55 protein-coding genes and 2 tRNA genes (2 of these 57 cut by a window edge) are annotated in these 55,758 nt (G+C 63.1%); 32 read left to right on the top strand and 25 right to left on the bottom strand.

Annotated elements, in window-relative coordinates; genetic code table 11:
* The 3 genes in view from LZ496_RS13760 to LZ496_RS13750 are tightly spaced (at most 32 nt apart) and all read left to right on the top strand, a layout consistent with a single transcriptional unit that may run on beyond the window.
* Positions 1–657 carry the 3' portion of a helix-turn-helix domain-containing protein gene (locus tag LZ496_RS13760; protein ID WP_249905301.1) on the top strand. Its footprint begins 105 nt before the window's first position, so the window shows 657 of its 762 coding nt (coding positions 106–762); its start codon lies beyond the left edge, outside the window; it ends in the stop codon at positions 655–657.
* Complete coding sequence (locus LZ496_RS13755; protein WP_249905300.1) at positions 657–1,367, top strand: FadR/GntR family transcriptional regulator; 711 nt, start codon at positions 657–659, stop codon at positions 1,365–1,367. Before LZ496_RS13760 ends, LZ496_RS13755 begins: the two co-directional genes overlap by 1 nt.
* A gap of 32 nt (positions 1,368–1,399) precedes the next feature.
* Positions 1,400–1,861, top strand: a complete 462-nt coding sequence (locus LZ496_RS13750) for an NUDIX domain-containing protein (protein ID WP_249905299.1) — start codon at positions 1,400–1,402, stop codon at positions 1,859–1,861.
* A 309-nt stretch (positions 1,862–2,170) separates the two neighbouring features.
* Here the strand turns inward: LZ496_RS13750 and LZ496_RS13745 are convergent, their stop codons facing one another.
* The gene (locus tag LZ496_RS13745; RefSeq protein ID WP_249905298.1) at positions 2,171–2,368 is read right to left on the bottom strand and encodes a hypothetical protein; all 198 of its coding nucleotides are present in this window, start codon (positions 2,366–2,368) and stop codon (positions 2,171–2,173) included.
* Positions 2,369–2,397: 29 nt separating this feature from the next.
* On the opposite strand from LZ496_RS13745, the gene LZ496_RS14115 reads away from it, so the two are divergent.
* Positions 2,398–2,796 carry a recombinase zinc ribbon domain-containing protein gene (locus LZ496_RS14115; RefSeq protein WP_366516743.1) on the top strand — a complete coding sequence of 133 codons (399 nt, stop codon included), beginning with the start codon at positions 2,398–2,400 and terminating at the stop codon, positions 2,794–2,796.
* Here the strand turns inward: LZ496_RS14115 and LZ496_RS13740 are convergent.
* From LZ496_RS13740 to purS, 4 genes are all read right to left on the bottom strand, one after another.
* Positions 2,736–2,945, bottom strand: a complete 210-nt coding sequence (locus tag LZ496_RS13740; RefSeq protein WP_249905297.1) for a hypothetical protein — start codon at positions 2,943–2,945, stop codon at positions 2,736–2,738. The two genes, LZ496_RS14115 and LZ496_RS13740, sit on opposite strands and share 61 nt — an antisense overlap.
* A gap of 87 nt (positions 2,946–3,032) precedes the next feature.
* Positions 3,033–3,109: transfer RNA gene (locus tag LZ496_RS13735), tRNA-Arg, on the bottom strand.
* Positions 3,110–3,155: 46 nt separating this feature from the next.
* The gene (gene purQ / locus LZ496_RS13730; RefSeq protein ID WP_249905296.1) at positions 3,156–3,821 is read right to left on the bottom strand and encodes a phosphoribosylformylglycinamidine synthase subunit PurQ; all 666 of its coding nucleotides are present in this window, start codon (positions 3,819–3,821) and stop codon (positions 3,156–3,158) included.
* Positions 3,818–4,057 carry a phosphoribosylformylglycinamidine synthase subunit PurS gene (gene purS, locus LZ496_RS13725; RefSeq protein WP_249905295.1) on the bottom strand — a complete coding sequence of 80 codons (240 nt, stop codon included), beginning with the start codon at positions 4,055–4,057 and terminating at the stop codon, positions 3,818–3,820. The genes purQ and purS overlap by 4 nt, the downstream gene beginning before the upstream one ends.
* A gap of 141 nt (positions 4,058–4,198) precedes the next feature.
* On the opposite strand from purS, the gene LZ496_RS13720 reads away from it, so the two are divergent.
* Positions 4,199–4,351: a hypothetical protein gene (locus LZ496_RS13720; RefSeq protein ID WP_249905294.1), complete on the top strand. Its 153-nt coding sequence runs from the start codon at positions 4,199–4,201 to the stop codon at positions 4,349–4,351.
* A 32-nt stretch (positions 4,352–4,383) separates the two neighbouring features.
* Positions 4,384–4,773: a PaaI family thioesterase gene (locus tag LZ496_RS13715; protein ID WP_249905293.1), complete on the top strand. Its 390-nt coding sequence runs from the start codon at positions 4,384–4,386 to the stop codon at positions 4,771–4,773.
* Here the strand turns inward: LZ496_RS13715 and LZ496_RS13710 are convergent.
* The 3 genes from LZ496_RS13710 to LZ496_RS13700 all read right to left on the bottom strand — a co-directional run bounded on the left by LZ496_RS13710 (position 4,760) and on the right by LZ496_RS13700 (position 7,739).
* Positions 4,760–5,887: an acyl-CoA dehydrogenase family protein gene (locus LZ496_RS13710; protein ID WP_249905320.1), complete on the bottom strand. Its 1,128-nt coding sequence runs from the start codon at positions 5,885–5,887 to the stop codon at positions 4,760–4,762. The genes LZ496_RS13715 and LZ496_RS13710 overlap by 14 nt on opposite strands.
* Positions 5,887–7,071: an acyl-CoA dehydrogenase family protein gene (locus LZ496_RS13705; RefSeq protein ID WP_249905292.1), complete on the bottom strand. Its 1,185-nt coding sequence runs from the start codon at positions 7,069–7,071 to the stop codon at positions 5,887–5,889. The genes LZ496_RS13710 and LZ496_RS13705 overlap by 1 nt, the downstream gene beginning before the upstream one ends.
* Before the next feature lie 77 nt (positions 7,072–7,148).
* Positions 7,149–7,739: a hypothetical protein gene (locus LZ496_RS13700; RefSeq protein WP_249905291.1), complete on the bottom strand. Its 591-nt coding sequence runs from the start codon at positions 7,737–7,739 to the stop codon at positions 7,149–7,151.
* A 121-nt stretch (positions 7,740–7,860) separates the two neighbouring features.
* Between LZ496_RS13700 and LZ496_RS13695 the strand changes: the two genes are divergently transcribed.
* From LZ496_RS13695 to LZ496_RS13675, 5 genes are all read left to right on the top strand, one after another.
* Positions 7,861–9,108 (top strand): acyl-CoA dehydrogenase family protein, encoded by a 1,248-nt coding sequence (locus LZ496_RS13695; protein WP_249905290.1) that lies wholly within the window; start codon positions 7,861–7,863, stop codon positions 9,106–9,108.
* A gap of 121 nt (positions 9,109–9,229) precedes the next feature.
* A complete protein-coding gene (locus LZ496_RS13690) occupies positions 9,230–10,015 on the top strand; it encodes an SDR family oxidoreductase (RefSeq protein WP_249905289.1) in 786 nt (261 codons plus the stop codon).
* 88 nt (positions 10,016–10,103) lie between these two features.
* Positions 10,104–10,856, top strand: coding sequence for an SDR family NAD(P)-dependent oxidoreductase (locus tag LZ496_RS13685; protein WP_249905288.1), 753 nt, complete (start codon positions 10,104–10,106; stop codon positions 10,854–10,856).
* Between the two features lie 154 nt (positions 10,857–11,010).
* Positions 11,011–13,095 (top strand): 3-hydroxyacyl-CoA dehydrogenase NAD-binding domain-containing protein, encoded by a 2,085-nt coding sequence (locus tag LZ496_RS13680; RefSeq protein ID WP_249905287.1) that lies wholly within the window; start codon positions 11,011–11,013, stop codon positions 13,093–13,095.
* Positions 13,096–13,127: 32 nt separating this feature from the next.
* A complete protein-coding gene (locus LZ496_RS13675) occupies positions 13,128–13,712 on the top strand; it encodes a cytochrome b (RefSeq protein WP_249905286.1) in 585 nt (194 codons plus the stop codon).
* Here the strand turns inward: LZ496_RS13675 and LZ496_RS13670 are convergent.
* Positions 13,690–14,874, bottom strand: a complete 1,185-nt coding sequence (locus LZ496_RS13670; protein ID WP_249905285.1) for an MFS transporter — start codon at positions 14,872–14,874, stop codon at positions 13,690–13,692. The genes LZ496_RS13675 and LZ496_RS13670 overlap by 23 nt on opposite strands.
* A gap of 55 nt (positions 14,875–14,929) precedes the next feature.
* Here LZ496_RS13670 and LZ496_RS13665 point away from each other — a divergent pair, with 55 nt between their 5' ends.
* Both LZ496_RS13665 and typA read left to right on the top strand, forming a co-directional pair.
* On the top strand, positions 14,930–15,343 hold the full coding sequence (locus LZ496_RS13665; protein ID WP_249905284.1) for a MarR family winged helix-turn-helix transcriptional regulator: 414 nt from the start codon (positions 14,930–14,932) through the stop codon (positions 15,341–15,343).
* Between the two features lie 62 nt (positions 15,344–15,405).
* The gene (typA, locus tag LZ496_RS13660; protein ID WP_249905283.1) at positions 15,406–17,238 is read left to right on the top strand and encodes a translational GTPase TypA; all 1,833 of its coding nucleotides are present in this window, start codon (positions 15,406–15,408) and stop codon (positions 17,236–17,238) included.
* 12 nt (positions 17,239–17,250) lie between these two features.
* Here typA and LZ496_RS13655 read toward each other — a convergent pair whose 3' ends face one another.
* A complete protein-coding gene (locus LZ496_RS13655) occupies positions 17,251–17,433 on the bottom strand; it encodes a hypothetical protein (RefSeq protein WP_249905276.1) in 183 nt (60 codons plus the stop codon).
* Positions 17,434–17,706: 273 nt separating this feature from the next.
* Here LZ496_RS13655 and LZ496_RS13650 point away from each other — a divergent pair, with 273 nt between their 5' ends.
* Positions 17,707–17,910 carry a hypothetical protein gene (locus tag LZ496_RS13650; protein ID WP_249905275.1) on the top strand — a complete coding sequence of 68 codons (204 nt, stop codon included), beginning with the start codon at positions 17,707–17,709 and terminating at the stop codon, positions 17,908–17,910.
* Here LZ496_RS13650 and LZ496_RS13645 read toward each other — a convergent pair.
* The 4 genes from LZ496_RS13645 to LZ496_RS14010 form a co-directional block, all read right to left on the bottom strand.
* Positions 17,907–19,160, bottom strand: a complete 1,254-nt coding sequence (locus tag LZ496_RS13645) for an SMP-30/gluconolactonase/LRE family protein (RefSeq protein ID WP_249905274.1) — start codon at positions 19,158–19,160, stop codon at positions 17,907–17,909. The two genes, LZ496_RS13650 and LZ496_RS13645, sit on opposite strands and share 4 nt — an antisense overlap.
* A gap of 121 nt (positions 19,161–19,281) precedes the next feature.
* Positions 19,282–20,667, bottom strand: coding sequence for an HlyD family type I secretion periplasmic adaptor subunit (locus tag LZ496_RS13640; protein ID WP_249905273.1), 1,386 nt, complete (start codon positions 20,665–20,667; stop codon positions 19,282–19,284).
* 6 nt (positions 20,668–20,673) lie between these two features.
* Entirely contained in the window at positions 20,674–22,356 is a 1,683-nt protein-coding gene (locus LZ496_RS13635) for a type I secretion system permease/ATPase (protein ID WP_283938115.1), read from the bottom strand.
* 135 nt (positions 22,357–22,491) lie between these two features.
* Positions 22,492–24,339 carry a M10 family metallopeptidase C-terminal domain-containing protein gene (locus LZ496_RS14010; RefSeq protein WP_283938114.1) on the bottom strand — a complete coding sequence of 616 codons (1,848 nt, stop codon included), beginning with the start codon at positions 24,337–24,339 and terminating at the stop codon, positions 22,492–22,494.
* Positions 24,340–24,693: 354 nt separating this feature from the next.
* Here LZ496_RS14010 and LZ496_RS13620 point away from each other — a divergent pair, with 354 nt between their 5' ends.
* On the top strand, positions 24,694–25,017 hold the full coding sequence (locus tag LZ496_RS13620; protein WP_249905270.1) for a hypothetical protein: 324 nt from the start codon (positions 24,694–24,696) through the stop codon (positions 25,015–25,017).
* Positions 25,018–25,024: 7 nt separating this feature from the next.
* Here the strand turns inward: LZ496_RS13620 and LZ496_RS13615 are convergent, their stop codons facing one another.
* Both LZ496_RS13615 and LZ496_RS13610 read right to left on the bottom strand, forming a co-directional pair.
* A complete protein-coding gene (locus tag LZ496_RS13615; RefSeq protein WP_249905269.1) occupies positions 25,025–25,543 on the bottom strand; it encodes a hypothetical protein in 519 nt (172 codons plus the stop codon).
* Entirely contained in the window at positions 25,540–25,938 is a 399-nt protein-coding gene (locus LZ496_RS13610; protein WP_249905268.1) for an EVE domain-containing protein, read from the bottom strand. The genes LZ496_RS13615 and LZ496_RS13610 overlap by 4 nt, the downstream gene beginning before the upstream one ends.
* 318 nt (positions 25,939–26,256) lie before the next feature.
* Here LZ496_RS13610 and LZ496_RS13605 point away from each other — a divergent pair, with 318 nt between their 5' ends.
* On the top strand, positions 26,257–26,922 hold the full coding sequence (locus tag LZ496_RS13605; protein WP_249905267.1) for a cell wall hydrolase: 666 nt from the start codon (positions 26,257–26,259) through the stop codon (positions 26,920–26,922).
* Positions 26,923–27,056: 134 nt separating this feature from the next.
* Positions 27,057–27,560 (top strand): response regulator, encoded by a 504-nt coding sequence (locus LZ496_RS13600; RefSeq protein ID WP_249905266.1) that lies wholly within the window; start codon positions 27,057–27,059, stop codon positions 27,558–27,560.
* 98 nt (positions 27,561–27,658) lie between these two features.
* Here the strand turns inward: LZ496_RS13600 and LZ496_RS13595 are convergent, their stop codons facing one another.
* Positions 27,659–28,396 carry a glutathione S-transferase family protein gene (locus tag LZ496_RS13595; RefSeq protein WP_249905265.1) on the bottom strand — a complete coding sequence of 246 codons (738 nt, stop codon included), beginning with the start codon at positions 28,394–28,396 and terminating at the stop codon, positions 27,659–27,661.
* 193 nt (positions 28,397–28,589) lie between these two features.
* Between LZ496_RS13595 and cyoA the strand changes: the two genes are divergently transcribed.
* Genes cyoA through LZ496_RS13570 form a run of 5 tightly spaced genes read left to right on the top strand, consistent with a single transcriptional unit; the run spans position 28,590 to position 32,656 of the window.
* Positions 28,590–29,480 carry a ubiquinol oxidase subunit II gene (gene cyoA / locus LZ496_RS13590; RefSeq protein WP_249905264.1) on the top strand — a complete coding sequence of 297 codons (891 nt, stop codon included), beginning with the start codon at positions 28,590–28,592 and terminating at the stop codon, positions 29,478–29,480.
* Positions 29,481–29,483: 3 nt separating this feature from the next.
* Positions 29,484–31,490 carry a cbb3-type cytochrome c oxidase subunit I gene (locus tag LZ496_RS13585; protein ID WP_249905263.1) on the top strand — a complete coding sequence of 669 codons (2,007 nt, stop codon included), beginning with the start codon at positions 29,484–29,486 and terminating at the stop codon, positions 31,488–31,490.
* Positions 31,487–32,125 carry a cytochrome o ubiquinol oxidase subunit III gene (gene cyoC / locus LZ496_RS13580; RefSeq protein ID WP_249905262.1) on the top strand — a complete coding sequence of 213 codons (639 nt, stop codon included), beginning with the start codon at positions 31,487–31,489 and terminating at the stop codon, positions 32,123–32,125. Before LZ496_RS13585 ends, cyoC begins: the two co-directional genes overlap by 4 nt.
* On the top strand, positions 32,122–32,505 hold the full coding sequence (gene cyoD, locus LZ496_RS13575) for a cytochrome o ubiquinol oxidase subunit IV (RefSeq protein ID WP_249905261.1): 384 nt from the start codon (positions 32,122–32,124) through the stop codon (positions 32,503–32,505). Before cyoC ends, cyoD begins: the two co-directional genes overlap by 4 nt.
* Positions 32,506–32,527: 22 nt before the next feature.
* On the top strand, positions 32,528–32,656 hold the full coding sequence (locus tag LZ496_RS13570; RefSeq protein WP_249905260.1) for a DUF2474 domain-containing protein: 129 nt from the start codon (positions 32,528–32,530) through the stop codon (positions 32,654–32,656).
* A 56-nt stretch (positions 32,657–32,712) separates the two neighbouring features.
* Here LZ496_RS13570 and LZ496_RS13565 read toward each other — a convergent pair.
* Positions 32,713–32,786: transfer RNA gene (locus LZ496_RS13565), tRNA-Gln, on the bottom strand.
* A 167-nt stretch (positions 32,787–32,953) separates the two neighbouring features.
* Here LZ496_RS13565 and LZ496_RS13560 point away from each other — a divergent pair.
* Entirely contained in the window at positions 32,954–34,000 is a 1,047-nt protein-coding gene (locus tag LZ496_RS13560) for a Ppx/GppA phosphatase family protein (RefSeq protein ID WP_249905259.1), read from the top strand.
* Positions 33,997–34,680, top strand: a complete 684-nt coding sequence (locus LZ496_RS13555; RefSeq protein ID WP_249905258.1) for an RlmE family RNA methyltransferase — start codon at positions 33,997–33,999, stop codon at positions 34,678–34,680. Before LZ496_RS13560 ends, LZ496_RS13555 begins: the two co-directional genes overlap by 4 nt.
* Positions 34,681–34,693: 13 nt before the next feature.
* Here LZ496_RS13555 and LZ496_RS13550 read toward each other — a convergent pair whose 3' ends face one another.
* From LZ496_RS13550 to LZ496_RS13535, 4 genes are all read right to left on the bottom strand, one after another.
* Positions 34,694–35,044, bottom strand: coding sequence for a DUF3147 family protein (locus tag LZ496_RS13550; RefSeq protein WP_249905257.1), 351 nt, complete (start codon positions 35,042–35,044; stop codon positions 34,694–34,696).
* Between the two features lie 63 nt (positions 35,045–35,107).
* Positions 35,108–35,818 carry a DsbA family protein gene (locus LZ496_RS13545; protein ID WP_249905256.1) on the bottom strand — a complete coding sequence of 237 codons (711 nt, stop codon included), beginning with the start codon at positions 35,816–35,818 and terminating at the stop codon, positions 35,108–35,110.
* On the bottom strand, positions 35,802–37,163 hold the full coding sequence (locus LZ496_RS13540) for a M48 family metalloprotease (RefSeq protein ID WP_249905255.1): 1,362 nt from the start codon (positions 37,161–37,163) through the stop codon (positions 35,802–35,804). Before LZ496_RS13540 ends, LZ496_RS13545 begins: the two co-directional genes overlap by 17 nt.
* 169 nt (positions 37,164–37,332) lie before the next feature.
* A complete protein-coding gene (locus LZ496_RS13535; protein WP_249905254.1) occupies positions 37,333–39,795 on the bottom strand; it encodes an Rne/Rng family ribonuclease in 2,463 nt (820 codons plus the stop codon).
* Here LZ496_RS13535 and LZ496_RS13530 point away from each other — a divergent pair.
* The 5 genes from LZ496_RS13530 (at position 39,794) to LZ496_RS13510 (ending at position 45,795) form a co-directional block, all read left to right on the top strand.
* Entirely contained in the window at positions 39,794–39,988 is a 195-nt protein-coding gene (locus tag LZ496_RS13530) for a hypothetical protein (protein ID WP_249905253.1), read from the top strand. The two genes, LZ496_RS13535 and LZ496_RS13530, sit on opposite strands and share 2 nt — an antisense overlap.
* A gap of 138 nt (positions 39,989–40,126) precedes the next feature.
* Complete coding sequence (locus tag LZ496_RS13525; RefSeq protein WP_249905252.1) at positions 40,127–41,053, top strand: N-acetylmuramoyl-L-alanine amidase family protein; 927 nt, start codon at positions 40,127–40,129, stop codon at positions 41,051–41,053.
* Between the two features lie 198 nt (positions 41,054–41,251).
* The gene (locus LZ496_RS13520) at positions 41,252–43,696 is read left to right on the top strand and encodes a penicillin-binding protein 1A (RefSeq protein ID WP_249905318.1); all 2,445 of its coding nucleotides are present in this window, start codon (positions 41,252–41,254) and stop codon (positions 43,694–43,696) included.
* 131 nt (positions 43,697–43,827) lie between these two features.
* Positions 43,828–44,955 (top strand): peptide chain release factor 2, encoded by a 1,128-nt coding sequence (prfB, locus tag LZ496_RS13515; protein WP_249905317.1) that lies wholly within the window; start codon positions 43,828–43,830, stop codon positions 44,953–44,955.
* Positions 44,956–45,075: 120 nt separating this feature from the next.
* Positions 45,076–45,795, top strand: coding sequence for a class I SAM-dependent methyltransferase (locus LZ496_RS13510; RefSeq protein WP_249905251.1), 720 nt, complete (start codon positions 45,076–45,078; stop codon positions 45,793–45,795).
* Here LZ496_RS13510 and LZ496_RS13505 read toward each other — a convergent pair.
* Positions 45,792–46,196, bottom strand: coding sequence for a JAB domain-containing protein (locus tag LZ496_RS13505; protein ID WP_249905250.1), 405 nt, complete (start codon positions 46,194–46,196; stop codon positions 45,792–45,794). The two genes, LZ496_RS13510 and LZ496_RS13505, sit on opposite strands and share 4 nt — an antisense overlap.
* A gap of 116 nt (positions 46,197–46,312) precedes the next feature.
* Between LZ496_RS13505 and LZ496_RS13500 the strand changes: the two genes are divergently transcribed.
* The 3 genes from LZ496_RS13500 (at position 46,313) to LZ496_RS13490 (ending at position 47,490) form a co-directional block, all read left to right on the top strand.
* Positions 46,313–47,107, top strand: coding sequence for a thymidylate synthase (locus LZ496_RS13500; protein ID WP_249905249.1), 795 nt, complete (start codon positions 46,313–46,315; stop codon positions 47,105–47,107).
* A 75-nt stretch (positions 47,108–47,182) separates the two neighbouring features.
* Complete coding sequence (locus LZ496_RS13495; protein WP_249905248.1) at positions 47,183–47,308, top strand: entericidin EcnA/B family protein; 126 nt, start codon at positions 47,183–47,185, stop codon at positions 47,306–47,308.
* 41 nt (positions 47,309–47,349) lie between these two features.
* On the top strand, positions 47,350–47,490 hold the full coding sequence (locus LZ496_RS13490) for an entericidin EcnA/B family protein (RefSeq protein ID WP_249905247.1): 141 nt from the start codon (positions 47,350–47,352) through the stop codon (positions 47,488–47,490).
* Between the two features lie 102 nt (positions 47,491–47,592).
* Here LZ496_RS13490 and rpoC read toward each other — a convergent pair whose 3' ends face one another.
* Entirely contained in the window at positions 47,593–51,858 is a 4,266-nt protein-coding gene (rpoC, locus tag LZ496_RS13485; RefSeq protein ID WP_249905246.1) for a DNA-directed RNA polymerase subunit beta', read from the bottom strand.
* A gap of 58 nt (positions 51,859–51,916) precedes the next feature.
* A protein-coding gene (gene rpoB / locus LZ496_RS13480) for a DNA-directed RNA polymerase subunit beta (RefSeq protein ID WP_249905245.1) crosses the window boundary here: on the bottom strand, positions 51,917–55,758 show its 3' portion. It continues 322 nt past the right edge of the window; 3,842 of the gene's 4,164 nt are visible here — the last part of the coding sequence; the start codon falls outside the window, past its right edge; its stop codon occupies positions 51,917–51,919.

Genomic DNA, 55,758 nt, shown 5'->3' with positions numbered 1-55,758 from the left:
GGCAACCCTATTCGCTTCCGCTTTCACCACAGTGCAAAACGGGCCGCGCTGGAAACGCGCTGCAACGACGTGCGCGTCGTCCTTATCGTCGACCGGGCTGCCTGTGATCGACTGCTCGGAAGCGAGCTCGATCTTGGCGATGGCGACACTTTCTTCCTGCCGACCGAGCTCCGAGCGATCGCGCTTGCTATCCGCGAGTGCGGTCTTCCGGAGGCGGCGGCAACGCCTTATCGATTGGCTAAGAGCATCGAATTGCTATGCGAAATACTGAGCGCCAAGCGCGAAGACCGTCTCACGGCGAGCACGGGTCCCGCCAGCCTGTCGCAACTCGACATTCATCGCATTGCCGCGGCTCGCCAGATCATCGATGAGCAGTGGACCGAGAAACTGACCCTCGACAGGATCGCCAGGCGTTGCGGGCTCAATCGGAGCAAGCTGTCGCGCGGCTTTCGTCAAATCTATCGCTGCACGGTCAGTGAGGCACTCGTCGAGCGCCGGCTTGCAGAGGCGCGGAGGCAGCTGATTGCGACCGACCTGCCGGTAAGCCTGATCGGATACCGAAGCGGCTATCTCAACAATGCCAGTTTTACGCGGGCTTTCGGACGCCGGTTCGGCCAATCGCCAACCGATTTCCGCGCCTGTGCGGTGGCCGCGTAATGGCGACCGCATCTCCCGCTACGAAGTCGCTGGTCCAGACCGCGATCGACGCCGTCACGCAGCACATGCGCGAATCCAATATGCGGGTCGGCGACACGCTGCCCGGGGAGGGATATTTCGCCGAGCGGCTGGGGGTCAGCCGGGCCGTAATGCGCGAAGCGTTCCAGGCCCTGGCTGCGCTGAAACTTATTGACGTCGCCAACGGCCGCAAGCCCCGCGTCGGGGCGCTCGACGGATCGGTGATCGCCACATCACTGGATCACGCGATCTCGACCGCGCAGATCAAGGTCATCGACGTATGGGACGTCCGACGGACGATCGAGGTCCGAACGGCGATGCTTGCTGCGGCCAATGCTTCGGCGGCCCAGGCGAGCCGGATCGTCGAGCTTGCCGAAAAGCTGGAGGCCGAAGACGAGGCCGACGAACATACGACCGATACGGATATCCAATTCCACCTCGCCATTGCTGAAGCGAGCGGCAACGAACTGTTTCACCAGATCGTGATCAGCTTCGTCCCGCTGATGAAGGTAGCCATCCCGCAAGCCTGGGGCACGCGCCAGACATCCGACCAGCGCCGCGACAGCGTCGACCGCCATCGTAAACTGGCCCAGGCAATCAGAAGCAGAGACGTCGAGGGTGCACGTCAGTGGATGTCCTCGCACTTTGACGAGAGTGTCGGCGTCATGCTCGGAAATGCGGCGCCAGTTTGAAACGCGCTGCTGTTTGATCGTAAATTCGCTCGATGGGCGGCCTTATCCAACTTGCCTACCGGGCACACAAAACATTCTGGAAGCTATTCAGGCCGCGCACGCGCGGCGTGAAGGTGATGCTGTTCAACGACGGCGGCGAGGTGCTGCTGATCCGTAACAGCTATGGGTCGAGCGACCTCTTTGTCCTCCCGGGAGGCGGAGTACGCCCGTGGGAGAATCCAATCGATGCAGCGCGCAGGGAAATCCGCGAAGAGCTGGGAGTTGTCGCGGAAGCGCTGGCACCCGTGTCCACACATTTCACCTCTGCGGAAGGCAAACGGGACACCATTTTTATGTTCGAGGGCAACCTGATGGAGGTGCCTCAGCCCGATAGAATTGAAGTCGCGGAGGCGCGCTTTTTTGCTCTCAATGCACTTCCCGAGCAGATCTCGCCGGCGACAACGCGAAGGCTCGCCGAGCGAAGCGGTGAAGCGAAGACGGACGGATCTTGGTAGTTTGGTCGCAAGGCCTGATCGCAAAGCGGGCCGTCAAACTAACACTGGTGTCCGCTCTGAGTCGTAACCTGCCATTGGCGGACCGTCCGCGATCTGACCGCGCAATCCGCGCTTGGCCCCGCGCCTCGCCCGCATGCTTTTTCTATCGGTTTTGACTCATCAGCTTTCCCTCTGCGGCGAGAGGGGAGGACGATTGACACGTTTTGACGCACCTAGAGCCTTCGCGGGGCGCTGGTGCCCGCGCCTCACCCGCCTGCATTTACCGCCATGATGCATTTTCACCGAGCCCAAGAGCTGGTCCATTTCACCCTAGCTGGCATATTCGACGAAACCCCACAGCCACTGCCTCACGTCCTCCCCGATCTGCAGGTCCCTGATAGACCTGTCCAGCAGCCGGAAAGCTTCCGCCTTCAAGAACGCGCGATCCGCGTAGGCATCCTGAACTACGCCTTCGATGTAGCGTGGAACCTGCGCCGCAACCGCCGCGGCGTTATGACCTCGCCCCATCTCCGCAACAAACCATCTGCTGAAATGCCATCCGCACCGGAAAATCCGGTCGATATCGGTACTACGCCTGCTCTCGCCGTGCCACTCGCGGCGAAACCGCCTGTCCAGGCAAATCGATCAGGATGGAGAAGCTGGACAGCATTGTAATGGACGCGCTGGAGCAGCGTATTATCCACCCAGGCCGCCTCCCAAAGCTGCTGGAGGCTTTTCTGGAGCAGAGCGATGTGTCGGAGAGCAGGCGCCGCGAAGAGCTTGCCGCCCTTCGCACCGAGAAGCCAATAGCACCGGAGCCCTCAACCGTCTCTATCAGCTGGTCGAGCAGGGGCTTGCATCACCAACCGATCGGGACTTCGCCGAGCGGCTTACCCTACATCGAGGGCGCATCGCGTCGCTTACTGCGGATATTGAAGCGTTGGAACGGCAGTTGAAACCCAGCCAGCGGGCGATGACGCCAGAGATCGTCGGCAGATTCGGCAAAATGCTCCGCGACGGGCTCCGAGGTGATAACCCCGCGCTGCGTCAGGCCTACGTCCGGCTTTTGATCGACCAGGTCTTTGTCGAGAACGAGCAGATTCACATCCGTGGCTCGCGCAAAGCCCTAGAGCGCGCCGTCGTGGCGACTGCTACCGGCACTCGCAAGGGAGTGCCCAGCTTTGCACGAGAATGGCGCGCCCGGCAGGATTCGAACCTGCGACCTCATGCTTAGAAGGCACGTGCTCTATCCAGCTGAGCTACGGGCGCGCGATAATGGGGGCTTATGCATCGGCGCGCAGCGCCGCAAGGCCAACTAGGCGACCGCTTCAAGCAGTCCTTCGAACAAGCGTCTACCGTCGGTGTTGCCGTGGGCAGTCTCCAGCGCGCGCTCGGGGTGCGGCATCATGCCGAGCACATTGCCTTGCGCATTGATGATGCCGGCGATGCTGCGTGCCGAGCCATTGACTTCGCCGGTGTAGCGGAAGGCAACGCGCCCTTCGCTTTCAAGCCGGTCGAGGGTCTCCGCGTCCGCCTGGTAATTGCCGTCGTGGTGGGCGACCGGAATGCTGATCTCCTCGCCGGCGCGATAGGCGCTGGTGAAGATGGATTGGCTGTTCTCGACCTTCAGGCCGACCGGCCGGCAGACGAAATGCAGTCCCGCATTGCGCATCAGCGCGCCCGGCAGGAGCCCGGCCTCCGTCAGGACCTGGAAGCCGTTGCAGATGCCCAGCACCGGAACGCCGCGGCCAGCGGCCTCGGACACGGCGCGCATGATCGGCGAGCGCGCTGCCATGGCGCCTGAACGAAGGTAGTCGCCGTAGGAAAAGCCGCCGGGGATCGCGATGAAGTCCGTTCCGTCGGGAAGCTCGGCTTCTCGGTGCCAGACCATCGCGGGGGCGCGGCCGGTTACCTGCTCGATCGCTACCGCAAGGTCGCGGTCGCAGTTGGAGCCGGGGAAGACGAGGACCGCACTCTTCATGCCGTGGCCATCCGCTCGATCTTGAAATTCTCGATGACCGTATTGGCCAGCAACTTGCGGCACATATCCGCGATTTCGTCGTCGCTGGTGCCGTCGGCGAGCTCCAGCTCGATCAGCTTGCCCGCGCGCACTTCCTGCACGCCGCCGAAGCCAAGCCCTTCCAGGGCATGGTGAATCGCCTTCCCCTGCGGATCGAGAACGCCGGGTTTCAGGGTGACGAACACACGCGCTTTCATCGGTCTGGCCTTCCTGGGCTGGAGATGGCGGCCCTATGCCTCGGAGGGCCTCAATCGGCAAGCTTTACCCGATATTTACCTTCCTGTGGCTTAAGATGACACGCCGGAGGCTCCCGTTCCGGCGTTGTAAGGAGTGAGAGCATGATCGTAGCGATTGCTGCCATGATGTTCGTCTGGCTGTTCGGTTGGGGCGGCGAATATTTCCACTGGTACGATCCCAGTGGCAAAATCCAGCTCGGCCTGTTTGTCTCGTTCGTACTTGGAATATTGTGCGGCTATAAAACCAAGCAGTGACCAGGCGTCCGCGCCACGCTAACGGGGGCGTCGTGAAGACGCTTCCTCCCTATGCCCAGCTACTGCAGCTCCGGACCGAAGATCGGGACGGGTCCCTTCGGTTCGTCATGCCCTTCAACGACGATGTTGTCGGCCGCCCCGGCTTTCTCCACGGGGGGGCAATTGCGGGGCTTCTCGAATTCGCGGCTTTCACTGCCCTGACCCGCGCGCTGGACGACGAGGCGGTGACGATGAAGCCGATCACCGTCACGGTCGATTATATGCGCGGCGGGACGCCCCGCGACACATTTGCCGACGCAGTGATCGAACGGCTCGGCAAGCGTATGGCCAATGTCGAAGCCTTCGCCTGGCAAGGGGAACGCGACAAGCCGATCGCCTCGGCCAGGATCAACTTCCTGCTGGACCGGCCTAGTAGCCGCTAAGCTCCGCGACCCGCGCCGCATGGAAATGCGGCGATCCGAACATTTGGCCCAATACCGCCTCGCGCTTCATGTAGAGGCCGATGTCATGCTCGTCGGTCATGCCGATGCCGCCATGCATCTGCACGCCTTCCTGCACCGCCAGCGCCGAAACCCTGCCGGCCTTTGCCTTGGCGACCGACACGAACAGCTCGGCCTGTGCATCTCCCGTATCGAGCAGCTGGGCGGCCTTGAGCGCGGCAGCGCGGGCAATCTCGATCTCGCCGTAAAGGTGCGCCGCCCGATGCTGCAGCGCCTGGAATTCGCCGATCAGTTTCCCGAACTGCTTGCGTTGCCGCAGATAGTCGAACGTCATTTCGCTTGCGCCGGACGCGACCCCCACCAGTTCCGCCGCAGCGCCGGCCCGGCCGGCGTTAAGTGCTCGGGAAAGGGGACCCCAGCCGCCATCCACCTCGCCGACAACCGCATCGGCATCGACCGCGACATTGTCGAACTTCAGCCGAGCAGCCTTGCTGCTGTCGGCCAGCGCGACACGCTCGACATCCAGGCCGTTCGCGCCCTTTTCGACGGCAAACAGCGTAATCCCGTCCGTCTCGCCAGAGCTTCCGCCGGTCCGGGCCGCGACCAGGATCACGTTGGCGCTATTGCCCTGCACGACGAACTGCTTGGCGCCATTCAGGACAAATCCGTTGCCCTGCCGCTTGGCGTCCATCACCACCTTAGAGGGGTCATGATGCTTGCCTTCGTCGACGGCCAGCGCGGCAACCGTTTCGCCGGCGAGGATGCCGGGGAACCAGCGCTCCGCCTGGGCCGAGCCTTCCAGCGCCCTTACCGCCGCTACCGCCGTCGAAAGGAACGGCGACGGCGTCAGGTTGCGCCCGATCTCTTCCAGCACCAGGCCCGCCTCGACCGACCCCAGTCCCGCCCCGCCTTGGGCCTCCGGAATGAGGATCCCGGTTAGCCCAAGCTCGGCGAACTGCTTCCAGAAGTCGGTGCCATAGCCGTCCGTGCAGCCGGTATCGCGCCAGTGCCGCAACTGCTTCTTGATCGCGCCTTCCTCGGCCATGAAGGGGCGAACCGTGTCCTGGAGGAGCCGCTGGTCGTCGGTTAAGGTCATCATGCTCCGGGCAACCTCAAAATATGCTTGGCGACGATGCCGAGCTGGATTTCGCTCGTGCCGCCCTCGATCGAATTGGCCTTGGAACGAAGCCAGTCGCGGGCCGGTTTGCCGCCCTTCGACCGCTCGCTTTCCCATTCCAGCGTATCGCTTCCGCCCGCGGCCATGACCAGCTCGTTGCGCTGCTTGTTGAGCTCGGTCCCGGCATATTTCATCATGCTGGGCATGGCAGGGTGCGCCTCTCCCGCCTTCAGCTGGTCGATGAACCGCTCGCTCATCGCAGCGAAGGCCAGCGCATCGACATCGAACGCCGCGATTTCGGCGCGGAGCAGCGGATCTACCGGCTTTACGACCGGCCCCAGCATCACACCCGAAGCGCCGGTGCCGATACCCGAACCAAGGCCCATGCCGCTGATCATCTCGCGCTCATGGCCCAGCAGATATTTGGCGACGTCCCAGCCTTTGTTCAGTTCGCCGACCAGCTGGTCCTTGGGCACCTTCACATCGTCGAAGAAGGTTTCGCAGAAGGGCGAATTGCCGCTGATCAGAAGGATAGGCTTGGTCGAAACGCCAGGGCTTTCCATGTCGAACAGCAGGAAGCTGATCCCGCCATGCTTGGTTTCGCTTGAGGTACGCACCAGGCAGAAGATCCAGTCGGCCTGGTCGGCGTAAGAGGTCCACACCTTCTGGCCGTTGACGAGATAATGGTCGCCACCAACTGGATCAGAAACGTCTTCGGCTTTGGTCTGCAAACCAGCGAGATCGCTGCCCGCCCCGGGCTCCGAGTATCCCTGGCACCAGCGGATCTCGCCGCGGGCGATCTCGGTCAGGAAGCGCTTCTTCTGCTCCTCATTGCCATATTTGAGGAGCGCAGGCCCAAGCATCGAAATGCCGAAGCTGGTCAGCGGCGGCCGGCAGCCGAGCGCCCGCATTTCTTCCTTCAGCACCTTGGCTTCGGCCGGCGACAGCCCGCCTCCGCCATATTCCTTGGGCCAGTCGGGCACCGTCCAGCCGCGCGACGCCATGACGTCCATCCATTGCTTCTGCGCGTCGCTTTGGAACGCAAAGTTCCGGCCGCCCCAGCACAGGTCCTTCTCGCCGCGCATTGGCGCCCGCATTTCAGGCGGGCAATTCGCCTCCAGCCAGGCGCGCGTGTCGGTGCGGAATTGGTCGAGTTCGCTCATCGAGTCTGCTCCATCGGCGCCCATGATTGGCGCGCGGGGCAGGGGCGTCAATGCGCGGTTGAAAAGCGCCCTTTTCCCTAGGGTCGGGGCTTCAACCCGCTCGCCGTTATGTGCCAGCGCCGCTGCTCGGCGGTCGATCCCGGGACGTCATTGACCCGCCGCATCGTGACCGGTCCTTCCAGGACGAAACCTCCGCCGCGCGTCAGTGCGCCGGTAACCCGCAGCGGCACGGTGACGTAGATCGATCCGGCCGCGCCTTCGGTGTCGCCCGGCTCGCCGATGTGGCAGTCATATGCGGCAAATTTGGCGAAGCTGTCGCTGAACTCGGCCAGCGTCATGCCGGTCGCCCGGCCATTGTCGGACCACAGCGCATAGGCGTCGGAATAACGCTTCGTGGCGACCGCATCGCAATATTCCAGCAATCGGCGTGCGGCCCCCAGCGCGCTTGTCTCCGCAGGGGGCGGCGGTGCGTCCGGGTCAAGGTGCGGCTCCGGAGGCGTCGCCGCTGAGGAAGATGCCTCATTTGCTTGCGGTTGCTCCGTCGCAGGTGCCTGGGGCGCCTCAGTCGAAGCATCGACTGTGTTTGACGACTCATTCTGCGGGGTCTGTTCAACCTGACAGGCCGTTGCGGCCAAAAGGATTGCGGGGATGATCAAATTGCGGGTCATGGCGGGCCCAACAATCCGTCCGCCGCACCGTTCCGGCACGGTCGCTCTTGCCCTTCCTTTCCCACCGTCCTAGCCGGTTTTGGAACGAGACTGGACGATCACGCAGGCGGGAGAAGCGGCGGTGGATTTTGACCTTACGGAACGTCAGGCTTTTTTCCGCGACCGTGTCCGCCAGTTCGTCGACAGCCACGTTCGGCCGCGAGTCGCGGATTACAAGAAAGAGATCGACAGCGGCGACCGCTGGCAGCCGCTGCAGCTGATCGAAAGCCTGAAACCCAAGGCGCGCGAGGCGGGCCTGTGGAACCTGTTCATGCCGCCCGGCGGCGCGCTCCAGCATGTCGACGAGACATTCGCCTTCGAAGGCGAACAGCTCACCAACCTAGAATATGCGCTGTGCGCCGAGGAAATGGGCCGGATCCTCTGGTCGGCGGAGGTTTTCAACTGCTCCGCGCCCGATACCGGCAACATGGAAGTCCTGCACCGCTACGGAACGCGCGAGCAGAAAGACGAATGGCTGGCGCCCCTGATGCGTGGAGAGATCCGCTCGGCCTTCCTGATGACGGAGCCGGGCGTTGCCTCGTCCGACGCGACCAACATCGAATGCCGGATCGACCGCGACGGCGACGAATATGTCATCAACGGCCGCAAATGGTGGTCCTCAGGCGCCGGCGATCCGCGCTGCAAGGTCGCCATCCTCATGGGCAAGACCGACTTCGAAGCGCGCAAGCACCAGCAGCAGTCGATGATCCTGGTCCCCATGGACGCGCCGGGCATCAACATCGAACGCTTCCTCTCGGTCTATGGCTATGACGACGCGCCCCACGGTCACATGGAAATCGAGCTGAAGGACGTCCGCGTTCCGGCGTCCAACCTGCTGCTTGGCGAGGGCAGGGGCTTCGAGATCGCGCAGGGCCGTTTGGGACCGGGGCGCATCCACCACTGCATGCGGACGATCGGCGCGGCCGAGGAGGCGCTCGACCTGATGTGCAAGCGGCTCCAGTCGCGCACCGCCTTCGGCAAGCGCCTTTCGGATCATAGTGTCTGGGAACAGCGCGTCGCCGAAGCGCGGATCGAGATCGACTGCACGCGTCTCCTCTGCCTCAAGGCGGCGGACATGATGGACAAGGTCGGCAACAAGGCCGCCAAGGCCGAGATTGCGATGATCAAGGTGAAGGCGCCGCGAATGGCGCTCCAGGTCATCGACGACGCGATCCAGGCCCATGGCGGGGCAGGGGTCAGCCAGGATACGCAGCTTGCCGGCAGCTGGGCCGGGATCCGCACGCTGCGGCTGGCCGACGGGCCGGACGAGGTCCACAACCGTTCCATCGCCCTCAACGAATATGCCAAGCATGCGGAGGCATTGGGATGAGCATTTCTCTCGTCGCCCCAGCGAAGGCTGGGGCCCATGTCCAAATGGATTTCCGGATGCGCTTCGGCAAAAGGACATGGATGCCAGCCTGCGCTGGCATGACGAACAGGGGGTGCCCCTCATGACCATCCCACGCCTGTTCGACCTCAACGGCAAGGTCGCGATCGTCACGGGATCGTCGCGCGGCATCGGCCTCGCCATCGCCGCGGCAATGGCCGAACATGGCGCGAAGGTCGTCATCTCCAGCCGCAAGCAGGATGCCTGCGACGAAGTCGCCCACGCGATCAACGCGCAGCATGGCGACGGAACGGCCATCGCGGTCGCTGCCAACATTTCCAGCAAGGAAGATCTGCAGAATCTGGTCGATCAGGCGAAGAGCGCGTTCGGCAGGATCGACGTGCTGGTCTGCAACGCCGCGTCCAATCCTTATTACGGACCGATGGCGGGGATCAGCGACGAACAGTTCCGCAAGATCCTCGACAATAATGTCATCGCCAACCACTGGCTGATCTCGATGGTCGCCCCGGAAATGGTGGAGCGCCGCGAAGGCTCGATCATCATTGTATCGTCGATCGGCGGCCTCACCAGCTCGACCATGATCGGCGCCTACAACATCTCCAAGGCGGCGGACTTCCAGTTGGCGCGCAACCTGGCGGCCGAGTTCGGGCCCAGCGGCGTTCGCGTCAATTGCATCGCACCCGGCCTGGTGAAAACCGATTTCGCCCGGGCGCTGTGGGAAAATCCGGACACGCTGAAGGCGGTCACCCGCACCACGCCGCTCCGCCGCATCGGCGAACCCCATGAGATCGCGGGTGCAGCCGTCTATCTCGCCTCGCCAGCGTCGACCTTCATGACCGGCCAGACGATGATCGTCGACGGCGGCTCGACGATCGGAGTGGGGTTGTGACTAACCACTTCGTCATCGCGAGGAGCGTAGCGACGCGGCGATCCAGTCTGGATTGCTTCGCTTCGCTCGCAATGACGGAGAACATGTAATGGCTCGCCTCGCCGGCAAAATCGCCATCGTCACCGGTGCCGGTTCCGGCATCGGCAAGGCAACAGTCGAGCTATTCCGCCGTGAAGGAGCGACCGTCGTCGGCGCCGACCTCCATGGCGCCGATTTCGAGTGCGATGCCGGGGACGAGGAACAGGTTGCGGCGCTCGTCGCCCATACCGTCCGCGACCATGGCGGGCTCGATGTCTTCTTCGCCAATGCCGGCATCTCCGGCGGCTTCTCAAGCATCTTCGAACAGGATGCCGATGACTGGGCAGAGATCCTGCGGGTCAACCTCATCGGACCTTTCCTGGCGGTGAAATATGCCGCGCCGGCCATGAAGGAACGCGGCAAGGGCTCAATCATTGCGACCGCCTCGGTTGCCGGCCTTCGATCGGGCGCGGGCGGGCCCGCCTATTCGGCGTCGAAAGCAGGCGTCATCAACCTGGTCAAAGTCGCCGCGACGCAACTCGTCGGCGCCAATATCCGGGTCAATGCCATCTGCCCCGGCCTCATAGAAACCGGGATGACCGAATTCATCTACGACCGCGCCCGGGCCAAGGGGCAGCAGGACCTGATCGGCAAGCTAAACCCGCTGAAACGCGGCGGTGCCCCGATCGAGATCGCCAATGTGGCGCTGTTCCTCGCCTCGGACGAGTCCAGCTACGTCAACGCGCAGGCGATCGTCGTCGATGGCGGCCTCAGCGCGTCGCACCCGTTCAACCACCAAAGCTATGGGCGGACGACGACATGACAGTCCGCCCCTTTACCGTTCATCCTGAGGAGGCACTGAGTAAGCGGAGCGCATCGAAGTGCCGTCTCGAAGGACCATCCTTCGAGATGCGGCTTCGGCAAGCTCAGCCGCTCCTCAGGACGAACGGGTTTAGTTTGAACCCTGGAGCACTCGTATGACCGACATTCTAGACAAGCCCGCCACCAGCCCGATTTCGACCAGCCGCCATGGCGACGTGCTGATCGTCACGTCGAACAATCCGCCGGTGAACGCATTGGGCGCCGCCGTTCGGCAGGGCCTGGTCGCGGCGATCGAAGAGGCTGAGGGCGATGAGGCGATCAAGGCGGTCGTCATCCGCTGCGAAGGTCAGACCTTTTTCGCCGGCGCCGACATCACCGAATTCGGAAAGCCCCCGGTCATGCCCTGGCTGCCGACCGTGGTCGACGCGATCGAGAATTGCTCCAAACCGGTCGTGGCCGCGATTCACGGAACCGCGCTTGGCGGCGGTCTCGAGGTCGCGCTTGGCTGCCACTATCGCATCGCCGTCAAGGACGCGAAGCTTGGCGTTCCGGAGGTCAAGCTCGGGCTGCTTCCGGGTGCGGGCGGGACCCAGCGGCTGCCGCGCGTTGCTGGCGTCCAGAAGGCGCTGGAAATGTGCACCTCGGGTGCGATGGTGTCGGCCAAGGACGCCTATGACGCCGGACTGGTCGACCGCATCGTCGAGGGCGAGCTGGTCCAGCATGCCGTCGCGCTGGCCGAGGAAGTGCGCGATATCCGCCCGCTCCCGAAGTCCAGTGAGCGCGACGACAAGCTTCAGGCGGCACGCGACAATCCCGCCATCTTCGACGAATTCCGCAAGGCCAACGCCAAGAAGTTCCGCGGCTTCGAAGCGCCGGAAGCGAACATCAAGGCGGTCGAAGCGGCGGTCGCCAAGCCCTATGCCGAAGGCGTCATTGACGAGCGCAACCTGTTCATGGGGCTGATGGCCGGCACCCAGTCGAAAGCGCAGCAATATTTCTTCTTTGCCGAACGCAAGGCGGCCAAGATCGAGAATATTCCCGAAGACACCCAGCCGCGCGTCGTGAAGCGCGTCGGCGTCATTGGGGCCGGGACGATGGGCGGCGGCATTTCGATGAACTTCCTTTCGGCCGGGATTCCGGTGACGATCGTCGAAATGGCACAAGACGCGCTCGATCGCGGCACGGGCATCATGCGCAAGAATTATGAGGCGACCGCCGCCAAGGGGCGCATGACTGCGGAGCAGGTCGAACAGGCGATGGGCCTGCTCAACCCGACCTTGGATTTCGACAAGCTCGCCGAATGCGACCTCATCATCGAGGCGGTGTTCGAGCAGATGGACATCAAGAAGGAAGTGTTCGGCCGGCTCGACAAGATCGCCAAGCAGGGCGCGATCCTCGCCTCCAACACCAGCTATTTGAATGTCGACGAGATCGCGGCCTCGACCTCGCGGCCGCAGGATGTGGTTGGCCTGCATTTCTTCTCGCCGGCCAACGTCATGAAGCTGCTGGAGATCGTTCGCGGCGCCAAGACCGCACCGGACGTGCTCGTCACGGCGATGCAGCTATCCAAGCGGATCAAGAAGGTCGCGGTGGTCGCTGGCGTCTGCCACGGCTTCATCGGCAACCGCATGCTGATGCCGCGCCAGGTGGAGGCGACCAAGCTGCTCCTCGAAGGCGCGACACCGGAACAGGTCGACCGGGTCCATGTCGAATTCGGAATGCCGATGGGACCGTTCCAGATGGCAGACCTCGCCGGCGTCGATATCGGCTGGCACCGCGATCCCAACCGGATCGAGAATATCCGCGACGCGCTGGCTGCCGAGGGCCGCTGGGGCCAGAAGAAGCAGGCTGGCTTCTACGATTATGACGATAAGCGTCGGCCGTCGCCATCGCCCCGCGTGCAGGAGATCATTGAGGATTTCCGGTCGAAGGCAGGCATCACCGCGCGCCAGATCGATGATGAGGAGATTGTCGAGCGGACGCTCTACACGATGGTCAATGAGGGCGCGAAGATCCTCGAGGAGGGAATGGCCCAGCGCGCTTCCGACATCGATGTGGTGTGGGTCTATGGCTATGGCTGGCCGGTCTATCGCGGCGGCCCGATGTGCTGGGCGGACACCGAGGGGCTTGGCAAGATCGTCGAGGGCCTGAAGCGTCAGGAAGAGCGCATGGGCAGCGACTTTAGTTTTTCGAAGCTGCTGCTCGAAAAGGCGGATAAAGGCGAGAAGTTCACGCGTTAAGAGGTGTCAGCAACTGCGAAGAAGGGTAGCCGATGAGCGATTATATGGTCCAGGAAAGCAGCGGTCCGCTGGCGATCCGCTATCGCAAGATCGTGATGTGGATCCACTGGATCACCGCGCTTCTGCTGATCATGCAGGTCTATATCGGCTTCATCTTCCACGACTTGCCGCGAGGGTCCGAGGAACGGGCATTCGTGTTCGGCTGGCACAAGACGTGGGGCGTGCTCATCCTCCTGCTGGCGCTGACCCGCCTTGCGATCCGGCTGATCAACCCGCCCCCTCCTTACCCTTCGGACTATCCGAAATGGCGCCGCTTCTTCGCCGTGTGGAACCATCGCCTGTTCTACATCCTGCTGCTCGCCTTGCCCCTGACTGGGCTGGCGGCAGTCTCCGGCCGGGCCGAGGACGGCTGGGTACCACTGCAACTGGGCCTCAATGTTCCCGCCATCCCCGGCATACCGACGGAGAATGACTTCGGCGACGTCCACGAAGTGCTGGTGTGGGTCACGTTGGCGCTGCTCGCGCTGCATGTGTCTGCGGCGCTCTTCAACCAGTTCGTCGACCGTGGTGCCGTCGCTGGCAGAATGTGGCCGTTCAGGCAGACCCGCGAGAGTTAGACTCCGAAGGGAGCAGCCACAGCATCGCTCCCGCTAGCGCCGCAACTCCAGCCGCGACCGTGAAAGTCTCGGCCGGACCGCCACGGTCCCACAAATAGCCTGCGCCAAGGCTGGCAAGCAGGGTGGCGACGCCGCTGGCGAAGAAGAAGGCGCCGAAGCTGGTCGCTCGCTGGCCTTCGGGGGCGGCATCGGCGATCATCCGGGCGAATATTCCCTGGGTCAGCGCCATGTGGGCACCCCACAGCGCGATGCCGGCGAACACGGCCCAAATCGCCGCCGCCTGGGCAAGCCAGATGTTGGCAGCGATCAACACTGCAATACCGCCCAACAGGACTGACTTGGGCTCCATCCGATCGCTGAGCGAACCCGCCGGATAGGCGAGGATCATGAAGGACAGGCTGAATGCCGCCAGGGCCAGCGGCGACCAGGCTGGGGCAAGGCCGGCATCCAGCGCTTTCAGGATCAGGAAGCTTTCCGAAAAGCGGGCCAGTCCGAACAGGAAGCCGATGCCGACGAGCCTCCGGACCTTGATATCCAGCGACCGCCAACCGCCCCATTTCACCTGCTTGCCGTCCATCACATGCCGCTCGGGCTCGCGAAGCATGGTCCAGGCGAACAGGAATGAAAGGAACGCCGGGATCGCCGCGATCCAGAACACGATGCGGATATCGTCGGCAAACCATATCATCAGACCGATCGCCGCGAGCGGGGCAAGCGTCCCGCCGACCGTGTCCAGCGCCTGCCTCAAGCCATAGGCCGCGCCCCGCTGGTCCGGCGTGGTCTCGTCGGCGATCATCGCGTCGCGAGGAGCGCCGCGAATGCCCTTACCGATCCGGTCGACGAAGCGCGCTCCCATCACCGGCAGCGCCCCTTGCGCGAGCGGGAACAGCGGCTTCGAAAGCGCCGCCATTCCATAGCCAAGGAGGATCCAGGGTTTGCGCTTCTGCTGCCGGTCGCTGAGGCGTCCCGACACCAGCTTGGCGATGTTGGCGGTTCCCTCGGCGACACCGTCGATCGCTCCCATCGCTACCGCGGGGAGGCCAAGCGTGACCGTCAGAAAGGCCGGCAGCAGCGCGTGATAAATCTCGCTCGACAGGTCCATCAGCAGGCTGACGATCCCAAGAACCCAGACGGTACGCGGCAGGCGAGCGGGTTTCGACATGAAACTTGCGTACAGGCAAATTTGCCAAACGCGAAATCTTTGATACCGTGAAGACATGTGGGGAAATTCGTCACCGGGCGCGTTGGCGTCACGCTTCGCCAGGCTCATCGAACAATTGGGCGGGGATACCGCCGCGGCCAAAGCCATGGGTCAGCAGCGCGACCTGCTCGCCGCGGTCGACGCGACGTCCGGCGGAACGCTCAACCAGGTCGCGGCCCGGGTGAAACGTGGCGCTCCAGCCGTCAGCCGCGCCGTGGACGCATTGGTCCGCGCCGGTCTGGTCGATCGCCAACCCGACCCCGGCAATCGCCGCCGGCTGCAGCTCAGGCTTACTGAGGAAGGTCGCTCCCGGCTGACGCAACCTCCCGTCGCCGACGGCTCCCTGGAAGGCCGCATCTCGAAGCTCGCGCATAGCGAACAGCGCGCGCTCGAGCGCGGCATCGAAATATTGGAGCGGCTTCCCCGTTAGCCGTTGCCGCAGTGCAGCATTTCGGCTAAGGGCCCGCCAACTCTATCCAACGGACATCGATAATGAACCTGCGCAACGTGGCGATCATCGCCCACGTCGACCATGGCAAGACCACGCTCGTCGACCAGCTTTTCCGCCAATCGGGCACTTTCCGCGAAAACCAGCGCGTCGAGGAACGCGCCATGGATTCGAACGAGCTGGAGAAGGAGCGGGGCATCACCATCCTCGCCAAGTGCACCTCGATCGAGTGGGCCAACTCGGCCGGCGAGACGACGCACATCAACATCGTCGACACGCCGGGCCACGCCGACTTCGGCGCCGAGGTGGAGCGCATCCTCTCCATGGTCGATGGCGTCATCCTGCTGGTCGACAGCGCCGAAGGCCCGATGCCGCAGACCAAGTTCGTCACCGGCAAGGCGCTGAGCCTCGGCCTGAAGCCGATCGTCGTCGTCAACAAGATCGACCGTCCCGACGCGCGCCCGGCCGAGGTGCTGGACGAAGTGTTCGAACTGTTCCTGAACCTCGAAGCCAATGACGAGCAGCTGGACTTCCCAACGCTCTACGCTTCGGGCCGTGCAGGCTATGCCGGTCTCACCGACGATGTCCGCGAAGGCGACCTCACTCCGCTGTTCGAAAAGATCGTTGAGCATGTCCCGGCGCCGCAGCTTGACCCGCAAGGCGAGTTCAAGATGCTTGCGACGCTCCTCGATCGCGACAACTTCTTGGGCCGCATCCTCACCGGCCGGATCGAGAGCGGCACGCTCAACGTCAACGACCCGATTCGCGCGGTCGACGTCAACGGCAAGACCGTCGAGGACGGCCGCGTCACCAAGCTGTTCGCATTCCAGGGACTGGAGCGCGTTCCGGTCGAGACCGCCAAGGCGGGCGACATCGTCGCCATCGCGGGCCTCATGAAGGCAACCGTGTCGAACACCATCGGCACACCGCAGATCACCGAGCCGCTGCACGCACGCGAAATCGATCCGCCGACGCTCAGCATGACCTTCGCGGTCAACGACAGCCCGTTTGCCGGCAAGGACGGTGACAAGGTGCAGAGCCGCGTCATTCGCGACCGCCTGGACCGCGAGGCCGAAGGCAATGTCGCCATCCGCGTCAGCGAGACGCCGGGCGGCGAAGCATTCGAGGTCGCCGGTCGCGGCGAGCTTCAGCTTGGCGTTCTTATCGAAACGCTGCGCCGCGAAGGCTTCGAGCTATCGATCAGCCGTCCGCGCGTGCTGTTCCGCGAAGGTCCGTCGGGCCGCGAGGAGCCGTATGAGACGGTCGTGGTCGACGTCGACGACGAATTCTCCGGCACGGTCATCGACAAGATGGCGCTTCGCAAGGCCGAGATGACCGACATGCGCCCTTCAGGTGGCGGCAAGACCCGCCTGATGTTCTCGGCGCCGTCCCGCGGCCTGATCGGCTATCATGGCGAATTCCTTTCCGACACGCGCGGTACCGGCATCATGAACCGGCTGTTCGACAAATACGGCCCCTACAAGGGACCGATCACCGGCCGCCAGAATGGCGTTCTGATCTCGATGGAGCAGGGCGCGGCAGTCGCTTACTCGCTCAACATGCTGGAAGAGCGCGGCATACTGTTCATCTCGCCTGGCGAAATGCTCTACGAAGGCATGGTCATCGGCGAGAATGCCAAGCCGCAGGACCTTGAGGTCAATCCGCTGAAGTCGAAGCAGCTGACCAACTTCCGCGCATCGGGCAAGGACGAAGGCATCCGCCTCACGCCGCCGAAGCGCATGACCCTGGAGCAGGCGATCGCCTACATCCAGGACGACGAGCTGGTCGAAGTGACGCCCAAGGCAATCCGCATCCGCAAGCGCTTCCTCGACCCGCACGAGCGCAAGCGCGAATCCCGGAAGATGGAAGCCGCCTAAGCTCAGCCGGGCCTATGGGCCCGGCTGCCGCAGACGTCGCGGTTTCGGCCGGTAGTTCTCAACTTCTTCGGCCTTCTCGTCATACTCCTGCGCCATTGCGAGCAGCGTGGAGATGGTTCGCTCGTCGTTGAGGCCAAGAGCAAGCTCGCGGCAATGGTCCGCTTGCTGTCGAAGCCTGGCTACTCTCTCATCCACAATGCGCAACCTGCGTGAGCGGTATGGCGTCTCCGATGCCGGCGCCCTCGAACCCCTCCCGCATCAAGGACGCCGGCCGGGGCAGCCGGAGCACGGGGGCACGACTCCGACGCAGTTCCAACTATGGAACATGTCTCGCCGCAACGAATGGGGAGCACCCCTGAGACTTGGCTAGGCTTTTCCCGAATTCGTGAATTGCGACAGAATTCTGGTTTACTCTAGGTTATATAATCCTAAGTAAAAGCAAGGTATAAGGGTGCGGGGGAATGCCCTATGCCTGGGTTTCGCATCTTCTACGTCGACGCCGGTTCCGGTCACATCACCGGATCACAAGACTTCAATGCCGACGATGATTTGGATGCAGTCCGCCAAGCAGAAGATTATCGCACCAAGAGCGCAATGGAGCTGTGGAGCGGTACGCGAAGGATAAAGGGTTGGGAGCCAATCGACGCTCCCATCGAGACACCTTTCTCCTAAAGAGCTATCCGCCAGATCCCGCTGTCCGACTTGGCGGGGTTCGTTCCGCCATAGACGTCGGGCTGCGGCGTCCCGCCAACCATGTAGAGATGATCGCCCGCGATGGCTGCGGTCGTATGGCTGAGGCCCGCCGGCGTATGCGAGCTTAGCGTCCGCACCCGCTCGATCGAACGACCGTCGGGCGAAAGCGCAATGCCCACGATTCGATCCAGATAGGGAGAGTTTTGCACGGCGTAGAGCTGGCCATCGTGCAGAAGCAGGCCGTCGATGCTGTTCACCGACGCGTCGGCCGGCACGCTGAGCAGCCTCCTGGCTCCGGTCCTCACGTCCACGGCACTGATCCCTTCGACATGCGTGACGAAGAGCGTGCGCTGGTCCGACGTCAGCACAATCCCGTTGGGGAAGGTCATTCGCCCGTCCTGGAGCAATAATTCCAAGATCTTGCCGCCGGGCGCCAGCTTGTAGACGGAATTCCGATTGGTATCCGTGACATAGACGGTGCCGTCCTTGGCTAAGGCCAGATCGTTGAAGCCGTGCAGGATTGGCCGCTCGTCGACTTCAACGGTTTTCACGATCGCGCCGCTATCGAGGTCGTAGGCCCGGATTCCGCCGGTGCCACTGTCCGCGGGAGCGTCAGGCTCCGGGTAACGCCCGCTGACCAGCCAGACCAGCCGCCGGGCGGCATCTACCTTGATGCCCAAAATCTGCCGAAGCCCGCCGCCCGACGCAAAGGTGGAAACCTTGCCCTGTTCGTCGATGGCAAGCAGCTCGCCATTCCCTGTACCGGCAAATAGGCGCCTGGAAACCTGGTCATAGGCGATCCCTTCGGACTCGCCTTCCGGCAGCTTCGCGAACCGGGTAGCCTTCCCGACAGGGGCGAGGTTCTGCTTGGCGTTCGCCGCGAGCGCATCAAATCGGCCGTCTCCTTCGAGCGACTTGAATTCCGGGAAGCGACCGGGGTCGAACGCCGCCCCACGGCGTACCGCGTCGCCCAGCTTCGCCAGAGACTGATCCTTGTTGCCGGCAGCCGCATGGGCTCGCGCAATGCTGATCAGGATATCCGGATGGTCAGGCGTCAGTTCGAGTACTTTGGTCCCAAGCCGGATCCAGTTGGGAATATCGCCTTTTACCCGCGCCGCGCGCGCATCGACGACAAGCTGCTCAAGCGTTTCGGAAGCAGGAGGAGGAACGGCCGGCTGAGCCGCGGCAAGCGACGAGCCGCAAACGAAGGCGAGCAAAGGCAGGCGCATGGTCGCTCCCTAATTACCCCGGGCGAGCGGACAGTCGTGTCCTGACGCCAGGCAGGCAAATGCGGTTCGACAGACTGCCGGGTCTCGGCGACCGGCAGCCTCGGAATCGTTGTCCTTACGCCTATTGTTCGTGCAATGACCGGCGCATGGCGCCGGTCAGCGGCTCCAGTACATATTCCAGCGCCGTCCGCTTCCGTGTCGGAATCTGGATTCCGACCGGGATGCCGGCCCGAAGCGTATGCGCACCGCGCAGCTCCTCCACCTGCCGCAGTTCCTCGGCGGGTATCGAGATTTCCGCCGTATAATATGTCTCGCCGGTTCGCTCGTCAGTCATCGCATCGGCCGAGAAGCGGGTAACCACGCCCTCCAGAGCGGGAAGCGACTTTTCGTGAAGCGTATCGAACCGCACGAAGGCGCGCTGTCCCGGGCGCACGTCGTCGGCATTGGTCGGCGAAATCCGCCCCTCGACCTTCAGCTCGGCCCGGTCAGGCACGATGTCCATCAGCTTCTGGCCTGCGGCGATGACGCCGCCCCGCGTGAAGATGGTGAGGCCCACAACCGCGCCGGTCGCCGGCGCACGGATCTGGGTCCTGGCAAGCTGGTCGCGCGCCGCATCCCATCGGGGCAGGATGTCCGCCAGGCTGGTTTCCACTTCGCGCAGTTCCGTGGCGATGCGCTCATAATAGTTGTTCCGGGCCTCCAGTATCTGCAACCGGCTTTCGCCAGCCTGGCTGCCGGACTGGGCCACGGTCGCGGCATATTGTCCGCGCTGACCTTCCAGGTCTGCCTTGGTTCGTTCCAGCGCCCGGATGCGGTTGCGGGAAACGAAGCCCTTTTCCGCCACCGTCTTGAGGCTTGCCAGCTCGTCCTCGATCAGGCGGAGCTGTTCCTCGACGGACGCGAGCTGGCGGCTGTATCCCTGGCCGGAACTGGAGGCTTGCGACGTGCGCTGGTCCAACACGCCGCGCTGCGCGGACAGCACCGCCATCCGCGTACGCATCTGATTGAGCTGAAGCTGGAGCGCTCGGTCCGCGTCCAAGCGATAGGGTCCCTGCAGCGTGGCGAATTCCCGGGGCGGAACGATGGCTGCGTGGCCGGCCTGTTCGGCCTGTAACCGCGCGCGCTGGGCGAGCAGGGAAATGGACTGTCCCGCCAGCGCCCGCTCCTGGGCTTCGACATCGGCCGCCGCCAGACGCACCAGCACGTCGCCCTGGCGGACATGCTGGCCTTCCTTGACCAGGACCTCGGCCACCACACCGCCGTCGCGATGCTGAACTGTCTGACGCTGTCCCGAAACGACCAGCTTGCCCGGCGCAATGGCGGCGGCATCAAGCCGTGCGACAGCTGCCCACCCGAGCAGGCCCACGAAGAATATCGCCGCGATGATGAGGCCCACGCGAATGTCGCGGTTCGGATTGGCCCGCGCGGTCAGCGCTTGCGTGAGTTCTGACGTCGAGGCGGCATATGGGGCCGGGGTTGCCGACACTAGCGCGAGTTTGCCGTTCATATCGTCTTATCCCTGCGCCGAAACGCGTTGTTGGGGCGCAATCACCCGCATGACTTCATCCCGGGCGCCGTACATCGCCAATCGCCCATCCCTGATCGCCAATATCTTATCGACGACCGGCAACAGGCTCAGTCGATGCGCGACGACCAGGATCGTGACGCCAGCCGATTTCAGCTGCACCAGCGTTTCCGTAAGTTGCGCGTCGCCCTCGGCGTCCAGGCTTGCATTCGGTTCGTCGAGGATCACGTAGCGCGGGGATTCGAACAGTGCGCGGGCGAGGGCAATCCGCTGCGCCTGGCCGGCCGACAAACCCCGGCCTCCGGCCTGCAGCTGGTGGTCATAGCCATCGGGAAGCAACTGGATCATCTCATGCGCGCCGGCCATCTTGGCGGCCGTGATGGCTAGCTCGTCGATATCGCGCGCTGACGGCTCGATCCTTGATCGGAACCGGGAGATATTCTCCTTGATGGTCCCCGCGAACAGCGCGGTTTCCTGGGGCATGAACCCGACATGCTTGGCCAATAGTTCGGGGTCCCAATCGCGCTGCTCGCCATTGTCGAAGCGGATGGATCCATGGTCCGCCCGCTGGGCCCCGGCAATTGCCCTTACAAGGGTCGACTTGCCGGCCCCGCTCGGCCCGACGATCGCCACAACCTCGCCCGGCATGACCCGGAAGCTCACATTGTAGAGGATGGGCTTTTGATACTGGCCCATGACGGTCAGGCCATCGATGTCGAGCCGTCCCTCCGGCGCCGGAAGGCGGGTCCTCGCAATGTCCGGGGGCGCTTGCAGGAACAGTTCGTCCAGCACCGCGATGGAACCCCGGGCCTGCACGATGGTGCGCCAGCTGCCGATCAGCTGGTCGATCGGAGCCATTGCGCGCCCGACGATGAACATCGATGCGAACACTGCACCGGGGCTGATCGATGCATTGATCGCCAAAAGCGCGCCGACGCCGAGCGCAAGCGACTGCAGCAGCAGGCGGACGAACTTGCTTTCGGCAGTCAGCCGCGAGGACGTAAGTCCCGCCTCGGATTGAAGGTCGAGAATGGTCGCCCGGTCGCCCACATGGCCGGCGACCAGCGCTTCGCGAAGTCCCAGCGAGCGTACAACGTCCGCGGAGGCCACCGAATTATCGTAAAGGGCATAGGACCGTCCTGCCGCCATATTGGCCTGCTGCAGCGGCTCGCGCGTCGCCCCCTCGCTGCGCCACGCCAGGAAGACGACCAGCAGCGTTCCCCCAAGCGCCAGAACGCCGATCCAGGGATGAAGCAGGAACGCGACGATGATGTAGATCGGAACCCAGGGCGCATCGAGCAGTCCGTGGATTGCGGGACCCGTGATCGCATTGCGAAGCGTGTCGAACTCCCGCAGCGCCTGCCGAGAAATGCGCTGGGCGCTGTCGGGCCTGGTCAGGGTCGCCCTAATGATCTTTCCGGACATTGCGCGGTCAAGCTCGACGCTCGCACGCACCAGCAGCCGGGACCGGATGGCTTCCAGCCCGGCCATGGCCAACAACGCGATCGCCAGCGCCAATGTCAGAAGCATCAGGGTCGTCTGGCCCTGTGTCGGCAGGACCCGGTCATAGACCTGCAGCATGTAAAGCATGGGCGCGATGATCAGCAGGTTCAAAAACGCGCTGAATATCGCTGCGTAGGCAAAATGGCGGCGACAAGCGCCAAGCGCCATTTGCAACGTCGGACTGGACCTAATCCATCCGGAAATCATCATGCTTGTCCCAATGCTGCAGTAACAATCGGGGGGCGTCCGATGTCTCGGATGCCCCCCTTTTCTTGTCAGCCCGCCTGAACGGGCGGATGTCGGCTAGAACAGGAAATCGCTCGCGTGCATTTTCTGCGATTTCATCATTCCGCCGCCTTCGATGGCCGTCGAACTGCTGGCCTCGAAGGTCGGGACGCTGGTGTCGACGAAGTCCGCGGCCGTCACGCCGCGCTTGTTCAGGAGCGCGATTGCGAAGTCGACGGCGCCGCCATCGACGTTGCCGAACACGACCGTGACCGGACCGGCCGCACCCGGACCGTCGATGCCGTCGATGTCCATTCCCAGGGCCTTTTCAGCACCGTTGATGCTTTCGAAAACCTTGTAGGAAAGCTGACCGACGCCCTTGTTTGCTGCCGAGCCGATGAAGCTGAAGGCCTGGTCGCCGCTCTTGCTGAGGTTGGCATCAATGGCGCTGAGATCGATCTTGTCGCCGGTCTCGAAGTCCATGATGACGTCGAGCGACAGCGTGCCGCGCTTGGTCGGGACCAGGGCGCCGTTGATGTCGGCAATGAAGGTGTCGTTGCCAGCACCGCCGGTCATATAGTCGACACCGGCGCCGCCGCTGATGGTGTCGTTACCGGCGTTGCCATAAAGGCGATTGCTGGCATCGTTACCGATGATGAGGTCGTTGCCGCTGCCGCCGACCGCATTTTCGATGGTCACGCCATAGGCGATGCCGACGTTGTCGACGAGCAGGCCCGCGTCCGGATTGGCGGCAAGATTAGCCATGCGGATGTCGTAATTGACCTGCGACAGCGGCGGATAGCCGGCCGCGGCGCGGTTGGCGTTCACTTCGGCCAGAGTCGGCGCATTCTCAAGCGTCACGCCGCCGATGCTGCTCATCGAGCCCGGGGTCAGGTCGATGACCTGGTTCGTCGCATAGCCCGACGCGTCGAGCGTATCGTTGCCGCCGGCATCCCAGATCGCCATGACCGGGGCAGGCGTCAGGTCGAAGTTGAACGCATCCCGGCCGGCGGTGTCCGCCGTTGCGTTGAACCCGTAGGTCGTGTCGCCCGTCCGCGTCGTCATGTCCGCGCCGTACATCTGCTGCGCGGCATAGATGTCGTGGATCATCGGCGTCGCGCCGTATGCAATCGTGCCCATGTTATAGTCATGGTCCTGGATCCCGACATCGCGCGGATTCCAGTAGGACATGATCGTATAGTTGCGGATGTCCTGCGCATATTCGGCACCGTTCGCATAAGTCACGGCGAAGCCCGGGCCGAAGTTGTAGGCGCCGGGGTGCGACAGGCCGAGCGCGTGGCCGATCTCGTGCACCAGCGTATTGAGGCCATAGAGGCCTTCGTCGAACTGGAAATTGCTCGGCTGGCTGGCGGATACCCAAACGTCGCCGCCGATCTCGCGGACCTGCGGGTTCACATGATTGAGGACCGCCGGCGGATTGGCCAGGCTGAGGACGATGTCGGCCGGAAGCCGTGCATAAGCCTGGGTCTGCGGGGCAGACGCCAGACCGCCGAAGTTGATGTCGGCGTCATCGGCGCTGGTTTCAACGAAGCTGACAGCGACGACATCATCCCAATATTGAATGGCCTCGCGCGCAGCGTCGCGCTGTGCGGTCGTGAATGTCGCGAAATTGAAATACTCCGCAAAGCCATAATAGGTGCCGCCCAACTCGTAGACGTAACCATTGTTCTCAAGATCGGTCAGGCTGTTGTGAAAGCCGAAATTGATCGTCGTCAGGTCTGCATCGGAACCGGGCGTCCCGTTCACTCCGACGCCCCAGCCCGTTTGCGTACGATTGAGGTGGGCTGCGATCTGCTGCGGGGTCCAGATGGGATTGTCATAAGCCGTACCGCCCGCAAACGGGTCGAGCGATGCATCCAGGTCGTCGGCACTGAAATCAAACTCGGAACGTTGAACATCCAACATAACACACCCTCCAAAAGTTACGCTTGGTAATGAAATCAGTGGGCGCGAACGCGCCTCGATGTGCGGTTTCCGTAAGCATGCGTGAGTGGAACCGACGCCGGACGGGTCGGTACAACCGCTACAATTCTGATATCCCGGAAGTTACGCAGAATGTTACAAGCCCAGAAAAAAGCCAATGAATACAATGCTTTTTTGATTCGAGTAAAAAGCTAGCAGCGATTCGACGACCGTCAAATCTTTTCTTATTTATGTTATCTGGGTTCACTAAAGTGGTGTAGATTTGGGACACCAAGAAAATCGAAGCGACCCGCCTGACATCCGGCATGCGAGGCCCGCCCATCGATGGAGAGTATGATGTATCGCGTTATGGCTTTCGCATTTCTGGCCGCCACCGTGGGCTCATGTGGTGAGGCTGCAAGCACCGCCGACCAAGGCGCCAGCCCGGCGGAGTTCGCGCAAACTTCGTCGCAAAATGAGCAGGTCGAAGAGATGGCTGAAAACAAATCAGGCCCAACCGGTCAGGTAAAGCCTCCCAAAGCTGCTGTTGCTCCGTCCAAAGCCGGCAAGAAGCCCGCAGTCCCGCCTGGCCAGGTGATCAAACCGTCGCCGATCGTCGCGCCTGCGGAAATCGACCCGGTCCCGCCGCCTGTTGAAGATGCCCAGCCGGAAAGTGACTGACCCTAAGTCAGGCGCATCCTTCGATATACTGTATGCTCGAATCGCCGGCGTGGATGATCTCGACCTTGCGTTGCGCATCGGTCTCGAAACGGACGCCGCTCTTCTCCGGCTTCAGCCAGAAGGTCAGATATTCAGCCGGAAGGTCGACATAATGATTGGGCTCGGCCTTTAGAGCCTCACCATAGGCCTTGTGGACTTCATCGGCGGATGCACCGACGCCGATACCGCGCGGCGTTACGATCTTGCTCGGGCTGGAAACCGAGATCCGGCTCAGCTTGCCGTCCAGGAACATGAAATAGCTGCCCTTCAGCGCCTCGCCCTGGGGGAAGAGCTCGATGCAGCTGCCCTCATTGTCGAACGCGTCGCCTTCCAGCCGATCGTTCAGTGCCTTCTGTACCTGGTCGCGGTTCATGCCGATGCGGACCGGGCCCCAGCCCGTCGGCGTCAGCTTCCAGTCGTAAGTCGGGGTCGGGGCGGGAGCAGCGGCTATAAGGAGTAGGGCGACACCAGCGACAATCAACTTCACTTGCCCATCTCCAACACCAGCTTCCATTCCTCTTCCCGAACCGGAGCGACGGAAAGCCGCGACTGGCGGATCAGTTCCATCTTGGCCAGCTTCGGCTCCGCCTTGATTGCCGCGAGGGTTACGGGTTTGGCCAGCGGACGAACCGGCTCGACTGGAACCTTCACCCAGCTTCCGTCAGGCCCATCGGGTTCTCCTGTGCCGGTGATGCGCATGATGCCGACTACCGAACGGTCCTCCATGCTCTGGTAGAACAGCGCCTCGTCACCGGCCTTCATCGCGCGCAGGTGAAGGCGCGCGGCATTGTTGCGGACGCCGTCCCACATGGTGCCTCCGTCGCGGATCAGGTCGGCCCAGCTGTAGCTGCTCGGCTCGGATTTCATCAGCCAATAGGCCATCGAAAGCGAATCTCCTTTGGGCGCCGACTAGGCAATCATGCAGGCGGCTGGCAAGACGGACTGGCCAAAATCTGCGATAAATTGCCCGGTTCCCGCAATTCAACCCATGACCGGCTCAACTCACCGCCAATTGGTTTGCGGTGGGGAACTAGCTTCTTATGTGCGCTGCAGCAAATTAATGAGCGGGCGGATCCCCCAGTTGCTTTTTAGCCGGGATCCCAGGGCAAGACGGACGGACCCTTCGCGATCGCTAGTAAGCGGATTGTTGCTTCAATTGCGCGATCGTTGGACGGCCTGCCGCCATAGTTAGAGTAAGAGTTGAAGAAATTTTTGGGTACCGGCAGCGCGTCGGTGATCGCTGCTGCAATGTTGCTTAGCGTGGGTGGATCGGGCCAGGCCTTGGCCCAGACGGTCAATAACCTTCCTGTCGTCCAGGCCGTGGTGAAAACCACGTCGGATGCGGCCGCGGTGATCGCGCCGACGGCAGTTCCCACGCCTTCAGTCGCGAGTGTCGCGGCCGATGTCGCCACACAAGCAAGCTTCCTGCAGCGCAACGGCTGGCCGCTCTACGCGCTGGTCGACAAGTTTGCCGCCGGCGAGCCTTTGAACGACCAGGCGAATTGCATCGCGGTCGCGGTTTATCACGAAGCGCGCGGCGAGAGTCTGGAAGGCCAGCTCGCGGTCGCCAAGGTCATCATGAACCGCGCGAAGTCGGGCAAATATCCGACCAGCTGGTGCGGCGTTGTGAAGCAGCCGTGGCAATTTTCCTTCGTGAACCCGCGCAGCGGAAACATGCCGTCGGTCGATCAGGCTTCGGCCTCATGGCGCAAGGCGCTGGGCGTGACCCGTCTCGCCGTTGCCGGCGCGGTCCAGAGCGTGCCGGAAGATTGCCTTTGGTATCACGCCGATTATGTAGCTCCGTCGTGGGGCCGGCGCCTGACTCGCGTCGAAAAGATCGGCGCTCACATCTTCTACCGCTCCTGATCCATCGGCTCGGCGCGCATAAGAGTCCTTCCGGCGTTAACTACGTTCACGGGGGATTCGCCTTTGGTCCGAACTCAAGCACCATCCCTTTCCAACACAAGGATTTTCCTTGTTGGGACGGGAGGCCTGGGGAGGTGCTGAAGATCCTGATCGTCGAGGACGATGTCCAGCTGGCGACGACTTTGAAATATCTGGTCGAAGATAATCCGCGTTACCGGGTTATCGCGACAGCCAATGATCTCGACAGCGCGGTCGCTGCCGCACAGGAACATCTTCCGGACCTTGCCCTCGTCGACCTGCGCCTGGCCCATGGAACGACCGGCTTCTCCGTGGCCGTGCGGATGGGCGATTTCGACATCCCCTGCTTTTTCATCACCGGCAAGGCGCCGGACTTCCCGATGCCCGACCTGGCATTGGGCTGCCTGATGAAGCCCTTCACCGCCGAGGATATCCACCGCAGCCTTGCCGCCGCGGAAGACATTATGCGCGGCCGCGAGGCCCTTAGACCGAAAATGCCGGTCAACCTCACCCTGTACGATAAGGTCGATGAGGATCCCGAGCAGCAGCCCGGCTTCATCCCCTCGAAACGCTCGCTGAAGACTCGTCTCGAACATTGGATTTCGGGGACTCAGCACTGAGAAAGGTCCTGCCCGACCTTCGACGTTCACGAGGATTAGGCAGGCCTGGTGTCCGGATGGTGTCGTCCGGGGGATGGGCCATCCGGGCACTTCCAACGCTATAGGCGCATGACGCCCTTGCGCGGTTCGCGCTGGCCGTACGTCTCTTCCGTGAGCCTCGCGCCGGCATCCAGCAAAGCCTGTCGGCGTCCCTCGATCGTCGTCGACAGCTGGATCATCTCCAGCTGGTGAAGCCGCTGGAACGCCGGGTGGCGCAATACCAGTTCGACAAAGGCAGCGGTCCTCGGCCAGCGAGCGGCGTCCGGGACGAAACCGGCATATGAGCCGTTCCGGAAGAAGCTGGCGATGGCGATATCGGCGATGCCGATTTCCCCGAACAGATAGCCATTGTCCGGCAGCTCGACCTCCAGATAATCAAGCGCTGCGGGAAGTTCGGTCGACAAGGTCCGCTCGATCCGCGCTTCATCGCCGGGCTCGTTCCAGACGCGAGGGTGGACCATCTTCGGATAGAAAAGGCCCCAGATGAATACGTCGCCCAGCCTCGTGTCGGCAAATTCCTCCAGCCACCGTGCCCTTGCGCGTTCCTTCGGCTCGACCGGCATCAGCTTCGGCTCGGGATATTGCTCGTCGAGATATTCGGCGATGACGCTGGAATCGGTGAGGACCATCCCGTCATCGATAAGAACCGGGATCCGGCACAGCGGGCTCAGGCGACGGAATTCGTCGTTTCCAAAGAATGGCGTGATCGGATCGACCTCATATTCGAGGCCCTTCAGCTCCATGCAAACCAGCACTTTGCGGACATAGGGACTGACGTAGCTACCGATGATTTTCATATGGTCGAGCATGCTCTTGCACGTTGTGGCCGTAAAGGGGCGCGGGAGCCTGTTGTGGTAACGCCGGAGTCGCGTTAGGGAGCCAACTACTTGCCCAGATTATTGATGGGCAGCAGCTTTACGGCTCTCAACATAGAGGGGGCTTGTGGATCCATTTGGTCGCCATCCGAGTTGCTTCCGCTCCACTCGCGTGGTGTCGCGGATTGCTCTAACGGCGACATCGATCCTCCTGCTTACCGCATGCAACCGCGGCATCCTTGATCCGGTCGGTCCCGTAGGGCAGGCCGAAAAGACCATCCTCATCAATTCCACGGCAATCATGCTGGCGATCATCATTCCAACGATGATCGCGACGGTGGCGATCGCCTGGTGGTTCCGCCGCGGCAACAAGAAAGCGACCTATCGCCCCGACTGGGAATATTCCGGCGCCATCGAGATGGTCGTCTGGGGCATCCCGTTACTGACGATCATGCTGCTCGGCGGGATTGCCTGGATCGGAAGCCACGATCTGGAACCGAGCAAGCCGCTCGCGTCCGCCAATCCACCGCTACGGGTCGAAGTCGTTTCGCTCGATTGGAAGTGGCTGTTCATCTACCCGGATCAGGGGATTGCGACCGTCAACCAGCTGGTTGTCCCGGAAAAGACGCCCGTCAGCTACCGGCTGACGTCGGCAACCGTGTGGAACGTCTTCTTCGTCCCGCAATTCGGAACGATGATCTACACCATGCCGCGGATGACGACCCAGCTGCACCTGCAGGCCGATCGTCCGGGGGTCTATGACGGACTATCAGCGCATTTCAGCGGTGATGGCTTCCCGGGCATGGAGTTCAAGGCCCAAGTGCTCCCGACCGACCAGTTTGCAACCTGGGCGCAAGGCTCCCGCGGTCAGGGCGGGGCGCTCGATGCGGCTTCCTACGCCGAACTCACCAAGCCAACCAGCTATGTAAAGCCGATGACCTACGGCACGGTTTCGCCCGGCCTGTTCGATGCGATCGTCGCCGACCGCGTCGATCAGCTCCATCTCCCTATCCCTCAAGCCGCTCCGTCCGTGGAGAAGGCTTCAGCGACGCCATCGGGGGGCTGAGTCATGCTGGGGAAGCTGAGCTGGGACGCGATCCCGTTCCACGATCCAATTCCGCTGATCACGTCGCTGGTTGTGATCCTGGCGGTGCTGGGCATCGGCATCTGGGTATGGCGCAAGGGATATTGGCCCGCGCTTTACCACGGCTACATCACGTCGACCGATCACAAGAAGATCGGGATCATGTACATCGTGCTGGCGCTGCTGATGCTGGTCCGCGGCTTCGCTGACGCGATCATGATGCGGCTCCAGCAGTCATTGGCGATCGGCGCGTCCCAAGGTTACCTGCCGCCCGAACATTATAACCAGATATTCTCCGCGCACGGCACGATCATGATCTTCTTCGTGGCGATGCCGTTCGTCATCGGCTTCATGAATTTCGTCGTGCCCTTGCAGCTCGGCGTGCGCGACGTCGCCTTCCCGACGATGAACAATGTCAGCTTCTGGCTGACGGCGTCCGGTGCGCTTCTGATCAACCTCAGCCTGTTCATCGGCGAGTTCGCCCGGACCGGCTGGCTTGCCTACCCACCGCTCAGCGAACTGGAATTCTCGCCCGGGGTCGGGGTCGATTATTATCTGGTGGCGCTACAGATATCCGGGGTCGGGACGGTGCTGACGGCCGTCAATTTCGTGACGACCATCCTGAAGACGCGCGCGCCCGGCATGTCGTACCTGCGTATGCCGGTGTTCTGCTGGACGTCGCTTGCCGCCAACCTCATCATCCTCGCCGCTTTCCCGGTGCTGACCGTGACCTTGGCCCTGCTGATGCTCGACCGGTACATGGGCTTCCACTTCTTCACCAATGACGGTGGCGGCAACTCGATGCTCTACATGAACCTCATTTGGGTATGGGGGCATCCGGAGGTCTACATCCTCGTCCTCCCGGCATTCGGCATCTATTCGGAGGTGGCCGCGACCTTCTCCGGCAAGCCCTTGTTCGGCTACCGCTCGATGGTCTTCGCGACCATGGTCATTTGCATCGTCTCGCTGATGGTCTGGCTGCACCATTTCTTCACCATGGGGGCAGGCGCGAACATCAACGCCATCTTCGGCATCGCCAGCATGATCATCGGCATCCCGACGGGGGTGAAGATCTACAATTGGCTGTTCACCATGTACGGCGGCCGGGTCCGCTTCACTGTGCCGATGTACTACCTCATCGGCTTCATGCTGACCTTCGTCGGCGGCGGGCTGACCGGCGTGCTGCTAGCCATCCCGCCGGTCGATTTCGTCGTTCACAACAGCCTGTTCCTGGTCGCCCACTTCCACCATGTGATTATCGGCGGCGTCGTATTCGCACTGATGGCCGGCTACACCTACTGGTTCCCCAAGGCATTCGGGTTCACGCTCGACGAGCGGCTCGGCAAGATGATCTTCTGGTGCTGGTTTATCGGCTTCCATCTCGCCTTCATGCCGCTCTACGTGCTTGGGCTTTGGGGCGGCACGAGGCGGATGCAACACATCTCCGATCCGAGCTGGGCGCCGTGGCTCAACGTCGCGCTGCTCGGCGCAGTGATCATCGGCGTCGGAATCGTGCTGACGGTCGTGCAGCTCCTCTATTCGATCAAGACCCGCGAACAGCGGCTCGACGTCACCGGCGACCCCTGGGATGGCCGGACGCTGGAGTGGCTAACCCTGTCGCCGCCGCCGCACTATAACTTCGCGGTGCTGCCTGACGTCCATGGCGAGGAGGCCTATTGGATCCGCAAGCAGACCGCGATCAAGCAGGACGCCTTGATCGACGAGCCGGATTATCAGCCCATTGAAATGCCGATCGACACGCCGACCGGCGTCATCTGCGCATTCTTCGCCTCTCTCTGCGGTTTTGCCGTCATCTGGCACATCTGGTGGCTTGCGATCCTCGGGCTCGTCGGGGCCTTCGCCGTGTTCGTATGGTATGCGTGGCAGGACGAACATGAGCATATCATCCCGGTCGAGGAAGTGCGGGCGAACGCTCGCGAGCGGCGCCGCATCCGCATGGAGCATCTTCACTCATTGAGCCAATCGACATGAGCACCGAAGTCGCCACGATTGGCCTTACCCACGGGGCCTCCGAAGATACCGGCCTCGGCCACCGCGGCCCGGAATCGAAAAGCATCGTCGTTCCCTACGGCTTCTGGCTGTTCGTCCTGTCAGACATGGTGCTGTTCTCGGCCCTGTTCGCGACCTATGCGACCTTAACCAATGCCACCGACGGCGGGCCGACCAGCAATCAGCTGTTCGACCGCAACCTCGTCGCGATCGAAACGCTGGCGCTCCTCATTTCCAGCTTCACTTGCGGCCTCGCGATGATCGCCGCCAAGCGCAAGAACATGGCCTGGACCCAGATCTGGCTGCTGGTGACCGGCCTGCTCGGCGCCGTCTTCCTGTTTATCGAACTTTACGAGTTCGCGACGATGGTCGGCGAAGGGGCAGGGCCGCAGCGAAGCGCCTTCCTGTCCGCCTTCTTCACGCTGGTCGGCTGCCACGGCGCCCATGTCACCGCGGGCCTGCTCTGGATCGGCACGATGATGGCGCAGCTATGGGCCAAGGGATTTCGCGAGCACATCATGCGCCGGCTCTTGTGCCTTAGCGTGTTCTGGCACGCGCTGGACATCATCTGGGTCGCCATTTTCACCATCGTCTACCTGATCGGGACATTGCCATGACCGAAATCGATCCCGAACAAAATGTCGCGCCGGGTGAGCCGCACAGCAATATCCTCAGCGAAACGACCGCCTATGTCATCGGCCTGGCGCTGGCGCTTGGCCTGACGGCGGTATCCTTCTGGGTCGCCTCGACCTCCTCGCTCTGGGGTCCCGGGGTCGCGGTCGGCCTGGTCGTGCTCGCCATCGCCCAGATGGGCGTGCACCTGGTCTTCTTCCTCCACATCACCAGCGGCCCCGATAATACCAACAATGTGCTGGCCTTGGCGTTCGGCGTGCTCGTCGTTTTCCTGGTAATGATCGGAACCATCTGGATCATGGGGCATATGAACGACAATATGATGCCGGGTCCGGAGATTACGAACCTCCAGATGCAGCATTGAGTGCCGATTTAAGGGGTGGGGGATGCCATTGTTGGAAGAAACGCCGTCGAAACCGCTGGTCCAGCGCCTGGGCTGGATCGCGCTGGTCTGGGTCGCATCGGTAATAGCGCTGGCGATCGTCGCCTGGCTGATCCGGATGATCGCGCTGTAGGGATTATTTTTGCAGCGCCTCGAGCCAAACCGTCCCCCGGACGGTTTTCAAGGCGCTGGATGCCCGACGTGGATTCGAACCACGATTGACGGAGTCAGAGTCCGTAGTCTTACCATTAGACGATCGGGCAATCGCTTGCCGGGCGGGCAGATATAAACCCCGGCCCCGAGTGTCAACGCCAACCGGCCTATTTCCAAGCCGTTGCGCCCGGTTGCTTCCAAAACCTCATTCAGGTTAAGTTGGATCCAAGTCAGCCGTCGGTATTCCCCGGCGGTGAAGGATAGAATGGGTGTGTGTATGGCGCAGCAAGTCGCCAGTACGCCGAGTCCGAGTTTCAGTGGACCGGCAGGCGGAAATCCGCCAGTCCCCAGGAGGGGACATCATCGCGACATCTATGGTGCTTTGGACCTCGGCACGAACAATTGCCGGCTCCTGATTGCGCGGCCGAGCGAGGGCGGTTTCACCGTCCTCGACGCATTTTCGCGCATCGTCAGGCTGGGCCACGGCCTGTCGACGCGCGGCAAGCTGAGCCAGGAATCGATGGACCGGTCAGTCGAGGCATTGGCGATCTGCGCCGACAAGCTTCGCCGCCGTCACGTAACGCTCGCCCGCTCCGTCGCGACGGAGGCCTGTCGCCGCGCCGTCAACGGCCGCGAATTCGTCGCCCGGGTGAAGCGGGAAACCGGGATCGCGCTTGAAATCATCTCCCCGCAGGAAGAGGCGCGGCTGGCCGTCCTTGGCTGCCATAAGCTGCTGGAACCTGGCGATGGCCCGGCCCTCATCTTCGACATCGGCGGCGGATCGACCGAGCTGGTGCTGGTCGAGCAGGGCGAAACTGCGCCGCGCATCCGCGCCTGGTGGTCGGCGCCATGGGGCGTAGTCTCGCTGACCGAAAGCGAAGGCCGCGAAGCGATCGAGGGCAAGGATCGGGTGCTGGCCTATGGCCGCATGCGCGAACGGGTATTCCGGAGCTTCGCCCATTTCGTCGAAATGCTGCCGGATGACCGCGAAAACGTCCGGCTGCTCGGCACCAGCGGGACAGTGACGACGCTCGCCAGCGTCCACCTAGCGCTTCCGGCCTATGACCGCCGGCTGATCGACGGCTTGCATGTGCCGGTCGGCGATATGCGGCGGATATCGACCATGATCGCGGAAATGGATTTCACGGAGCGCAGCGGACTTCCATGCATCGGCACGGAACGGGCGGACATGGTCGTCGCGGGCTGTGCCATCCTGGAAGCGATCCTCGACATCTGGCCGGCGGAAACGCTTGGCATCGCCGATCGCGGAATCCGTGAGGGGATCCTCCGGTCGCTCATGGCTCGCGACGGATATCAGTTGTGAGCCGAAGCGGGCAGGGGCCGAAGCAAAGGCTGAAGACGGCAAAGGGTCGCAAGGTCAGCTCAACCCGCTGGCTGGAGCGGCAGCTCAACGATCCTTACGTCAAGCGCGCCAAGGCCGAAGGCTATCGCAGCCGCGCGGCCTACAAGCTGCTGGAGCTCGACGAGAAATTTGGCCTTCTGAAGGGCCTCAAGGCGGTCGTCGACCTCGGCATCGCTCCGGGCGGGTGGAGCCAGGTAGTGCGCCGCCGGTCCCCACAGGCGGCGGTCGCCGGAATCGACCTGCTGCCAACCGATCCAATCGACGGCGTCGCGATCCTCCAGATGGATTTCATGGACGACGAGGCTCCAGCCCGGCTGAGGGAAGCGCTCGGCGTCGAACATGCGGATCTCGTTATGTCCGACATGGCCGCCAACACGGTGGGACATCCGCAAACCGACCATTTGCGGACCATGGCCCTGGTTGAAGCCGGAATGGAGTTTGCGACCGAAGTTCTCCGGCCCGGCGGCGCCTACGTCGCCAAGGTGCTCGCGGGAGGCGCGGACAATAATCTCGTCGCCGCGTTGAAGCGGCATTTTACCACCGTGAAGCACGCCAAGCCGCCGGCGAGCCGCAAGGATTCCTCGGAATGGTATGTGATCGCGCAAGGGTTCAAGGGAACGCCGCCAAGCTCGGGCGAGTGACCTTCCGGATCTTTTAGAGCCGCAACCCGATCCTAGGCCCCGCCCAAATCATCAAGCTGTAGAGCGCGATCGTCAGCACGCATCCCGCCGCAAGGGACAGCCAGAAACCGAAGCCATGACGCAGCATGGCCGGAATCAGAAGGAACATCGGCAGGGAAGGCAGGACGAACCAGAATGTCGCTTCGGCATGGGACGCCATATTAGCGGTGTCCGGCTTGTCGCGCCAAAGCCAGACCATGCCGAGGACGGACACCAGGGGCAGCGACGCAATGAGGCCGCCAAACCCGGGATAGCGCTTCGCCACTTCCGAGATGATGGCAATCAGGATGCCCGAAAGGGCGGCCTTGATGGCAAGGTACAGCATTGCAACTTGCTGGCACGCCCGGAGCTTGGCGGCAATGGCGGCGTCGAATGAAGAAGCTGAACGTCAGCTCTTGTCGCGAGCTGCCTTCACCGCTTCCTTGAGACCATCATATCCGACCGCGGCATTGATCACCCGATCCCCGATCACGAACAGCGGCGTTCCGGTCGCCCCAAGCTGGCTGGCAAGGGTCATATTGGCCTTCAGCTCCGCTTCCTGCGCCGGATCCTCGGTCGGCTGGGCCGGAACGCCGGCGGCGCGGGCGGCGAGCGCGATCGTCTCCGGACCTGGCCGGCCGGCGGCATAGAGCGCGTCGTGATAGGCGGCGAACTTGCCCGCCTTGGACGCCGCCAGGCTCACCCGTGCCGCCGCGACGCTGTCGGGCCCGAGGATCGGCAGCTCGCGGTATACGACGCGAAGGCCCTTGTCTTCCTTCAGCAACCGCTCGATGTCCGGATTGCTCTGCCGGCAATAACCGCAGGCATAATCGTAGAAATAAGTGAGCGTCACCTCAGGCTTTTCAGCGCCCTTCCAGCTGGAATGGAACGGACGTTCGATCGAGGCGCGGATCGGACTCAGTGTCTCGGCATGTTGCCGGTCGCGAAGCGCATTGCCCGCGTCGATCAGCATTTCCGGATTGGCAATCAGGGCATCGCGAACCAATCGGTCGCCAAACAGCGACGGGCCGGCGAGAAGCAGGGTTCCGGCGGTCAGCGCTGCTCCGACGACCCCACCCGCGACAGCTGCAATCCACGGCCTACTATTGCTCTGGGTCACGTCGTCTCTTGTCCTTCTTCAGCGCATTTTCCGACACCATGGCGATATCCTGCGCCCGAATATAGTCCGGCGTTCCCTGGGGAAGCCCCGCCATGGCCATTCGGGCGCTCGACAGTGCCAGCTTGTTGTTGCCCTGCAAATTGTTGCGCTCCGCCGTCGCAAGCGCAGCCCGAGGCTGGTCGCCCTCCCGGTCGTAGACGATCCCCAGCTGGTACCAGGCAAAGGGATTGTCATTGTCGCGATTGACGGCCGTCTTCAGCACCTGCTTCGCTTCGGCGAATTGCTTAGCGTCTTCCGACGCGATCAGGGCGTGGCCAAGCATCACCGCGATCATCGGCATGTCGGGCGCATTGGCGACTGCCTTGCGAAGCGGCGCGATCGCCTCGTTGGGCCGGCCGCTTTCGAGCAGGATCTGTCCCTTCAGTTCGAGGAAGAACGGGTCCTCAGGGTTGGTCGCCAGCAGGGCATCCGCTTCCGCATTGGCCTTATCGGGATAGGCACCCAGATGGTAGGCATAGGCCCGGGCATAGTGGGCGGGGACGCTCTGGTCCGACTCCGGATAGCGTTTGACCGCTTCCGTCGGCGTGACGAAGCCGATCAACTTGGCCTTCACACGCTGGAAACGAGCCTCGAGCGCCGGATCGGTCTTCCGGTTCCAGGCCGGATCCTTCTGATAGATCTCGCTCAGCGCGGCGATGCGCTCGCTGGATAGCGGGTGGGTCCGATTATAGCTGTCCTTGGCGAAGACCGCGAGGCGATACTCCTGGTTCTGCAGCTTCTTGAAGAATTCGATGCTGCCACGGCCACTGATGCCGGCCTTCGACAAATATTGTGCGCCGGCCTGGTCGGCACTGGCCTCCTGCGCCCTGGTAAAGGACAGGAAACTGCCCATGGCTGCCTGCTGGCCCGCTGCCATGATGCCCATCCCGGCCTCGCCGGCGCCGACTGCCATCGCCGCAGCGCCCAGGACCAGGCTCAGGATAGAGATGGCTGTCGATTTCCCGACGCCCTCATAGATGCGAATTGCGTGCCCGCCGGCGACGTGGCCCAGTTCGTGGCCGATGACCCCCTGCAACTGGTTGACGTTGTCCGCGGTCGTCAGAAGGCCGCTGTGGATATAGACGACCTGGCCTTGCGCGACGAAGGCGTTGATCTCGCCATCCTTGACCAGCACGACCTTCACGCTCTTGCGGTCGAGCCCGGCGGCATCGATCAGCGGGTCGCTGATGTCCTTGAAGAGAAGCTCGGTTTCACTGTCGCGGAGGATTTCCTGCGCCATGGCCGGCCGGGCGGCGGCGAAGAACAGCAGGAGGCCAGCCATCAACAGCCGGAGAAGGCGGGTCATGCCCCGCTCTCCCATCGATTGCCTGAACGGGCGATGAAATTCGGGTCCTTCGAGACGAGGCTTCGGCAGGCTCAGCGCCTCCTCAGGACGAACGGAGTTCAAAGTAACTACCGATCGTCCTGAGGAGGCATCGAGCTATGTCGAGATGCCGTCTCGAAGGGCCGCATACTTAACCGAAGGTTCGCTGCCACCAGCCGCGGCGCGGCTCTCCGGGGGCATCTTCGTTGCTCGGCTCGGGCGTTGCGGCGGCCTTGGATGCCGGCTTTGCCTCGACCGGCGCGTCCTCGGGCTTCTTCTTGGCCCGGCTCTTGCGCTTCGGCTTCTCTTCCGCGGCAGGCTCTACCTCAACACTCTCCTCGACAGGAGTTGCTACTTCGACCGGCTGTTCGGCGGGAGCCGCTTCCGTCTCGCTGGCCTCTTCGACCTTCTTGCGGGCGCGGGGCCGCCGGCGGGTCTTGGGCTTGTCGTCGGCCTCAGCCTCCGGTTCGGCCACGGCTTCGGCAGGAGCTTCCTCCTCGGCGATCGGAAGGTCTGCCATCGGCGCCTCGTCGGGTGCGATATCGCTCGGCTCGTCCGTCCGGGCTTCGCCCTTGCTGCGGCGATTGCGCCCGCCGCGACGGCTGCGGCGCTTCGGCTTCTCGCCTGCTTCCTCAGCCCCAAGTTCTTCGGCCTCAGGTGCCTCGTCCGCGACCTCGGGAAGCTCGTCGGCGGACTCGGCAGCTGCCTCCTCGCCCTGTTCGCCATCCCGGCGACGTCCGCGACCACCGCGGCGACGACGGCGGCGGCGGCGGCGGCTGCCATCTTCGCCTTCGCCTTCGTCGTCGCGCTCGGCGCGTTCGGCCCGCTCTTCGGCTTCCTCGGCTTCCAGATCCTCTTCAGGCAGATAATCGTCTTCTTCGTCGACGATGACCGGCGCGATCGGCAAGCGCTCACGAGGCTGCGGACGTGCACCGCTGCTTTCGACGGTCATACGCGCGCCTTCGAAGGCCTCTTCGATGGCGATTTCGACGGTGACGCCGTAGCGATCCTCGATTTCGGCCAGTTCGCCGCGCTTCTTGTTGAGGACGTAAATCGCGGCCTCGCTTCCCGCGCGGAGCATGATCCGCTCGCCGCGTCCGCGGGCAGCCTCATCCTCGATGATTCGAAGCGCGCTAAGGCCGGCCGACGAAGCGGTCCGCATCAGGCCGGTGCCTTCGCAATGCGGGCAAGCCTTGGTCGAAGCTTCGAGAACGCCGGTGCGGAGCCGCTGGCGGCTCATCTCCATCAGGCCGAAGCTCGAGATGCGGCCGACCTGGATGCGGGCGCGATCGTTCTTCAGCGCCTCCTTCATCGCCTTCTCGACCTTACGGACATGGCTCGACTGTTCCATGTCGATGAAGTCGATGACAACGAGGCCGGCCATGTCGCGCAACCGGAGCTGGCGGGCGATTTCTGCTGCCGCCTCGAGGTTAGTGGCGAATGCCGTCTGCTCGATATTATGCTCGCGGGTCGACCGGCCGGAGTTGATGTCGATCGATACCAGCGCCTCGGTCGGGTTGATCACCAGGTAACCGCCCGACTTCAGCTGGACGATCGGCTGGTACATCGCCGTCAGCTGGTCTTCGACGCCGTAACGCTGGAAGATCGGCGTCGGATCGCTGTACTGCTTCACCCGGCGGACGTGGCTCGGCATCAGCAACTTCATGAAGCCGCGGGCCGCCTTATAGCCTTCGTCGCCCTCAACCACGACTTCGTCGATCTCGCGATGGTAAAGGTCGCGGATCGCGCGCTTGATGAGGTCGCTGTCGCGATAGATGAGTGCCGGTGCCGACGAAGAGAGGGTGCGCTCGCGCACCTCGTCCCACAGCCGGGCGAGATAATCGAAGTCGCGCTTGATCTCGACCTTGGTCCTCTGGAGGCCCGCAGTGCGGACGATGAGGCCCATCGTCGACGGAAGCTTCAGGTCGTTGATGACCGACTTCAGCCGCTTGCGGTCGGCGCCGTTCGAGATCTTCCGGCTGATGCCGCCGCCGTGCGACGTATTGGGCATCAGCACGCAGTAGCGGCCGGCGAGGCTCAGATAGGTGGTCAGCGCCGCACCCTTGTTGCCGCGCTCTTCCTTGACGACCTGCACCAGCAGCACCTGGCGGCGCTGGATGACGTCCTGGATCTTGTAGCGGCGACGCAGGGCCTGGCGCTTCTTGCGAAGCTCCTCGGCGGCGCTTTCGTCGACCGGGGACCGGGCCGAGCCCGTTCCAACTTCGGCGGCTTCTTCGCCCTCGGCTTCGGGATCGCCCGAATACTCGCCGTTATCGTCGGCATCCTCGACGTCATCGTCGCCATATTCCGCCGAGCGAAGACGCTCCTCCTCGGCGGCATGCTCGGCTTCCTCGGCCAACAGCGCGTCGCGGTCGGCCTTCGGGATCTGATAATAGTCGGGATGGATTTCGCTGAAGGCCAGGAAGCCGTGGCGGTTTCCACCATAATCGACGAACGCCGCCTGCAGCGACGGTTCGACGCGGGTGACCTTGGCTAGATAAATATTACCCTTGAGCTGCTTGTGCTCCGCGGATTCGAAATCAAACTCCTCGATCCGGTTTCCCTTGGCGACGGCGACCCGGGTCTCCTCCGGGTGGCGCGCGTCGATTAGCATGCGCATTGACATTGAAAATTCTCCGGGCGCGCAGGCCGGCGGTTCGTTGCCGGCGGCGCGCGATAGTCTGGGCCACGGCCTGTTCGGCAATGGCGCGATGTTCGGAAACTGCATCTGCTGCATGATGCTTCGCGATCCTTGTCGCGATCGACGCGGCGCCACGCTCGTCACGGAGCATGGAACTGGCGTCTAATGGCATCATTCAGCGTCAACCTTGAATGCCGCTTCCTTGCAGGAGCGGCCATGTCGGTCCGAAAGTCGGAACGACAAGCCCGGTTAGCATCGGCCCCGCCGCGCCGCAACAGTTGCGCCAGTCAAAAATCTCCAAAGCATGTGCTTGGCGCATTGGCGCCGCTACCGTAACCTCAACATGGTGGAGCGTAGACGAACAATCGGCCTTGCGGTCGGGGCAGCTGTATTGGCCGCAGTCGGACTGTTGGTGATCGCTGCCGGCCGGGAGCGCACCGGCACGGTTAGCGACGCCTTGGCGATGGCGGGTGAGGCGCGCACCGGCCATGTCACGCTCGATATGCCGGAAGCCATTTCCGATGTTCGAGTTCGCGAAGCCAGGCTGCCCGGACGCCCCATCGTCCTCATCGACCCCGGCCACGGCGGCCGCGATCCCGGCGCTCCCGGCGTATCCGGCACCAGTCAGGAAAAGCAGCTGACCCTCGCCATGGCCAGCGAACTTGCGGACCTGCTGGAAGAGCGCGGCCGCGTCCGCGTCGCCCTGACGCGCGAGGACGACCGCTACCTCACCCTCGAACAGCGCGCCGGCATCGCCCGGAAACTCCAGGCCGGCCTGTTCCTCTCGCTCCACATGGACAGCGCGCCAAATCCGCTCGCTCGCGGCGCGACCATCTACTCCTTGTCGGACGTCGCCTCGAGTGCGGAGGCTGCCCGCTTCGCCCAGGCCGAAAACGGCAGCGACGGCGCGCTTTCCACCGAAACCGACGACAGCGTCCGAGCGCTGCTCGCCGACGTAGCCTTGCGCGAACAGATGGAAGCGTCGGCGGGCCTCGCCGAACGCCTCCTGCGCCGCGCCTCTGGCCGCCTCGAACTGCGTCCAAGGCCGCACCAGTTCGCGGCCTTCCACGTCCTGCGCCGCGCCGAAACGCCCGCGGTCCTCATCGAAGCCGGCTACATCAGCAATGCGGACGACGAAGCCAGGCTGATGACGAAGGAGGGACGGGCGCCACTCGTCTTGGCGTTGGCACAGGCGGTCGAGGCCGATCTCGCCTTGCGCAATCAGCGATAACTTCGCGGCTTCCGCTGGCGGCAGGAAGGGGCTAGATCACCGGCAGCAATGCAGTTCGCCAAGTTCCAGATTCCCGACCGCTTCCGTCTCCCCGACCTGGTCGCATTCAACCACCGCGTCCATCGGCGCTTCGACCCGTGGTTCGATGACAAATGGGTGCGCCGGGGCGCATGGGCGGCCATTGGCGGCCTGTTGTTCATGGCGCTGGTGTTCGTCTGGTTCGCGACTGGCCTTCCCAGTTCGGAGAAGCTGCTGGCCTATCAGCCGCCGCTCCCGACCAATGTCCGGGGCTATGAAGGCAACCCGGTCCAGACGTTCGCACGCGAACGCCGTGTCGAACTGGCATTCGACGAATATCCGCCGCTGGTCGTCAACGCCTTCATCTCCGCCGAAGACAAGACCTTCTTCAGCCATGGGGGAATCGACTATCCGGGCCTGGTCGGGGCCGTCTTCGACTATACGACAAAGTCGGTAACTGGCGGACGCGCCAAGGGCGGGTCGACCATCACCCAGCAGGTCGCCAAATATCTGCTTCAGGACGATGCATATGCGGTCAGCCGGAAAGTCCGGGAGATGATCCTTGCTTTCCGGCTCGAGGACACGCTCAGCAAGCAGCAGATCCTGGAGCTTTACCTCAACTCCATCTTCCTTGGCCGCAACGCCTATGGCGTGCAGGCCGCCAGCCGCGCCTATTTCGACAAGGACGTGGCCGATCTGACGCTTCCCGAGGCCGCCTATCTCGCGGTGCTGCCCAAGGCGCCAAGCAATTACGACCCGGTTCGCGCCACCGAGCGTGCCCTCGGCCGCCGCAACTATGTTCTGCGCGAGATGGTCAAGAACGGCTACATCACCGAGGAACAACGCGCCGCCGCCGCCGCGACCCCGCTCGGCACGATCCGTTATGGCAGCAGCGCCAAGTTCCGCGACCAGGGCGGCTATTTCATGGAAGAGGTCCGCCGCGACCTGATGAAGCGCTTTGGCGAGACCGCCGATGACGGCGCCAACAGCGTTTATGCCGGCGGACTATGGGTTCGGACCTCGATGGTGCCGAAGATGCAGGATGCCGCTGCCGAAGCGCTCCGCGAAGGTCTTGCGACATTCGACGGCGGCCGCGGCTGGCGCGATACCGGCCTCAGCATCGATGTCGACAATGACTGGCAGACCCAGCTCCGGGTCGCGGCCCTGGGAACGGGCTTCCCCGACTGGAAGAAAGCGGTGGTCCTGTCCAAGTCCAGCACCAGCGCACGGATCGGTTTTGCGGACGGTTCGACAGGCACCTTGGCCGAATCCGCCGCCCGCATGCCCAAGCGCGGCGGCGGCGGAACAGCCTACGAGAACATCCGCCCGGGCATGATCATCATCGTCAAGCAAATGGGCCTGAACAGCTACGCAATCCGCTCGATTCCCGAAGTCGGCGGCGGCTTCGTCGCGGAGGAAGTGCATACTGGCCGGGTCCTGGCAATGCAGGGTGGCTTCGACGTCGTCGGCTCGTCCTACAATCGCGCCACCCAGGCCAATCGGCAGCCGGGTTCGGCGTTCAAGCCGATCGTCTATGTGACCGCGCTTGAAAATGGCATGACCCCAGCATCGATCATCGTCGATGCGCCCTTCTGCGTCTGGCAGGGCGCGGGACTTGGCAACAAATGCTTCCGAAACTTCGATGGCAAATATTCAGGCCCCAAGACGATGCGCTGGGGCGTGGAGCAATCGCGCAACCTGATGACGATCCGCGCCGCCGCGCAGACGGGAATGGAACGCGTCGTGACCAATGCCTCGAAGCTTGGGGTTGGGGATTACGACCGCTACCTGTCGATCGCGCTGGGCGCTGGCGACACGACGGTCCTGAAACTGACCAACGCTTATGCCATCCTCGCCAACAACGGTCGGTCGGTAACCCCGACCCTGATCGACTATGTTCAGGACCGGAACGGCAAGGTGATCTTCCGTTCGGACAATCGTTGCCAGGTGATGGAGCCGGACAATGGCGGCGCCTGCAACTCCGTGGACTGGGATCGCAAGGCGATGCCGCGCCCGCCGTCCCGGCAGAAGCAGCTTCTCGACGCCCAGGCCGCCTACCAGATGGTTCATATCATGGAAGGCGTGATCGAACGGGGGACCGCAACGGTCCTGCGGGACCTGGATCGGCCGTTGTTCGGCAAGACGGGCACCACATCCGGCCCGACCAACGTCTGGTTCATCGGCGGCACGCCCGAAGTCGTGGCCGGCGTTTATATCGGATATGATCAGCCACGGCCGATGGGCCATGCCGCGCAGGGCGGGCGCGTGGCGGCACCGATCTTCAAGCAATTCGCACAGGTGGCCTTCAAGGACATGCCAAAGGTTCCCTTCGTAGCGCCGCCGGGCATTCGAATGGTCCGGATCGACCGCGCCAGTGGAAAGCGGGTGTTCGGCAGCTTCCCGACAGAGGTCGACCCGAAATCGTCCGTGATCTGGGAGGCCTTCCAGCCCGAAACGGAACCGCGACGGGCGTTCCGGCGAAGCCTCGACCTGGCCCGGGCGAGCGACCAGCCTGCCACTGGCAAGCCGGTGCGCCAGGTCGCGGCCCGCCGTGCAGCCCCGGCCCAGCCGCGCGCGCCCGCTGACAGCGCCGAATTCTTGCAAAGGCAGGGTGGCATCTACTAACTGCCGCTCAAATCCCGTCACCCCAGCGCAGGCTGGGGTCCATGTCGTTGGCCGGTTTCGTGTTTGCAAACGGGCTGGGCGACATGGATGCCAGCCTCCGCTGGCATGACGATTACCAGAGGAACATTGAAATGCGCGCCGAAGCGCAAGGCCATATCGACCAGATCAATGCAGCAACCGCACTGCTTCGCCGCTTCCTCGATTGGGACAAGGCGAACCGCCGGCTGCAGGATCTTAATGCCAAGGTCGAAGATCCGACCTTGTGGGACGACCCCAAGGCGGCTCAGGAAGTGATGCGCGAACGCCGCCGGCTGGAAGAAGCCATCGGCGCAACCCAGAAGATCGAGACCGAGCTCAAGGACACGGTCGAGCTCATAGAGATGGCGGAGCTGGAAGGCGACCAAGGCCTGGTCGACGACGGCGTGGCCGCCCTTGGCGAACTGGCCGAGCGGGCCGAGAGGGATAAGGTCGCTGCGCTGCTCGCCGGGGAGGCGGACGCCAACAACAGCTACATCGAAATCAACGCCGGTGCTGGCGGCACGGAAAGCAATGACTGGGCCGGGATGCTGCAGCGGATGTACAGCCGCTGGGCCGAGCGTCACGGGATGAAGGTGGAGCTTGTCGATTTCCACGCCGGCGAGCAGGCCGGGATCAAGTCCGCGACATTGCTCATCAAGGGCGAGAATGCCTACGGCAATCTGAAGGTCGAGGGCGGCGTCCACCGCCTGGTTCGCATCAGCCCCTACGACAGCTCCGCAAGGCGCCACACCAGTTTCGCATCGGTCTGGGTCTACCCGGAAGTCGACGACGATATCGATATCGAGATCAACGAGTCCGAGCTGCGCATCGACACCTATCGCGCGTCCGGCGCCGGCGGCCAGCACGTTAACACCACCGATAGCGCCGTTCGGATCACGCATATTCCAACCGGGATCGTGGTCGCCTGTCAGAACGAGCGCTCACAGCACAAGAACCGGGCACAGGCCTATAAGCAGTTGAAGGCGCGTCTTTATGAGGCGGAGCTTCAGAAACGCGAAGCGGAGGCAAATGCCGCCAATGCTGCCAAGACCGACATCGGTTGGGGCCACCAGATCCGCTCTTATGTCTTGCAGCCCTATCAGCTGGTGAAGGATCTTCGCACCGGCGTCACGTCGACGGCTCCAACCGACGTGCTCGACGGCGACCTGGACCGGTTCATGGCCGCCGCGCTGTCACAGCGCGTGACCGGCGAAAAGGTGGAAGTCGAGGATGTCGAATAGCGCGGGAGCCTTGAAATAGCGTCCGCTCGTCCTGAGCGTAGTCGAAGGGCGCGGGCACCAGGGTCGTGCCAGGCGCCCTTCGACTACGCGCTTCGCGCTTCGCTCAGGACGATCGGATTATTGTTCGCTTGCGCCGCCATTGCCGGCTGCCGGGCGGAACCCCAGCCCAATGAGTTTCCAAAGACCGGCCGCGCCGTAGCGCCCATCGTCAACGACAGCTTCTCGACGGAGGACGTCCGCGACCGGACAGGGGAGGCCGAAGAAGTCATGCGGCTTGCCGAGATCGCGCCTGGCATGTCTGTTGCGGATGTCGGGGCGGGTGAAGGCTATTATACCGTCCGCCTGTCACCCATTGTTGGGCGCCGCGGCAGGGTGCTGGCCCAGGACATTGTCCGAGCGACGCGTGACCGGCTCGCGCAGCGGGTCCAGCGCGAGCGGCTGGACAATGTGGCGGTCAGCCTTGGCGTGCCGGCCAACCCGATGCTGCCGGCGCATTCCTTCGACCGCATCTTCCTCGTTCACATGTACCATGAGGTGACCCAGCCTTATGAATTCCTCTGGAATCTTCGGGAAAGCCTGAAGCCCGACGGGCTGGTCATCGTGGTCGACTCCAATCGGCCCGTGAAGCGCCACGGGATGCCGCCGCGCCAACTGATGTGTGAGTTCGCGGCGCTTGGCCTTGCGCCCACAAAGGCGGTTCGCCTGGCCGGAAGCGATGCATATTTCACTGCGTTCCGCCTGGCCTCTCCGCGGCCTCGGCCGGGCGACATCAAGCCTTGCCCTGACGAAAAGCACTCGGATTCCCAGCAGCAGCTCGAACCAGCCGCGCAGGGCTCTTAGAGCAGGCCCATCCGCCGCATGCTGGTGCAATCGTTGCCGGCAAAGATCAGATGATCGAGGATCGTAAGATCGATTGCCTCGCTAACGCGGATCAGTTTTCGCGTCGCCGCACAGTCTGCCTTGCTCGGGGTTGCGTCCCCGCCCGGATGATTATGCGCCAGGACGACGCCGGCACTTCCCAGCTTTGCCGCATCGACAATGATGTTGCGCACTGGAAGCTCGATGGATTCCAGTTGGCCGTCATAACATTCGACGTGGAGGCAACGGGCGGAGGAGTCGACATGGGCGACCCAAAGCCGCTCCTGGGCATCCCTTCCGGCGTCGAAGCAAGAGGCGAAGAAGCTCTTCGCCGCTTCCTGGCCGTTGAGGATCGCAGGAGGCTCAATACGCTGGTGCCGCATGTGCCCTACCTATGATTGGAATGGTGGCCGACCTAGGTAAACCCGAACCGATCCGGATCGAGTTTGTTCCCTCAACACACGCTGGACGTAACCGGTGGGCGAGCTAGGGTAGGGGCATGCAGCAGTATCTCGATCTCATGCAGCGGATCCTCGACGAAGGCGTCGAGCAGATGGACCGCACCGGAACCGGCACCCTCTCGCTGTTCGGTGCGCAGATGCGCTTCGACCTTGCAAAAGGGTTCCCGCTGCTGACGACGAAAAAGCTCCATTTGCGATCAATCATCGTCGAATTGCTGTGGTTCCTGCGCGGCGACACCAACGTGCGCTGGCTGCAGGAACGCAAGGTCAGCATCTGGAACGAGTGGGCGGATGAACAGGGCGACCTGGGCCCGGTCTACGGCAAGCAATGGCGCGATTGGGAGGCTGCCGACGGGCGCCACATCGATCAGATCAAGGACCTCGTCGGCCTCATTCGCAAGGATCCGGGCTCGCGGCGGCAGATCGTCACGGCGTGGAATCCCGGCGAGATTTCGCGAATGGCGCTGGCGCCTTGCCATTGCCTGTTCCAGACCCAGGTAGCGGCCGGGCGGTTGAACCTGCAGCTTTACCAGCGCAGCGCCGATTTCTTCCTTGGGGTGCCGTTCAACATCGCTTCCTACGCGGTTCTGACCCACATGCTGGCGCGGGAATGCGGGCTGGAGCCGGGAACCTTCGTCTGGACGGGCGGGGACGTCCATCTCTACTCGAACCATCTCGAACAGGCCCGGCTGCAGCTTTCGCGCGACCCGCGCCCGCTCCCCCAACTGGTCATGAAGTACCGCGGGCAGGACCTTTTCAATTACGAAGCGGAAGATTTCGCGTTCGAGGCTTACGACCCGCACCCGCATATTTCGGCGCCCGTCGCCGTCTAGGACCGTTCCGGCCCCGTTTTGGCACCTTTGGCCCGTCATGTGCGTTCGTTCAGCACATAGACAGGAGATTAGCTCATGTTTCGGAAGATAATGACCATGGTGCTGATTGGCGGCAGCATTGCGATTGCCGCCTGCAATACGGTTCGCGGTGCGGGTGACGATGTGAAGTCGGCTGCGAACGCTGTCGACAACGCCACCTGATCTAGGCCATGGTCGTTACGCTAAACTAAGGAGTTTCGACCATGGTTCGTAAGGTGACGTCTTTGTTGGTGATCGCAGGCGCGCTGGCCATTGCAGCCTGCAACACGGTGCGCGGCGCCGGCGAGGACCTGGGTTCAGCCGCGAACTGCACGGAGAATGCGATCAACGGCGGCCGCTGCTAAGCAAACGCCCCACAAAGCAAAAAAATAGCCCCGCCGGAGATGATCCGGCGGGGCTTTTTTGTTGCCCACTCTCCCCTCCCTAAGTGGGAGGGGACTTGGCTTTTAGTCGTTCAGATACTCTCCGGCATCCGCATCCGTACCGCTGCCCGAAGGAGCGACGTCGGCGAGCGGATCGGCATTCATCGCCGCTTCCGGACCCTGGGCCAGCTCGGCGGCATGCTCCTGGGCGGCCGTCGCCGGAGCGATCAGCGCTTCCTGAAGCTTGCGCTGCTGGGCGCGGAGCGCTGCATCGCGGCTGGTGGCTGCGATGCGCATCCGGTTCATGCCAGCGCCGGTACCCGCCGGGATGAGGCGGCCGACGATGACATTTTCCTTGAGGCCGTTCAGCGTATCGACCTTGCCCTGGACCGATGCCTCGGTCAGCACGCGGGTCGTTTCCTGGAACGAGGCGGCCGAAATGAAGCTGCGGGTCTGCAGGCTCGCCTTGGTGATGCCCAGCAACACCGGCTTGCCCTCGGCAGGCTTCTGCTTCTTCTCGAGCCTGGAGTTGATCTCGTCCATTTCCTCACGGTCGACCTGTTCGCCGGCCAAGAGGGTGGTGTCGCCTCCATCGGTGATCTCGACCTTCTGCAGCATCTGGCGAACGATCACCTCGATGTGCTTGTCGTTGATCTTCACGCCCTGCAACCGGTAGACTTCCTGGATCTCGCTGACGAGATATTCGGCCAGCGCAACCACGCCGAGCACTTCCAGAATGTCGTGCGGATCGGGCGAACCGGCCACGAGGTTGTCGCCGCGCTTGACGTAATCGCCTTCCTGCACGTCGATGACCTTCGACTTCGGCACCAGATACTCGACTGCTTCCGAACCATCGTCCGGAACGATCGCGATCTTGCGCTTCGCCTTATAGTCCTTCTTGAAGCTGACCTTGCCCGAGACCTTTGCGATGATCGCATTTTCCTTGGGCTTGCGGGCTTCGAACAGCTCCGCGACGCGCGGCAGACCGCCGGTGATGTCGCGGGTACGCGCCGCTTCGCGAGGCATACGCGCCAGCACTTCGCCGGCTTCGACCATCTGGCCGTCCTCGACCGCGATGACCGCGCCCGGAGCAAGGCGATAAACGCCCGCTTCTTCCGCGCCCTTACCCATCAGGGTCAGGCGGGGACGAAGGTCCTCCTTCTTCGACTTCGCGACGTCGTCGGTAACCGCACGCTGCGAGATGCCGGTCGACTCGTCGGTCTGCTCGACCAGGGTGCGGTTCTCGATAAGGTCCTGGAACTTGATCGAACCCGCACGCTCGGTGATGACCGGCGCGAACGACGGATCCCACTCGGCGATGCGATCGCCACGGCTCACGATGTGGCCGTTGTCGACCAGCAGGTGGGCGCCATACGGGATGCGGTGCGTCGAAAGCTCGCGGCCATCCATGTCGAGGATCGCGATCTCGCCCGAACGCGACAGCGACAGGTGCCGGCCGCGCGGGTCGGTGATCGTCGGCATGTCGCGAAGCTCGATCGTGCCGTCGACCGGCGCTTCGAGGTTCGACTGCTCGTTGAGCTGCGCCGCGCCGCCGATGTGGAAGGTCCGCATCGTCAGCTGGGTGCCCGGCTCACCGATCGACTGGGCAGCGATAACGCCGACCGCTTCGCCGATGTTCACCGGCGTACCGCGGGCGAGGTCACGGCCGTAGCACTTGCCGCACACGCCCTGCTTCGAGGCGCAGACCAGCGGTGAGCGGATCTTGATGCCCTGGAGGCCCATTTCCTCGAGCTGGGCAACCATCGCTTCGTCGAGCAGCGTGCCCTCGGCGATGACCACCTCGTTCGTCTTCGGATCGGCGATATCCTCGGCCGTGGTGCGGCCCAGGACACGGTCGGCGAGCGAGGCGATGGTCGCGCCGCCCTGGACGATGGCGCGCATTTCCAGCGCGCGATCGGTGCCGCAATCCTCTTCGACGATGACGGCGTCCTGCGACACGTCGACCAGGCGGCGGGTCAGGTAACCCGAGTTCGCCGTCTTGAGCGCCGTGTCCGCGAGGCCCTTGCGGGCGCCGTGGGTCGAGTTGAAGTATTCAAGGACGGTCAGGCCTTCCTTGAAGTTCGAGATGATCGGCGTTTCGATGATCTCGCCCGACGGCTTGGCCATCAGGCCGCGCATGCCGGCCAGCTGCTTGATCTGGGCCTGCGAACCACGGGCGCCCGAGTGAGCCATCATGTAGATGGAGTTGATCGGAAGCTCGCGGCCATCTTCGCCCTGCTTCACGGACGAGATTTCCTTCATCATCTCGCTCGCAACGCGGTCGCCGCAACGCGACCAGGCGTCGATCACCTTGTTGTACTTTTCCTGCTGTGTGATCAGGCCGTCCTGATACTGCTGCTCATAGTCCTTCACGAGCGCACGCGTCTCGTCGACGAGGCCAACCTTCGTGTCCGGAATGACCATGTCGTCCTTGCCGAACGAGATGCCGGCGCGGAACGCGTGGCGGAAACCGAGGCCCATGATGGCGTCGGCGAACAGCACCGTCTCCTTCTGGCCGGTGTGGCGATAGACGGTGTCGATGACGTCGCCGATCTCCTTCTTGGTGAGAAGGCGGTTGACGGTCTCGAACGGCACCTTGTGGCTCTTCGGCAGGGTCTCGCCGAGAAGCATGCGGCCCGGGGTCGTCTCGAACCGCTTCATGTAGCCGTTGCCCTGCTCGTCCGTCTGCGGGACGCGGCTGACGATCTTCGAGTGAAGCGTCACGGCACCGGCCGAAAGGGCCTGGTGAACCTCGGCCATGTCGGCCAGCAGCATGCCTTCGCCCGGCTCGGATTCCTTCTGCATCGACAGATAGTAGAGGCCGAGGACCATGTCCTGCGACGGAACGATGATCGGCTTGCCGTTGGCGGGCGACAGGATGTTGTTGGTCGACATCATCAGGACGCGCGCTTCCAGCTGGGCCTCGAGGCTCAGCGGGACGTGCACGGCCATCTGGTCGCCGTCGAAGTCGGCGTTGAACGCGGCGCAGACCAGCGGGTGAAGCTGGATCGCCTTGCCCTCGATCAGGACCGGCTCGAACGCCTGGATGCCAAGACGGTGAAGAGTCGGAGCGCGGTTCAGGAGGACCGGATGCTCGCGGATCACCTCGTCAAGGATGTCCCAGACTTCCTTGCGTTCCTTTTCGACCCACTTCTTCGCCTGCTTCAGGGTCATCGAAAGACCCTTGGCGTCGAGGCGCGAGTAGATGAACGGCTTGAACAGCTCGAGCGCCATCTTCTTCGGAAGACCGCACTGGTGCAGCTTCAGTTCCGGACCGGTGACGATGACCGAACGGCCCGAATAGTCGACGCGCTTGCCGAGCAGGTTCTGCCGGAAGCGGCCCTGCTTGCCCTTGAGCATGTCGGAAAGCGACTTCAGCGGACGCTTGTTGGCGCCAGTGATCGTGCGGCCGCGGCGGCCGTTGTCGAATAGTGCGTCGACCGCTTCCTGAAGCATGCGCTTTTCGTTGCGGACGATGATGTCCGGAGCGCGCAGCTCCATCAGGCGCTTCAGTCGGTTGTTACGGTTGATGACGCGGCGATAGAGGTCGTTCAAATCCGACGTCGCGAAGCGGCCGCCGTCCAGCGGAACCAGCGGGCGAAGTTCGGGCGGGATGACCGGAATGACTTCCAGGATCATCCACTCCGGACGATTGCCGGAATCGATGAAGCTCTCGACGACCTTCAGGCGCTTGATGATCTTCTTGGGCTTCAGCTCCGACTTGGTCTCGCTGAGTTCCTTCAGAAGGTCCTCGCGCTCGCCGACCAGGTCGAGGTCCATCAGCATGTGCTTGACGGCCTCGGCGCCGATGCCGGCCGAGAAGGCGTCCTCGCCATATTCGTCCTGCGCGGCCAGCAGCTCGTCTTCCGACAAGAGCTGATACTTCTCGAGCGCGGTCAGGCCCGGCTCGATGACGACATAGGATTCGAAGTAGAGGATGCGCTCAAGCTGCTTCAGCTGCATGTCGAGCAGCAGGCCGATGCGGCTCGGCAGCGACTTCAGGAACCAGATGTGGGCGACCGGCGCGGCCAGCTCGATATGGCCCATGCGCTCGCGGCGGACCTTCGAAACGGTCACTTCCACGCCGCACTTTTCGCAGACGATGCCCTTGTACTTCATGCGCTTGTACTTGCCGCACAGGCACTCGTAATCCTTGATCGGACCGAAGATGCGCGCGCAGAACAGGCCGTCACGTTCCGGCTTGAACGTGCGGTAGTTGATCGTCTCGGGCTTCTTGATCTCGCCAAACGACCAGGAACGGATCTTGTCGGGCGACGCGATGCCGATTTTGATCTGGTCGAAGATTTCCGGCTTTGCCACCGGGTTCGCGAAGTTGGTCAGCTCGTTCATAATATCTTTTTCTCCAATCCCCTCCCGCTTGGGGAGGGGCTAGGGGAGGGAATGTCGGTTACTCGGCGGCGATGGCCTGGGGCTCGTCGTCCTCATTCTCGATCGAGTTGAGTTCGACGTTGAGGCCCAGCGACCGCATTTCCTTGACCAGCACGTTGAAGCTTTCCGGAATGCCGGCTTCGAACGTGTCGTCGCCCTTGACGATCGCTTCATAGACCTTGGTACGGCCGATGACGTCGTCCGACTTCACGGTCAGCATTTCCTGCAGCGTGTAGGCGGCGCCATAGGCCTGAAGGGCCCACACCTCCATTTCGCCGAAGCGCTGTCCGCCGAACTGCGCCTTGCCGCCCAGCGGCTGCTGGGTGACCAGGCTGTACGGTCCGATCGAGCGGGCGTGGATCTTGTCGTCCACCAGGTGGTGCAGCTTCAGCATGTAGATGTAGCCCACCGTCACCTTGCGGTCGAAGGCGTCGCCGGTGCGGCCGTCGAACAAGGTAACCTGTCCCGACATGTCGAGCCCGGCCTTGTCCAGCATTGCCGAGACGTCGGCCTCGCGGGCGCCGTCGAACACCGGGGTGCCCATCGGAATACCGCCGACAAGGTTCTGTGCCAGCTCCATCACCTGCTCGTCGCTGCGAGCATCGATGTCCTTGGCATAGTTGTCGCCGTAGATATCCTTGAGCTTGGCCTTGATGTCCTTGACGTCCTTGCCGGCAATCTCCTGACCGCGTCCATGAATGCCCTCGAGCATTTCCTGGATCTGCTTGCCAAGGCCGCGGGCGGCCCAGCCAAGGTGGGTCTCGAAGATCTGCCCGACGTTCATGCGCGAAGGCACGCCCAGCGGGTTAAGGACGATGTCGACCGGGGTCCCGTCTTCCAGGAAGGGCATGTCTTCCTGCGGCAGGATCCGGCTGATGACGCCCTTGTTGCCGTGACGGCCGGCCATCTTGTCGCCCGGCTGAAGCTTGCGCTTCACCGCGACGAACACCTTGACCATCTTGAGGACGCCCGGCGCCAGCTCGTCGCCAGCCTCGACCTTCTGGACGCGGTCTTCGAACTTGCGGTTGATGACGCCGATGGCCTCATCATACTGCGCCTTCAGCGCTTCCAGGTCGGCCTGGCGCTTGTCGTCCTTGACGGCGATCTTCCACCATTCGTGCTTGTCGGTCGCTTCAAGGGCGGCCTCGTCGATGGTCGCACCCTTCTTGATCGACTTCGGAGCCGCGGTCGCAACCTGCTTCAGAAGCATTTCCGACAGGCGGGCGAAGGTCGCACGGTTGAGGATGCCCTTTTCGTCGTCGGCGTCCTTCTTCAGCCGCTCTTTCTCCTCGCTCTGGATGGCGCGGGTACGGTCATCGATGTCGATGCCGTGGCGGTTGAATACGCGAACTTCAACGACCGTGCCGGCCACGCCCGGGGGCAGGCGCAGCGAGGTGTCGCGAACGTCCGAAGCCTTTTCGCCGAAGATGGCGCGAAGCAGCTTTTCTTCCGGCGTCATCGGGCTTTCGCCCTTCGGCGTAATCTTGCCGCACAGGATGTCGCCCGGCTCGACCTCTGCACCGATGTAGACGATGCCGGCCTCGTCGAGGTTGCGGAGCGCTTCCTCGCCGACGTTCGGAATGTCGCGGGTGATGTCTTCCGGCCCAAGCTTCGTGTCGCGGGCCATGACTTCGAATTCCTCGATGTGGATCGAGGTGAAGACGTCGTCCTTCACGATGCGTTCGGAAATGAGGATCGAGTCCTCATAGTTGTAGCCGTTCCAAGGCATGAACGCGACGAGCACGTTCCGGCCGAGAGCCAGCTCGCCGAACTGGGTCGACGGACCGTCGGCGATGATCTCGCCGGCGTTGACCGTGTCACCGACCTTCACCAGCGGGCGCTGGTTGATGCAGGTGTTCTGGTTCGAACGCTGGAACTTCATCAGCGTGTAGATGTCGACGCCCGATTCACCGGCGCGCAGGTCGCTGGTGACGCGCACGACGATACGGGTCGCATCGACCTGGTCGACGATGCCCGTACGGCGGGCGGCGATCGCGGCGCCGGAATCGCGGGCAACCGTCTCTTCCATGCCGGTGCCGACCAGCGGCGCATCGGCCTGGAGCAGCGGAACCGCCTGGCGTTGCATGTTCGAACCCATGAGGGCGCGGTTGGCGTCGTCGTTCTCAAGGAACGGGATCAGCGAGGCCGCGACCGAGACGAGCTGCTTCGGGCTGACGTCCATCAGGGTGATGGTGTCGCGCGGCGCCATCAGGAAGTCGCCGTTGCGACGCGAGGAAACGATTTCCTCGAGGAACGCACCCTTGGGGTCCAGCTCCGCGTTCGCCTGGGCGATCGTGTGCTTCGCTTCTTCCATCGCCGACAGGTAGACGACCTCGTTGGTCACCTTCTGGTCGACGACCTTGCGGTACGGCGTTTCGATGAAGCCGTACTTGTTGACGCGGCTGAACGACGCGAGCGAGTTGATCAGACCGATGTTCGGGCCTTCCGGCGTTTCGATCGGACAGATACGGCCATAGTGCGTGGGGTGAACGTCGCGGACTTCGAAGCCTGCGCGCTCACGGGTGAGACCGCCCGGCCCAAGTGCCGAAACACGGCGCTTGTGGGTGACTTCCGACAGCGGGTTGGTCTGGTCCATGAACTGCGACAGCTGCGACGAACCGAAGAATTCGCGGACCGCGGCAACCGCCGGCTTGGCGTTGATCAGGTCGTTCGGCATGACCGTCGACACGTCGACGCTGCTCATGCGCTCCTTCACGGCGCGCTCCATGCGGAGCAGGCCGACGCGATACTGGTTCTCCAGAAGCTCGCCGACCGAGCGAACGCGGCGGTTGGCAAGGTTGTCGATGTCGTCGATCTCGCCCTTGCCGTCCTTCAGGTTCACCAGTTCCTGGACGACCGCGATGATGTCCTCGCGGCGCAGGGTGGTGACCGTGTCGTCGGCATCGAGGCCGAGGCGCATATTGAGCTTGACGCGGCCGACGGCCGACAGGTCATAGCGCTCCGGATCGAAGAACAGGCCGTAGAACAGCGCATCCGCGGTTTCGCGGGTCGGCGGCTCGCCGGGGCGCATGACGCGGTAGATGTCGGCCAGCGCGCTATCGCCGTCTTCCGACTTGTCCGCCTTCAGCGTGTTGCGGATCCAGGGGCCGGTGTTGACATAGTCGATGTCGAGCAGCTCGAGCCGGTCGACGCCGGCCTTGTCCAGCTTTTCGAGATTTTCGGGCGCTACCTCTTCGCCGGCCTCGATGTAGATCTCGCCGGTCTTCTCGTTGATGAGGTCATAGGCCGAGAAGCGGCCGAAGATTTCCTCGGTCGGGATGATGACGTTCTTGAGGCCGTCCTTGGCCGCGGTGTTTGCCTTGCGCGGGGTGATCTTCTCGTGCGCCTTGAAGATGACCTCGCCGCTGTCGGCATCGACCACGTCGTGGGTCGGCTTCTGGCCGCGCCAGCTCTCGGCCGCGTAGGGGATCTGCCAGCCGTTCTTGCCGCGGACATAAATCACGCGGTTGTAGAAGGTGTTGAGGATGTCCTCGCTCGTCAGGCCCAGCGCGTGGAGCAGCGCGGTGACCGGCAGCTTGCGCTTGCGGTCGATACGGACGTTGACGATGTCCTTGGCGTCGAATTCGAAGTCCAGCCAGCTGCCACGGTACGGAATGACGCGGGCGGCGAAGAGATACTTGCCCGACGCGTGCGTCTTGCCGCGGTCATGGTCGAACAGGACGCCCGGCGACCGGTGCATCTGGCTGACGATCACGCGCTCGGTGCCGTTGATGATGAAGGTGCCGTTGCCCGTCATGAGCGGCATGTCGCCCATGTAGACGTCCTGCTCCTTGATATCGATGACCGACTTCGCCTCGGTGTCGGGGTCGATTTCAAAGGTGGTGAGGCGCAGCGTAACGC

Origin of the sequence: Sphingomonas caseinilytica, from assembly GCF_023516455.1 — a bacterium.
In the GTDB taxonomy this organism is placed as follows: Bacteria; Pseudomonadota; Alphaproteobacteria; order Sphingomonadales; family Sphingomonadaceae; genus Sphingomicrobium; species Sphingomicrobium caseinilyticum.
This window is presented reverse-complemented; position numbering and strand designations above follow the sequence as displayed.

Excerpts from the sequence above, each read along its gene's own strand:
- LZ496_RS13755 (WP_249905300.1), top strand. The coding sequence starts at position 657 with ATGGCGACCGCATCTCCCGCTACGAAGTCGCTGGTCCAGACCGCGATC.
- LZ496_RS13750 (WP_249905299.1), top strand. The coding sequence starts at position 1,400 with ATGGGCGGCCTTATCCAACTTGCCTACCGGGCACACAAAACATTCTGG.
- LZ496_RS13745 (WP_249905298.1), bottom strand. The coding sequence starts at position 2,368 with ATGGGGCGAGGTCATAACGCCGCGGCGGTTGCGGCGCAGGTTCCACGC.
- purQ (WP_249905296.1), bottom strand. The coding sequence starts at position 3,821 with ATGAAGAGTGCGGTCCTCGTCTTCCCCGGCTCCAACTGCGACCGCGAC.
- purS (WP_249905295.1), bottom strand. The coding sequence starts at position 4,057 with ATGAAAGCGCGTGTGTTCGTCACCCTGAAACCCGGCGTTCTCGATCCG.
- LZ496_RS13720 (WP_249905294.1), top strand. The coding sequence starts at position 4,199 with ATGATCGTAGCGATTGCTGCCATGATGTTCGTCTGGCTGTTCGGTTGG.
- LZ496_RS13710 (WP_249905320.1), bottom strand. The coding sequence starts at position 5,887 with ATGACCTTAACCGACGACCAGCGGCTCCTCCAGGACACGGTTCGCCCC.
- LZ496_RS13705 (WP_249905292.1), bottom strand. The coding sequence starts at position 7,071 with ATGAGCGAACTCGACCAATTCCGCACCGACACGCGCGCCTGGCTGGAG.
- LZ496_RS13700 (WP_249905291.1), bottom strand. The coding sequence starts at position 7,739 with ATGACCCGCAATTTGATCATCCCCGCAATCCTTTTGGCCGCAACGGCC.
- LZ496_RS13690 (WP_249905289.1), top strand. The coding sequence starts at position 9,230 with ATGACCATCCCACGCCTGTTCGACCTCAACGGCAAGGTCGCGATCGTC.
- LZ496_RS13685 (WP_249905288.1), top strand. The coding sequence starts at position 10,104 with ATGGCTCGCCTCGCCGGCAAAATCGCCATCGTCACCGGTGCCGGTTCC.
- LZ496_RS13680 (WP_249905287.1), top strand. The coding sequence starts at position 11,011 with ATGACCGACATTCTAGACAAGCCCGCCACCAGCCCGATTTCGACCAGC.
- LZ496_RS13675 (WP_249905286.1), top strand. The coding sequence starts at position 13,128 with ATGAGCGATTATATGGTCCAGGAAAGCAGCGGTCCGCTGGCGATCCGC.
- LZ496_RS13670 (WP_249905285.1), bottom strand. The coding sequence starts at position 14,874 with ATGTCGAAACCCGCTCGCCTGCCGCGTACCGTCTGGGTTCTTGGGATC.
- LZ496_RS13665 (WP_249905284.1), top strand. The coding sequence starts at position 14,930 with ATGTGGGGAAATTCGTCACCGGGCGCGTTGGCGTCACGCTTCGCCAGG.
- typA (WP_249905283.1), top strand. The coding sequence starts at position 15,406 with ATGAACCTGCGCAACGTGGCGATCATCGCCCACGTCGACCATGGCAAG.
- LZ496_RS13650 (WP_249905275.1), top strand. The coding sequence starts at position 17,707 with ATGCCTGGGTTTCGCATCTTCTACGTCGACGCCGGTTCCGGTCACATC.
- LZ496_RS13645 (WP_249905274.1), bottom strand. The coding sequence starts at position 19,160 with ATGCGCCTGCCTTTGCTCGCCTTCGTTTGCGGCTCGTCGCTTGCCGCG.
- LZ496_RS13640 (WP_249905273.1), bottom strand. The coding sequence starts at position 20,667 with ATGAACGGCAAACTCGCGCTAGTGTCGGCAACCCCGGCCCCATATGCC.
- LZ496_RS13635 (WP_283938115.1), bottom strand. The coding sequence starts at position 22,356 with ATGGCGCTTGGCGCTTGTCGCCGCCATTTTGCCTACGCAGCGATATTC.
- LZ496_RS14010 (WP_283938114.1), bottom strand. The coding sequence starts at position 24,339 with ATGTTGGATGTTCAACGTTCCGAGTTTGATTTCAGTGCCGACGACCTG.
- LZ496_RS13620 (WP_249905270.1), top strand. The coding sequence starts at position 24,694 with ATGTATCGCGTTATGGCTTTCGCATTTCTGGCCGCCACCGTGGGCTCA.
- LZ496_RS13610 (WP_249905268.1), bottom strand. The coding sequence starts at position 25,938 with ATGGCCTATTGGCTGATGAAATCCGAGCCGAGCAGCTACAGCTGGGCC.
- LZ496_RS13595 (WP_249905265.1), bottom strand. The coding sequence starts at position 28,396 with ATGAAAATCATCGGTAGCTACGTCAGTCCCTATGTCCGCAAAGTGCTG.
- LZ496_RS13585 (WP_249905263.1), top strand. The coding sequence starts at position 29,484 with ATGCTGGGGAAGCTGAGCTGGGACGCGATCCCGTTCCACGATCCAATT.
- cyoC (WP_249905262.1), top strand. The coding sequence starts at position 31,487 with ATGAGCACCGAAGTCGCCACGATTGGCCTTACCCACGGGGCCTCCGAA.
- cyoD (WP_249905261.1), top strand. The coding sequence starts at position 32,122 with ATGACCGAAATCGATCCCGAACAAAATGTCGCGCCGGGTGAGCCGCAC.
- LZ496_RS13570 (WP_249905260.1), top strand. The coding sequence starts at position 32,528 with ATGCCATTGTTGGAAGAAACGCCGTCGAAACCGCTGGTCCAGCGCCTG.
- LZ496_RS13560 (WP_249905259.1), top strand. The coding sequence starts at position 32,954 with ATGGCGCAGCAAGTCGCCAGTACGCCGAGTCCGAGTTTCAGTGGACCG.
- LZ496_RS13550 (WP_249905257.1), bottom strand. The coding sequence starts at position 35,044 with ATGCTGTACCTTGCCATCAAGGCCGCCCTTTCGGGCATCCTGATTGCC.
- LZ496_RS13540 (WP_249905255.1), bottom strand. The coding sequence starts at position 37,163 with ATGACCCGCCTTCTCCGGCTGTTGATGGCTGGCCTCCTGCTGTTCTTC.
- LZ496_RS13530 (WP_249905253.1), top strand. The coding sequence starts at position 39,794 with ATGCGCATTGACATTGAAAATTCTCCGGGCGCGCAGGCCGGCGGTTCG.
- LZ496_RS13535 (WP_249905254.1), bottom strand. The coding sequence starts at position 39,795 with ATGCTAATCGACGCGCGCCACCCGGAGGAGACCCGGGTCGCCGTCGCC.
- LZ496_RS13525 (WP_249905252.1), top strand. The coding sequence starts at position 40,127 with ATGTGCTTGGCGCATTGGCGCCGCTACCGTAACCTCAACATGGTGGAG.
- LZ496_RS13520 (WP_249905318.1), top strand. The coding sequence starts at position 41,252 with ATGGCGCTGGTGTTCGTCTGGTTCGCGACTGGCCTTCCCAGTTCGGAG.
- prfB (WP_249905317.1), top strand. The coding sequence starts at position 43,828 with ATGCGCGCCGAAGCGCAAGGCCATATCGACCAGATCAATGCAGCAACC.
- LZ496_RS13505 (WP_249905250.1), bottom strand. The coding sequence starts at position 46,196 with ATGCGGCACCAGCGTATTGAGCCTCCTGCGATCCTCAACGGCCAGGAA.
- LZ496_RS13500 (WP_249905249.1), top strand. The coding sequence starts at position 46,313 with ATGCAGCAGTATCTCGATCTCATGCAGCGGATCCTCGACGAAGGCGTC.
- LZ496_RS13495 (WP_249905248.1), top strand. The coding sequence starts at position 47,183 with ATGTTTCGGAAGATAATGACCATGGTGCTGATTGGCGGCAGCATTGCG.
- LZ496_RS13490 (WP_249905247.1), top strand. The coding sequence starts at position 47,350 with ATGGTTCGTAAGGTGACGTCTTTGTTGGTGATCGCAGGCGCGCTGGCC.
- rpoC (WP_249905246.1), bottom strand. The coding sequence starts at position 51,858 with ATGAACGAGCTGACCAACTTCGCGAACCCGGTGGCAAAGCCGGAAATC.